This window comes from Streptomyces sp. NPDC093111 (assembly GCF_040683955.1).
Lineage (GTDB): Bacteria > Actinomycetota > Actinomycetes > Streptomycetales > Streptomycetaceae > Streptomyces.
Map to the genome: position 1 here is coordinate 56,675 of NZ_JBFBNW010000027.1, position 49,626 is coordinate 106,300.

The following is a 49,626-nucleotide window of genomic DNA, read 5'->3' on the forward strand; positions in this document are numbered from 1 at the left end:
ACCGCACCGTACGCGTCAGCGGGACTCTGGTCCGGCGAGGTGACGCGCGATGACCATGCGCTGGATCTGGTTGGTGCCCTCGACGATCTGGAGCACCTTCGCCTCGCGCATGAACCGCTCGGCGGGGAAGTCCGCGGTGTAGCCGTAGCCGCCGAGCACCTGCACCGCGTCCGTCGTCACCCGCATCGCCGCGTCCGAGCAGAACAGCTTCGCCATCGCCGCCCGCTGCGAGAACGGCCGGCCCTCGTCGCGCAGCCGCGCCGCCTCCAGATAGAGGGCACGGCCCGCCTCGACCCGGGTGGCCATGTCCGCGAGCAGGAAACGCAGCCCCTGGAAATCGGCGATCGGACGCCCGAACTGGCGTCGCTCGCGCGCGTACGCCACGGCCGTGTCCAGCGCGGCCTGCGCCAGGCCCACCGCGCAGGCCGCGATGCCGAGCCGCCCCGAGTCCAGTGCGGCCAGCGCGATCGTGAAGCCCTGCCCCTCCGCGCCGACCCGCCGGGCGTCGGGGACGCGGACGCCGTCCAGGTGCACCTGGGCCGTGGGCGAGCCCTTCATGCCCATCTTGCGCTCGGGCACGGCGGCGGCGAGCCCCGGCGCGTCGCCCGGCACCAGGAACGCGGTGATCCCCTTCGGCCCCGCCGCGCCCGTCCGGGCGAGCACGGTGTAGAAGTCGGCGATCCCGCCGTGCGTGATCCACGCCTTGGTCCCGTCGAGCACCCACTCCTCGCCGTCCCGCACCGCCCGGGTGCGCAGCGAGGCCGCGTCCGAGCCGGAGGCCGGTTCGGAGAGGCAGTAGGCGCCCAGCAGTCCCCCGCCGAGCATGGCGGGCAGGTGGGCGGCGCGCTGCTCCCCGGTGCCGAAGGCGGCGAGGGCGTGGCAGGACAGGCTGTGCACGCTGACCCCGAGGGCCACGGTGAGCCGGGCGGCGGCGAGCTCCTCCAGGACCTGGAGGTAGACGGTGTACGGCTGGTCCCCGCCGCCGTACGCGGAGTCGTACGGGAGGCCGAGCAGGCCGGAGGCGGAGAGCAGCGAGAAGAGCTCGCGCGGGAAGTGCCCGGCCGCCTCCTCGTCGGCGGCGCGCGGCGCGATCTCCCGCTCGGCGATCTCCCGGACCAGGGCGATCAGCTCCCGGGCCTCCTCGGTGGGCAGCCGGCGTTCCACGGGGGACATGGCGGCGTACTCCTCCCTCTCGGGCGCGTTCGTCACTGCCGATGCTGCCCCCGTACGGGGCGGGGCGCGCGGGGAACGGCCGGGGCGGGTGGAGTGCGCCCGCGACGGGCCGGCCCCACCCGGCGCGCGGGCGGGCCGCGGGCGGGCCGCCGCATCCGTTGACTCCTGTGCCGCCCGTCCCTACGCTCCGCAGCCCGAGCGACACGCGCCGACACGACGGAGGGAGGGCGGCGATGCGCACCACCGCACCGCTCCGGGTCGTCCTGCCGCTCGTGGTCTGCGGCGGCGCCCTGGTACTCCTCCAGCTCGGCCCGCCGGCCGCCTTCGCGGCGCTCGGGCTCGTCGGGCTCACCGGCGCGGGCGCGGGCCTCGCCCTGCTCGCGGCCGGCCTTCTCCTGTGGCGGCTGCCACCGACGCCCGCCCGGGCGACGCGGCACTGCACGGCCCTGGCGGCGCTGTCGGTCGCGACGACCTGGCTGGGCGGCTACCCGGTGGGCGCGGCCCTCGGGGCGCTGGCGGTGGCCCTCGGCCTGGGCCGGTTCACATCAGGCCCGCCCGGGTGACGAACAGGGCGAGGACGACCACCAGGGTCCAGCCTGCCCACCGCCTTCGGCTGAGCGGGTGAGTTCCTTGGTCGGAACACACGCCCAGCCGAAGGCCGGCTGCACGTAGGGCAGTCACCGGACCGGGTGATCAAGCACGAGGAGCCGTTCGAGGTCCGGCGGTGAAGATCGAGTCAGGCTCCTGAGCCCTGCTTCGGCCACGGCTTCATCCCCTCGGGCGCGTGAACGCAGATCAGCGGGCGATCCGCGCTCACCATGAGGTCCAAGCCCTCGTAGGGTGTGCTTCCGATTCTCCAGATCAGGCCGTCCGCGTAACCGGTCACAGCCCCGTCCGATCGCATGAAGACATGCGAATAGCTGAGCCACCAGCCGATCGGGAACCATGAACCGCCGAGGACTGAGCCGATCTCCGAGGCTTCGTCGTGATGCCTGCCTCCGGCCCCCACGGCATCGACGAAGAAAGGTTCACCGTTGATGAAGTTGGGGCCGTCCTCACGGGCCGGCCCGATCTTCAGCCCTCGGAACGATTCGAGGAAAGCCGTTGCGATGGGGCTCGGGATGTACCCCTGCGCCTCCAGAGACCGAAGGTCGGAGGACACGTCGAGGTGTCGTCCGGCGTACCAGCCGGCCTGGCGCAGGGCGGAAACCGTTGCCGGGTTCAATCGGGAGGTGAAGTCCGCCGGTTCGCCGCTCACTGGTAGTTCACCCCCAAGCTGTCCAGCACGCGCTGGCACCCCAGGCACGGAGTGGCAGGAGCACCGTGGTCACCCTTGGCCGTGTCGCTCACGTGCACCGTGGTCATGTCCCCGCCTCGGATACCCGCTTCACCTTCTCTCGCATACGCCTTGCTCAGGCACTGCGTCTCCGCACATCCACCGTTCTTCGGGTGGTCCTGCCGCGCGAAGATCTCCGCCATGTCATCCGGAACGGCGACGGACTCCTTGTTGTCCGATCGGTAGGTATGCCCGCTCTGAGACGTGTATTCGGCGGCGAAGTCGCTTCCCCGCATCTCGCCCGCATCGGCCTGCGCGTAGAGGGATGCCTCGCCGCAATTGTGGACCAGGACCGGCGCGACCCCCGCCAGCACATAGTACGTATGCAGGCCGGCGACCGTGAGGTTGTGGACGCGCTTGTGCTGGGTCCAGGCGCGTACGGCGGTCACCTGGATGGAGGAGCCGTTGCCGGTCTGGAGGAGGGTTCCCGGGAGGATTTCCTTGGCGTAGAGCCACTTGCCCAGTGCGGGGGCCCAGAAGGGGTGGTTGTCCGTCGCGACGACCTTGCCCGTGGGGCCGTCGGGGCGGGTGACGGTGATCTCCACCAGGTTCTTCTGGCCCTCGCCGGTGATGAGCGCGGTGACCGTGCGGGGGCCGGTTTCTCCGGTCACCGGGTCGGTGGCGGTGACCTGGTCGCCGACGCGTATCTGTTCGATGGCCTTGTCGTCACCGTCGGCCATCACGACCTTGGTGTCCGGGGTGAAGCTGTTGGCGGTGGCGCAGCTCCCTGCCCCGCTGTCGGCCGGTTTCGGTGCGGGAGGGCTGTCCGCCGCCTTCGGTACCGGTGCGGTTTCGGACGCCTTGGCCGCCTTGGACGCGTCGGCGGCGTTGTTGGCGGTCTTGGCGGCCTGCGCGGCGTCGAGTGCCTTGTTGCCGTACTTGGCGGCGTTCGCCGCGTAGCCCGCGCCCGGGATGGCCGAGGCGGCGGAGAGGCCGGCGTTGACGTAGTCGCCTTCCGCGGCGTACCAGCCCGCGTTGGCGAGGTCGCCGACCTCACCGACGACCGGGACCATGCCGACGACGTCGAGGGTGGTGTGGCCGATCGTCTTCCACGACGGCATCTTCGGCCACTTGCCGGTCGGGTCGGTGAGCTTGACCGGGTTGTTGTGGGCGTAGGTGTAGGCGGCGAGGTTGCGCGGCTCGGCGATGCCGCCCGCCATGTCCCCGTCGAGGTAGTCGGGCAGGGCGGGGTCGGTGCTGGCCCAGAGCTGGGTGCGCGGGTTGTAGTAGCGGGCCCCGTAGTAGTAGAGCCCGGTCTCCTCGTCGAGTTCCTTGCCGGTGAACTGGTAGGGCGTGTCCGCCTGTCCGGTCCGTTCCTCCACCCAGGTCTCCCCGTACGGGAAGTACTCCAGGTGCTCGGTGACCTTGCCCTGCTTGTCGGTGACGTACCCGGAGGAGCCGATGTGGTCGGCGTGGAAGAACTGCTGGGCGTCCTCGGGGCCGGTGGTCGCGACGGTCTTGGTCGTCACGCGGCTGTCGCCGACGAAGACGTGCTTGTAGCCGGTGGCGTCGCGTTCGCTGTAGTACCGGTTCGGGTAGAGGGAGAGCCCGTCGTCGCTCCGTTTGACGACGCGGTCGCCCTTGTCGTCGTAGACGTAGGTGACGGTGGCGCCGGCGCAGCCGCTCGGGTCCTGGGTGAGGGTGCCGGTCGCCGTGTCCTGGTTGCAGACGAGGCGGTTCTCCTCGTCCCACACGTACTGCCGGCGCTTGTCGGCGACGGCCGTGTTGACGGTGCTCGTCAGGTTGCCGTTGGCGTCGTAGGCGTGGGTGACCGGACCGACCTTGTTGGGGGCGTGCGGTGCGGCGCCGTCGTAGGCGTACGTGTAGTCGTAGCTGGTGCGGTCCTGGACGTCGCCGGGGTTGGTCGGGTCCTCGACCGGTTCGATCGGCCCGGCTGCGCCGCCGCCCACCGGGAAGGCCGGGGTGCCGCCGGTGATCTCGTGGGTCTGGGTCTTGCGTGTGGTGTTGTGGATCGAGTCGTAGCCCAGGCTCACCGTGTACGTGTTGACCGCGTTGTTCTTGTCCGTGTAGCGGCCGGACGCGGAGGTGAGCCGGTACTGGTCGTCGTATCCGTAGGTCTGGCTGCTCGGACCGCCGATGTCGCCGCCCTGCGGCGCGTCGTTCGCCAGCGAGGTGACGTTGCCGATCTTGTCGTAGGCGTAACCCAGGTTCTGGAACGCCGTGCCGCCCGGCGCCACGGACTTCAGCGCTGCGAGTCGGCGGTCCTCGGCGTCGTACGTGTACGTGGTGCGGACGCCGTTGCCGGCCTGCTGGAGGATCTTCTGGCCGAACTTGTCGTAGTCGACCCGGTCCAGGTACGTGTAGCCGGTGCCGTTCTTGGATCCGGTGGCCCGGCCGACCTGGCCGCCCGAGTCGTAGTCGTAGGTCAGGACCTCGCCGTCGGGATAGGTCATCTGCAGCACGCGGTTGAAGGCGTCGTAGCGCCAGGCGGTGGTGTAGGTGCGCGGGGCGTCGCGGACGGCGGTGATGGTGCGGGTCTCCTCGGTCACCTCGCCGAGCGCCCCGTAGGCGCGCTTCACCGTTCCCGCCGCGTCGTGGACCTCGGTGACGCGCGAGGCCGCGTTGCCCGGTGCGCCGGGGGCGCCGTACGTGTAGGAGACGTCGTTCTCCGGGAACGTCGGGTAGCGGATCGCCTTCAGTCGCGAGTACTCGTAGTCGTACTCGACGGCCTTGTCCGCGGCCCGCAGGTTCGCGGTGGTCTTCGACGTGACGTTGCCGGCGAGGTCGTAGCGGGTCTCGGAGCGTCCGGCGTCCGGGCTGTCGAAGGAGGTGCGGCGTCCCAGCGCGTCGTAGCCGGCGCGCGTGACGTTGTTCTTGTCGTCGGTGATCGTCGTGACCTGACCCGTGGGGTCGTACGCGTAGCTGGTCCAGATCGCCGAGGAGCCGTTGAACTCCTTCACCGCGGTGGTGGCACCCCGGGCGTCGGTGTAGGTGCGGCGCTCCTTGCCGTTGCCGTCGGTCACCGTCCGCTCGAAGCGGGTCGTGCCCGCCCGGTCCTGCCCGAAGCCGTAACCGGTGCTGGTGGTGACGCCGTCCGGCTGCACGGTCCTGACCGACCGGTCCAGGACGTCGAAGGTGTCCTTCGTGGGTGCCACGGAGTCGAAGGAGGCGTTGAACGTGGTGTTCGCGGCCCCCTTGTCCTCGGTCACCGGGTAGTACTTCTCCACGGCGCGGCCGAGGTGGTCGAACTTCAGCCGGCCGGAGACCGTCATCACCTGGCCGGGCGTGGCCCCCGGCGAGGCGGACACCGAGGCGTCCTTCTTGGTCTGCAGGACGCGCTTGAGGCCGTCGGTGAAGGTGACGGTGTCGATGGTGTCGTCGCGCACGCCCGAGGCGGCACGGTCGAGGTGCTGGGTCGTGGCGTACGGGACGGGCGCCTCGGGGTGGTAGCCGAAGGTGATCGTGGCCCGGTCGCCGTCCTTCTCGTAGGGCCCGGTCACCTTGTCGAGCCGGCCGACGGTGTCGTAGGACATCCGGAGCGGCTGGCCGTTCTGGTCGGTGTTCCGCTCGGGCTGCCCGTACTTGAGGTTGTACGCCGTGGACGAGCGGTAGCCGAAGCTGTCCTCGACGGACTCGACGTGGACGCCGACGGTGGTGTCGTAGCCGTACTCCAGCGTGTAGCGCTGCCCCTTCGCGTTCGCCGGGCCGGTCACCGATCTCAGGTTGCCGTCCGGGTGGTACGTCAGGTCGGAGACGGCCGGGGTGTCGTCGTCGAGGTACTCGCGGGTCTGGCGTACGGCGCCGGTCGCGCAGTCGACGGTGGACTCGCGGTGGCGCAGGACCGCGCCGGTGGCCGCGGCCTTCTGCCGTATCCCGTCGGCGATCCCGACGAGGTACCGGTCGCGGCACTGCGCGTCGGAGGCGCTGTAGGCGAAGACGGTCTCCAGGTCGTCCGCGGTGCCCTCGTCACCCGCGTCGAAGGTGCGGACGACATTGCCGTACTCGTCGTAGGAGAGCTCGGTGGAGGTGGACTTCACCTGGGCGGCCGCGCCTTCGTAGCGCTTCTCCTCGATGCGGGTGAGCTGCGGGGAGACGGTGGCGGTCCGGCTCTTCGGGTCGGCCACCTGGCCCGTGGCGGTGTCGAGCAGCCGGTAGGTGTTGAGCGTCTCGCGGTACGGGCGGCCGGCGCCGTCCTCGGTGAGGGTGCGGGCGAGCAGGCCGCGGCTCAGGTAGCCGTCGGTGCGGTACTCGTCGGTCACCGTGCGGCGGACGGCGTCGCCCGCACTCGGGTCGCGGTCCTCGGTCACCACGCGGCCGAAGCCGAGGAACTCGCGCTCCAGCCGGTCGTGGCGCCCCTTCTCGTAGCGGAAGGTGGTGAGCCGCGTGTCGGCGCCGTCCCCCGCGAGCCCGTCGAACACCGTGGTGCGGGACAGCACCCAGCGGCTCTCCTGCATGTCGGTGGTGTTGCCCGACCGGGTGTAGTCCAGGTCGATGCGGGCGCCCATCGGCCGGCTGACCGAGCGCAGGAGGTTGGTGCGGCCGGTCTTGTTGACCGCGACCAGGAGTTCGTCGTCCCGGGTGGACTTGACGTGGTCGGCGAGGCCGTCGCCGTTGACGTCCCGCAGGCTGGTCTCGGAGCGGCTGATGCCGGTGGACGCGTTGACGCCGGGGTTGAAGACGAAGACGCCGACGGGAGTGGGCAGGCCGACGGTGAAGTAGACGCCCCCGCCGAGACTGGCGTTCTTGTCGACGGCGATCTCGGGGAAGCTGCCGCGGAACGGGGCGGGCGCGGTGAAGCCGGTGCCGGTGTTGACCGCGACCTTGATCGGGTTGGCCCCGTCGGTGAACACCCGGTCGGTGAGGCCGTCGCCGTTGACGTCCGCCATGCTCGCGTGGGTGGACGAGGTGCCCAGCTCGGCGGAGACACCGCCCGCGAAGCCGTAACGGTCGACGTTGAAGCCGAGGTTGACGCCGACGTTGCGGGTGGACGCGTCGTTGATCGGTCCGGCCGGCCAGGGTTCGCGGGCGGCGAAGGAGTAGCCGAGGTTCAGCTGGACGTCGCCGTTGCCGAACACCTTGTCCGGCAGCCCGTCCCCGTTGATGTCGATCAGGTCGAGGCGGACGTCGGACTCGCCGCCGCCGAGGCTGCCGCCGATGCCGAGCGACGGCTGGACGGAGCCGGTGCTGGCGGTGTCGGCGCTGGTGCCCGCGTCGGGCGCGGCCATGCCCCGGGCGCTGGCGATGGTGGCGGTCTCGCTGCCCGCGGAGAGCGACACGTTGCCGGAGACGTTGTCCGCCTCGCGGACGTTGCCGCCGAGGGTGCCGCGGGTGGCGCCGAGCGCGCCGGTCATGTCGGAGAACTGGATCTCCTTGGCGCCCACGACGTCGGGGTAGCCGTCGCCGTTGAGGTCGAGGTAGTCGACCGATCCGGCGGTGATCCCGCCGACCACGGTGCCGCCGAACGGGCCGGCCGCGAGGGTGGCCGACACCTGGCCGGTGACACCGCGGCGCATCACCGCCCGGTCGCCCGCCACGTCGGCGTCGGTGACGATGTCGATGGTGTCCGCGCCGAGGCGGGAGCTCGTCGCCATCGCGGCGGTGACCCAGGAGGACTCGTCCTGAGCGGCCCAGCCGCCCTTGGCGGGAACGGGGGCGAACACCGCGAGCCGCGGCATGGTGAGCCGGGGGTTCGCGGCGAACGCCGGGACGTCCGCTTCCTTGGGCTCCTTGGGAAGCGCGTCCTTGAAGCTCTGGTCCAGCGTGAGTTCGGCCTGCTTGAGCGGTTGGGTGGCGCGGTCGCGGTTGCCCTGGTAGCCGATCACGCCCCAGCCGCGGTAGGGCTGGGCGAAGGCGCCCTGCCCGACGGAACCGTGCATGGCGCTGGGCGCCGGGGTGAAGGTCGGCCAGGACGAGGTGACGTCGTAGGTGACCGAGGCGGACTGGTCGACGAGCAGGGGGAGCAGTCCGGCTTCCGCCGTGGAGTAGTCGATGTAGAGGTCGTCGCCGGCGGTGACCGGCACGGTCAGGTCCAGGTTCGGGCCACCGAAGGGGGAGGCGTCCCTGGCTTGGAAGATCCGTTTGCCGAGCAGCTGCCCGCCGCGCTTCTTCACGGTGAACGCGATCTTGGCGTCACCGAGGAGGTTGAAGTTGAAGTTCAGCTTCGGCCGCACCTTCAACTGGCCGGTCTTGGTGGCCTTGTAGGCCTGCTGCGGTGCGGTGAGGGTGTCCGCCGGGTACATGGTCTGGTCGTACGGCGGGGTGATCACCATGGTGGGCTCGCCCTTGGCGTCGACGACCGACTCGACGCCCTGCGCGGCCGTGTAGTACGCCTTCGGGGCCCAGCTCACGGCCGAGGCGTCGATCGGGGAGTCGGTCTTCAGCTTCCACGACAGCTTCTCGAACGTGCTGACCGGGATGCTCAGGTCGATCGCGGTGGTGCCGGTCGACGCGGCGGGCAGGACCTTGCGGAGCACCTCCGTGCCCGGGTGGACGCCGTTGCCCTTCTCGATCACCACGGTCACGTCGTCCGAGGTGGCCTTGTTCTTGACGACGTCACCGGTCAGCCGCAGCGTGCCGTTCACCGGCACGGTCACCAGGGAGGGCCGGCCGCCGAAGGTGAAGTCGGCCGACGCGCGGAACACGGTGTTCGCCAGCCCGTTGGCGTCCGTGCCGGCCGGCAGGTTGGTGTAGGTGATCGCCGGGTCCCACGCCACGGTGTCGTACTTGCCGTCCAGGATGGACTGGGTGCGGAAGTAGAGCGCGTCGCCCTTCTTCACCGGGATCGACGCCACGTTGCCCGGGGTGAACTCGGTGTGGTCGTCGGGGCCGATCCGCTGCGCCCAGAGTTCGGTGTCCTTGTGCTGGATGGTGACCCGCACGCCGTCGGCCTTGGTGTAGGCCGCCCGTGCCGACGAGGGGTCCTGGGTCAGCTGCACGCGCCCGTCCACGCGGACGTCGCCGTCGAACGGCGCGACCCAGCGGCGCACCGTGTCGAGGAGGGGCGAGTTGTCCACCTGCTGGTTGAACTGCGCGGTCTGGTCGCCGACGATCTCGCCGGTCACCGCGCCGCCCCCGACCGGCACCGGGGTGCGGGTGGAGTCCGCGGTGTAGGCGGGTTGCCCCTGGGCGTCCAGGTAGCCGAACAGCACGCCGCCGTTGTTCACGAGGTCGGCCATGCCGTCGCCGTTGACGTCGCTGAAGAACCGGTCCGAGGTGGTCGTGGTGCCCACGAAGTCCAGCTGGGCCGAGGTGGTGAGGACGTACGACTCGATGCCGATGGTGCCGGACAGCGTGCGCTCGGTCGAGATTCCCGGGAGGCCGGTGAGCTTGACCGGTGTGTCCCCGAACTTCGGCGCACCTCCCGGTCCGGCCAGGTTGGGCCGGTAGTACACGTCGTTGTTCTTGCGGAACACCTTGTCCGGCAGGTTGTCGCCGTTCACGTCGGCCAGCGTCGACAGGCCGTCGGACTGGCCCGCGCTGAAGCCGACCTTCAACCCGACGGAGCCCTCCTTGGTCGTCAGCCCCTGCAGGTTGTAGCCCGCGAACAGGTGCGCGCCGAAGCCGGTCGAGGTGTTCGCCGAGATCGCGCTGGCCTCGCCTTCGCGGATGTTCACCCCGAGGTCGTCGTCGGGCACCGACCAGCCCGCCGCGTCGGCGAAGGCGTTGTAGTTGCCCGACGGGTCGCGCACGTCGTCGAAGTAGTCGAACGTGTGGGTGTTGAAGAGCCGGTTGTCCTCGCCGAACTGCGACACCGAGGCGAGCAGCGTCTTGGCGAACGCGCCGGTCCGGTAGTTCAGCTCGTAGGCGCGGATCAGCTGGTCGTCCAGCTTGACCTCGACGCGCCGGAGCAGGTCGGCGGTGACCTTCTTGAACCCGTACTTGGCGTCGATCCGCACGTCCGGCCGGCGGGGTTCGCCGCGCTCCCGGTCCCGGACGAACGTCACCGAGTACCTGCCGTCGGTGTCGCCGCGGCCCGTGTACGTGATCTTCTGCGGGTACAGCTCGCTGCCCGGCACCGTGGAGTTCGCCGTGCCGCCGTCGGCCACCTTGGCGTACCGGTAGCGCATGACGTTGTCGTTGCCGTCGCGGATCTCCCGCGCCGCCCAGGTCGCGACGCGCCCCTTGGCGTCGGCCAGCGTGCTGTCGGCGGTGCCGCCGAAGAGCGTGCGGACGCCCTGCTTGTCGGTGACCTCCCACCAGTAGTTCGCGGGGCTGTCGCCGTGGCGCACGATCCGGTCGAAGCGGCTCTCCACCCGGGAGTGGAACACCTTCTCCGCGCTGCGCGCCTGCAGGGCGCCCCGGTGCGCCACCGGGGTCAGCTGCTCACCTTCCAGCAGGTAGGTCTCGGTCTCCAGGCCGGCGTCGTAGCGCGGCACGCCCCACCGTGTGTCGACCGTGAGCATCGGGGTGGCGAGGTCCCACCCGGCGCCCAGCCACCCGTTCGTCCCCGAGGAGTTGTAGCCGAGGGCCAGACTCGGCTCCAGGCCCGCGCGGCCCTTGGGCACCTCCAGCGGGTACGACAGCCGCGCGTCACCGCTGTTGTTCGCCGAGGGCGCCTCGATCAGGTTCACCCCGGAGCCGGGGTCGGCCGCCTTGATGTCCTTGATCTGGTTGGGGTTGAACGACGTGCCCTGCGGCCCCTCCGGTCCGGTGACCGCCGACCCGGCGTCCGGCACCGTCGCGGCGGCGCCGCGCAGCGACTCGGGCGAGGTCAGCCCGGACATGGCGAGCACCATGGCCAGGACGACGATCCTGCCTCTCCGGCCACGGACCACGCGTTGGACAGACATCAAGAGCCCCCATACCGTCGGACGTCCCCCGGAGCACGGGTCGTCCGACGACCTCCGCCCCCTGTGCTACCGCACGGTAGTTCGCGAGCCCGGTCGTTCGTACAGGCTTTCTGGACAAGCCCCGCACGCGCCGTAACGATCCGGCAACGGGGAGTCCGACCGGTGGGAGGGCGGCCGCCCGGGCCGTCCCCGCCCTTCGGACGGTGGCGGCCGGGTCAGCCTCGTCGTTCGGCGGCCGTCGGGCCGCACCCGCTCACACCAGGCCGAGCGACCGCAGCGCGCGCTGCTGCCCCGGTGTCGGCGCGGCCGGCCAGTAGACGTAACAGACCCCGCCCGTACCGCTTCTGACCTTGCCGTTCGCGTCGTAGCGCTTGGTGCGGAGCCAGATGTTCTCCCACTCGCGCCGCTGGTAGACCCGCCGGACGGCCTCGTTGTCGGGTGAGGCGGGGTCGTTGGCGATCACGTCGCCGTCGGCGGTGAAGCCGATCACGGTCATGAGGTGGCCCGAGGTGCCGTAGCCGGCGCCGGTGAGCTCCTCCTTGCGGAAGGACTGGGACGTGATGGCCGGGATGCCCGCGCGGATCAGGGTCTCCAGGTCGGTGAGCGAGCGCAGCCGGGTGACGACCGCGTTCATGTCGCGGTAGCTCGCGGCGTAGGCGGCGTTGAAGGGCCAGTTGCCGCAGCCCTCGTACTGGTAGTCGTAGGTGAAGCGGGCGGCGTGGCAGACCTGGGGGTCGGCGAAGGCCGGGTCCACCCAGGCCAGTTCCTCGGGCGCGGGCCGTCGGCCCCAGTACTCGACGATCATCTGCGAGGAGGTGGGGCTGCACCATGCCTCGCCGCCGTTGTCGTACTCGGGGTACTGGCCGACGTGGACGTTCTGCGAGTAGCGCGGCACGGTCAGCTCGTGGTCGAGGCCGGGCACGGAGGCGGGGACGGTGAAGCGGTCGGGGACGTCCGAGGCCATCGCGCCGAGCCGCCGGACGGTGGGCGTGAGGGCGGTCCCGGGCGTGCGGTAGAGGGTGAGCCGCAGGCGGTACGAGACGAGGCGGAGGCCGCTCGCGGGGTCGTCCACGGAGAAGGTGTCGGTCCACACGGAGGCCCTGCCGTCGCTCTGGCCGTCGACGGAGGTGCGCCGGATGTCGCCGTCGCCGGCCGCCCAGCGGCCCATCACGAACCAGGGCGTCTCCGTGCCGTCCCCGTACGCGCCGCGCAGCTCGACCTGGAGCCACGTGCCGGGCGGGGTGTCGGCGTTCCAGGAGGCGATGACCTCGGTGGCCGGCACGGTGGAGGTGTGCGTGGGCGAGGTCCAGTGCGCGTACTCCCAGGTGCTCGACCTGCCCGTGTGCGGGTCCGGGTACTCGGTGCGGCCCGCCGCGGTGCCGATGACCAGGCCGGGGCGGCGGCCCGACACGGCCCTGGTGCCGGCGGACGTGCCGCAGCGCCAGTCGGTGTACGTGTTCCAGAAGCGGTTGTCGACGAGGCCGGGCGCCGGGGCGTGCCCCCGAGCGTCGGCGCAGCCGTCGGCGCATTCCGCGGGCCCGGCGGCCGGGGCGGCGGAGGCGGGGGCCGCGCCGACCGCGGCGGTGCCGGCGGCGGCGAGGGCTGCGGCGAGGACGGTGCGGCGTGGGGTGGAACTGGGCATGGACGGGAACCCCCGGTCGAGATCGGTTGAGGCGAACGGACGGGGCTGCGCGCCCCACTATCGCGGCTCCCGGCGGGCTTCGGCCAGCGATTCGACGCGTGCCGCCGGAGCAATATTGGTCTCGTCCACTGGCGCTCCGCGCCCCGCTGACCTGCGGGCTCGCCTACCCTGGGGCCATGACCGACCTCGACCGCCTGGCTGCCGCGCTGCGCCGGCTGCCGCCCTCGTGCGGACCGGTGCGGCTCGTCGCGGTCGACGGGCACGCCGGTTCCGGAAAGTCCACCCTCGCCGCCCGCCTCGCCACGGCGCTGGGCTCGGCGCCCGTGCTGCGCCTCGACGACCTCGCCACCCACGAGGAGCTCTTCGCGTGGACCGGCCGGATGCTCGCCGAGGTGGTCGGGCCGCTGTCGCGGGGCGAGACGGCGCGCTACCGCCCGTACGACTGGAACCTGCGCTCCTTCGGCGCGGCCCGCGCGCTGGCGCCGGAGCCGGTGGTGCTCGTGGAGGGCGTGGGGGCCGGGCGGCGGGCGCTCCGGCCGTACCTCGCGCGGCTGCTGTGGATGGACCGCGGCCCCGAGGAGTCCTGGGTGCGCGGGCGGCGTCGGGACGGGCCGGGGCAGGCCGCGTTCTGGGACGGATGGACCGTGGCGGAGACTCGCCATTTCGCCGAGGACCCTTCCCGGCCCTTCGCCGACACCCTGGTGCGGGAGCGCGAAGAGGGTTACGAGTGGCTCGCCGGGCCCTCTGTGACCGCGAGTCCGCACCAGATCATCACCCACCGTGACGACCCCTTGGCTGCGAACTGAGGGGACGGAATTCCACTTCCGCACGTGCCTCAACTCCGCTTGACCCAAGGGGCGTACAGGTCTTACGTTCTGAATGTGCGGCTTTCCGAAGTCGCCGCAGACGCGAAGCCCCCGGTTGTTCCCCCGTGATCGGGGGCTTCGTTCTGCCCCCTTCCTCACCCTGGGTCACCACCCGTGAGCGGCCGACGGATCACGTCGGATCGTCGTGGATCGACTCCTTCTCCCTCATCACGCACGCCCTGCGCAGGTACGATGCCCCTCGGTGCGATCAATTCCCGTCCACGTGATGACGGTTGTGGGGGACCCGATGGACTTCGGCACACAGGGCGCGCACGCCCCCGCCGAGCTCGCCTGGCTGCGCGGCGTCGACGCCTACACGATGGGCGCCTACCCGCAGGCCGAGGAGGAGTTCCGTACGGCGGTGCGCATCGATCCCGGCATGGCCGACGGCTGGCTCGGCCTGCACGCGCTGCGGGTCGACACCACCACCGCCCTGCTGCGCATGTACCGCAACCGCGAGCGCTTCGGCGAGCAGCGGGCCCGGCACCGCAAGACCCTCAACTCCTGGTACTGGCTGGGCTGGTGGGTGCAGCCGGTGCTCGAAAGCCCGCGCGACCTGCTGCTCGCGCACGCCTCGCACTGGCTGGACGGCCGGCACGTGCCCGAGCTCGACCGGGCGCTCGCCGGACTGCCGCCGGTCGACACCGATCCGCAGGTGCGCTTCCTGCACGCCTGCCGCTCCTACCTGGTCAAGGACTGGGAGCAGCTGGTGCGGCACACCGAGACCCTCGTCGACGACCCGCTGCTCGGCATCGAGGCGGGGCTCTTCGGCGGCATGGCGCGGGTGCGGATGGAGATGTTCGGCCAGGCCGAGCCGCTGCTGTCGGCGGCGCTCATGCGCTGTCGCAGCGAGCAGCCGCAGCGCAAGGAGCTTCGCTACTGGCTGGCCCGGGCGCACGAGGGCACCGGCCGGACCGCCGCCGCGCTGCCGCTGTACCGGGCGGTGCACCGGATCGACCCGGCCTTCATGGACACCGCCGCGCGGCTCACGGCGATCGCCGAGTACGACGGCTTCGAGGGCCCGGACGATCCGGCGGGGCTCGCACCGGTCGCCCTCGGCGGCTTCGGCCAGGACACGAGGGACGCCGTGGACTCCGTACAGACGGATCCGGAGGGCCCGGGCGGCGACGGCCTGCTGCTCAAACCGGGCTCCGTGCCGCCGCCCGTACCGCCCGCGCCGCCGGATCCGCCGGAGTTCGTGCGGCAGAAGGCGGTCGTCCCGCCGCAGCCGGTGCCGCCGCGGTTCCCCGCCAGCCCCACGGATCCGGCGCTGCTCGCCGAGGCCCTCTCCGAGCTGGAGCGCATGGTCGGGATGGAACCCGTCAAGCGGCAGGTCAAGGCCCTCTCGGCGCAGCTGGAGATGGCCCGGCTGCGTGCCGGACAGGGGCTCCCGGTCCAGCCCCCGAAACGTCACTTCGTCTTCTCCGGCCCCTCGGGCACCGGGAAGACCACCGTCGCCCGGATCCTCGGCCGGGTCTTCTACGCGCTCGGCCTGCTCGGCGGCGATCACCTCGTGGAGGCCCAACGGGCCGATCTGGTCGGCGAGTTCCTCGGCCAGACCGCGGTCAAGGCCAATGAGCTGATCGACTCGGCCGTCGGCGGGGTGCTCTTCGTGGACGAGGCGTACTCGCTCTCCAACTCCGGCTACAGCAAGGGCGACGCCTACGGCGACGAGGCCCTGCAGGTCCTCCTCAAGCGCGCCGAGGACAACCGCGACCACCTGGTGGTGATCCTCGCCGGCTACCCGGAGGGCATGGACCGGCTGCTCGCCGCCAACCCCGGGCTGTCCTCGCGGTTCACCACCCGCGTCGACTTCCCCTCGTACCGCCCGCTGGAGCTCACCGCCATCGGCGAGGTCCTCGCCGCCTCCAACGGCGACGGCTGGGACGACGAGGCCCTGGACGAGCTGCGCTCGATCAACGCGCACGTCGTCGAGCAGGGCTGGATCGACGAGCTGGGCAACGGGCGCTTCCTGCGCACCCTGTACGAGAAGTCCTGCGCCTACCGGGACCTGCGGCTCTCCGGCTACCCGACCACGCCGACCCGCGAGGACCTGGCCACCCTGCGCCTGCCGGACCTGATGCAGGCCTACGGCGAGGTCCTGTCGGGCCGCGGTCCGGTCGACCGCGGCCCGCAGGAGCCACCGGGGCTCTAGCCGGACGCTAGCCCGGGTTCGGGCCCGGCACCGAGCCGGCCAGCGCCTCGGCCGGCCGCTCCGGCCGGGGTGCCGGGGTGAGCCGGTGGGCGGGGTCGCGGACCTCGCCCACCAGCATCTCCAGGACGTCCTCCAGCGCGACCAGGCCGAGCACCCGGCCGGAGGCGTCCGCCACCTGCGCCAGGTGGGTGGCGGCCCGGCGCATCACGGTGAGCGCGTCGTCCAGCGGGAGCTCGGCCCGCAGGACGCCCATCGGGCGCCAGATCTGCTGCGGCACCGCCCGCTCCCGGTCCTCCAGGTCGAGGACGTCCTTCACGTGCACGAAGCCCATGAAGACGCCCCGGCCCTCGGAGCAGACCGGGAAGCGGGAGTAGCCGGTGCGGACCGTCAGCTCCTCGATCTCGCGCGGGGTCACCGACGGGGAGACCGTCACCAGCGCGGCCGAGGGGATGAGGACGTCCGTGACGGGGCGGGTGCCCAGTTCCAGGGCGTCCTCCAGGCGCTCCTGCTCGGCCGGGTCGAGCAGCCCGGCCTGGCCGGCGTCCTCGACGAGGCGGCCGAGCTGCGCCCGGGTGAAGACGGCCTCGACCTCGTCCTTCGGCTCCACGTGGAAGGCCCTCAGGACGAGCCGGGCGCAGGCGCCGAGCGCGCTGGTGACCGGCCGGCAGAGGCGGGCGAAGCCGACCAGGCCGGGGCCGAGCCACAGCGCGGTGCGCTCGGGGTCGGCCATCGCCAGGTTCTTCGGGACCATCTCGCCGATCACGAGGTGCAGGAAGACCACCGCGGCGAGCGCGAACACGTACCCGAGCGGGTGGATCAGGCCCTGTGGCACGCCCACGGCGTGGAAGACCGGTTCGAGCAGCCGGGCCACGGTCGGCTCGGCGACCGCGCCGAGCGTCAGCGAGCAGACGGTGATGCCGAACTGGGCGGCGGCCATCATCTGCGGCAGGTTCTCCAGGCCGTACAGCACCTGGCGGGCGCGGGAGCCGCCGAGGGGTTCGATCTGGCTGCGGCGCACGGAGACGAGGGCGAACTCGGCGCCGACGAAGAAGCCGTTGGCCAGCACGAGCAGCAGGGCGAACAGGAGCGGGAGCAGGCTCATCGGGCGGCCTCCGCACCGACGGGCACCGGGGCGGTGCGGGTGATCCGCACCCGCTCGGCGCGGTAGCGGTCGACCTGGCGCACCGAGAGGCGCCAGCCGGGGAGTTCGGCCCGGTCGCCCGGGGCGGGGATCCGCCCGAGGAGATCGGCGACGAGCCCGGCGACCGTCTCGTACGGGCCGTCGGGCACGTCGAGTCCTATCCGGTGCAGGGTGTGCACCCGGCAGGAGCCGTCGGCCTCCCAGGCCGGCTGGCCGTCCTCCGAGGGGACGGCGGCCAGCTCGGGCCGCTCGTCGGCGGCGGTGTCGTGCTCGTCGCGGACCTCGCCGACGAGCTCCTCGACGATGTCCTCCAGGGTGACGACCCCGGCGGTGCCGCCGTACTCGTCGACGACGACCGCGATCGGCTGCCCGCGGCGCAGCCGCTCCAGGAGGGCCTGGGCGGGCAGCGATTCGGGGACGAGCAGCGGCGGGACGGCGATCCGGCCCACGGGGACCCGGTGCCGCTCGTGCGGGACGACGGCGAGGGCGTCCTTGAGGTGCACCATGCCGACGATCTCGTCGATCCGCTCGCGGTAGACGGGGAAGCGGGACAGGCCGGTGGCCCGGGTGAGGTTGAGGACGTCGGCCGCGGTGGCGTCCGACTGGAGGGCGCTCACCTTGACCCGCGGGGTCATCACCTGCTCGGCGGTGAGCCCGCCGAGCGACAGGGTCCGTACGAAGAGGTCGGCGGTGTCCTGTTCGAGGGCGCCGGCGAGGGCCGAGTGCCGGGCGAGGGAGACCAGCTCCCCGGGGGTGCGGACCGAGTCGAGCTCGTCGGTCGGCTCCACGCCGAAGAGCCGGACCAGCCGGTTGGCGACCCGGTTGAGCAGTGTGATCACCGGCCGGAACAGCGTGGCGAAGACGTGCTGCGGGCCGGCGACGAAGCGGGCCACCTGGAGCGGCCGGGAGACCGCCCAGTTCTTGGGGACGAGCTCGCCGACCACCATCTGGACGGCGGAGGCCAGCAGCATGCCGACGACCACCGAGATGCCGGAGACGGCGCCTTCGGGGAGGCCGGTCGCGGTGAGGGGCCCGTCGAGCAGCCGGGCGAGCGCGGGCTCGGCGAGCATGCCGGTGACGAGCGAGGTGATGGTGATGCCGAGCTGGGTGCCGGAGAGCTGGAAGGAGAGCTCGCGCAGCGCCTTGACGACGGTGCGGGCCCGGCGGTCGCCTTCGGCCGCGGCCCGTTCGGCCTCGGGGCGTTCCACGGTGACGAGGCCGAACTCGGCCGCCACGAAGAAGCCGTTGGCGAGGATGAGCAGGAAGGCCGCTGCGAGCAGCAGAAGCGAGACGATCATGCCGCCGCCTCGGGTGAGAGGGCGGCGCGGGTACTACCGGACGATCCGTCCATTGCCGGAGGGAGTCACTCCTCGGGTCGAAGGGCTGCCCCGCGGGCCGCCGGCGGGCGGCCCTGCACACGCGAGGCGGTGGTGCCGCTCGGCACCACCGCCTCAAGAGTAGTCACGCCCCGGTCGCCGGGGGCAGGGGGTCGGCCCCGTATGGGGGACGGTTCAGGGTGTCAGGCCGCCTCGGCGCCGGTGCCGTGGCTGTCGGCGAGGGCGCGCAGCGCGCGGGCGTCGCGGATGGCCGATTCCTTGGCGATGCCGGGCTGGATGCCGAGCACGGGCAGGCTGGTGCCGTCACTCAGGTCGAGGAAGACCCAGGGGTCGCCGGGGCGCAGGTTGACCTTGAGGATCTCGGCCCACGCGAGTCGGCGCGTCCGGGTGATGTTGACGACCGTCACCCCCTGGTCGTCGGCGACGACCTTGGGGCGGCTCAGCAGGACGAGGACGCCCAGGAAGAGCGCGGCGGTGAAGACGAAGCTGGCCCGCTCCCCCGGTCCCAGCTTCTCCAGCATCATCCCGACGGCGGTGATGACGACGAACATCGCCACCCCGACGGTCAGCAGCACGACCCGGGTGCGTCCCGGCCGGAAGGTGACCGGGAGGGCGGAGGCGGGGACGGAGGAGTCGGACATACGGGGTTCCTTGCGCGGGTTCCCGCGGGCGCCGGTCCGGGCGCCCGCGGGGAGGGTCGGTCAGAGGCGGCAGGCGTGGATGGCCGTGGTGAGGATGGCGCGGGCGCCCAGCTCGTACAGGTCGTCCATGACCTTCTGCGCCTCCCGGGAGGGGACCATGGCGCGGACGGCGACCCAGCCCTCGTTGTGCAGCGGGGAGACGGTGGGCGATTCCAGGCCGGGGGTGAGGGCGACGGCCTGCTCCAGGTGCTCGGCGCGGCAGTCGTAGTCCATCATCACGTACGAGCGGGCGACGAGGACGCCCTGGAGGCGGCGCAGGAACTGCTGGACCTTCGGGTCGTCGGTCGGGGCGCCGGTGCGGCGGATGACGGTGGCCTCGGAGGTGAGGATCGGCTCGCCGATGACCTCCAGGCCCGCGTTGCGCAGGCTGGTGCCGGTCTCGACGACGTCCGCGATGATCTGGGCGACGCCCAGCTGGATCGCGGTCTCGACGGCGCCGTCGAGGTGCACGACGGAGGCGTCGACGCCCTGCTCGGCGAGGTGCTTGGCGACGATGCCCTCGTAGGAGGTGGCGATCGTCATGCCCTGGAAGTCCTGGGGTCCGTTGGCCGTCCCGGGGCGGGTGGCGTAACGGAAGGTCGACCGGCCGAAGTTCAGCGGCAGGATCTCCTCGGCGTTGGCGCCGGAGTCCAGGAGCAGGTCGCGGCCGGTGATGCCGATGTCGAGCCGGCCGGACGCCACGTAGATCGCGATGTCCTTGGGGCGGAGGTAGAAGAACTCCACCTCGTTGTCCGGGTCGACGACGACGAGTTCCTTGGACTCCTTGCGCTGCCGGTAACCCGCCTCATGGAGCATTGCCATCGCAGGTCCGGAGAGAGAACCCTTGTTGGGGACGGCGATGCGCAGCATGGGACGGGCTTCCTTTGCCTCAGGTGTAAGGGAGTGTTTCGGTGCTCACGTGCTCAGAAGGTGCTCGGTGTGCCGGGCGGGCTCGGTGGGTGAGCGCGCTCGGCGGACCCGGCGTGCCGTGGGTGGCCGGCACGCTCAGAGATGGGAGTAGACGTCGTCGAGCGAGATCCCGCGGGCGACCATCATCACCTGGACGTGGTACAGCAGCTGCGAGATCTCCTCGGCGGCGGCTTCCTTGCCCTCGTACTCGGCGGCCATCCACACCTCGGCGGCCTCCTCGACGACCTTCTTGCCGATGGCATGGACGCCCTTGCCGACCAGTTCCGCGGTACGGGAGGTCGCCGGGTCGCCGGTCTCGGCCTTGAGCTTGAGCTCGGCGAAGAGCTCTTCGAAGGTTTTGTTCGCCATGATGTCCTAAGAGTACGGGGTGGACCGGGGCCACTCAGCGCCAGGGTTCGCTGACCGTGCGCAGCGTGGTCGCGGTGGCGACGGCGGCGGTGACGGCCTCGTGGCCCTTGTCCTCGGTGGACCCCTCCAGGCCCGCCCGGTCCAGGGCCTGCTGCTCGTTGTCGACGGTCAGGACGCCGAATCCGACGGGTACGCCGGTGTCGATCGAGACCTGGGTGAGGCCGTGGGTGACGCCCTGGCACACGTACTCGAAGTGCGGCGTCCCGCCGCGGATGACGACGCCGAGGGCCACGATGGCATCGTAACCGCGACCGGCGAGCACCTTCGCCACGACCGGGAGCTCGAAGCTGCCGGGGACGCGGAGCAGGGTGGGCTCGTCGATGCCGAGCTCGCTCAGGGCCCGCAGGGCGCCGTCGACGAGGCCGTCCATGATCTTCTCGTGCCACTGGGCCGCGATGACCGCGACCCGGAGGTCGCCGCAGTTCTTCACGCTGAGGACGGGTGCGCCCTTGCCGCTCATGTTTCTCCTTGCCGAATGCCGGTCGTACGTACGGGATTACTGGTTGTCGCAGGTGGAGGCGGTGGAGCTGTCCAGCCAGGGCAGGTCGTGGCCCATCCGGTCGCGCTTGGTGCGCAGGTAGTGGAGGTTGTGCTCGCCGGCCTGGACCGGCATGGGCTCGCGGCCCTCGACGGTGAGGCCGTACCGGGTGAGGGCGTCGATCTTGTCGGGGTTGTTGGTCATCAGGCGCAGGCTGCGGACGCCGAGGTCGACGAGGATCTGGGCGCCGGCGGCGTAGTCGCGGGCGTCGGCGGGCAGGCCGAGTTCCAGGTTGGCGTCGAGGGTGTCGCGGCCGCGCTCCTGGAGCTCGTACGCGCGCAGCTTGGACAGCAGGCCGATGCCGCGGCCCTCGTGGCCGCGCAGGTAGACGACGACGCCGCGGCCGGCCTCGGTGATCCGGTCCATGGAGGCCTGGAGCTGGGGACCGCAGTCGCAGCGCAGGGAGTGGAAGATGTCGCCGGTCAGGCACTCGGAGTGGACCCGGACCAGGACGTCCTCGCCGTCCCCGATCTCGCCGTGAACGAGGGCGACGTGCTCGACGCCGTCGACGGTGGAGCGGTAGCCGTACGCGGTGAACTCGCCGTGTGCGGTGGGCAGCTGGACCTCGGCCTCGCGGCGGACGGTCGGTTCGGCGGAGCGGCGGTAGGCGATCAGGTCCTCGATGGAGATGATCGTCAGGCCGTGCTTGCGGGCGAAGGGGATCAGCTCGGGCAGCCGGAGCATGACCCCGTCCTCGCCGGCGATCTCGACGATCGCGCCGGCCGGGCGGAGGCCGGCGAGGCGGGCCAGGTCGACGGCGGCCTCGGTGTGTCCGTTGCGGACCAGGACGCCGCCGGGCTTGGCGCGCAGCGGGAAGACGTGGCCGGGGCGGACGAAGTCGCCGGGCTGGTGCTCGCCGCTCGCCAGCATGCGCAGGGTGGTGGCGCGGTCGGCGGCGGAGATGCCGGTGGTGACGCCGTGGGCGGCGCTCGCGTCCACGGAGACGGTGAAGGCGGTCTGCATGGACTCGGTGTTGTGGTCGACCATCTGCGGCAGCCGGAGGCGTTCCAGCTCCTCCCCCTCCATGGGGGCGCAGATCAGGCCGCGGCACTCGCTCATCATGAAGGCGACGACCTCGGGGGTGGCCTTCTCGGCGGCGATGACCAGGTCGCCCTCGTTCTCGCGGTCCGCGTCGTCCACGACGACGACGGGGCGGCCGGCCGCGATGTCGCGGATGGCCTGCTCTACGGGGTCGAGGGCGAGATCGGTGGCGTCCCAGAGTGGGGTCTGGGGTGCCGCGCGGAGCGCGTCAGGCAGGGCGGGGGTGGGTGACGGGCGGGCACTCATGCGTGGGCTCCTTCCAGCGCGGGGGCCGTGCGGGACCGGAGCCACCAGTCGCGCATGCCCCAGATGACGAGGGCGAAGTAGATGACGTAGACCAGGCCGGAGAAGGCGAGGCCGCTGTTGAAGGCGAGCGGCACGCCGACCAGGTCGACGAGGAGCCAGGCGAACCAGAACTCGACCAGGCCGCGGGCCTGGGCGACCATCGCGACGAGGGTGCCGACGAAGATGTACGCGTCGGCCCACGGGCTCCAGGAGAGCGACGGGTAGAGGGTGAAGAGTCCGCCGATGGCGAGGGTGCCGACGGCCGCGCCGGCCAGGAGGACGCCGCGCTCCTTCCAGGTGGCGAAGCGGACGGCGATGGAGCCGTCCTGGGCCTGCTGCCGGCCGCGGCTCCACTGGCGCCAGCCCCAGACGGCCACGCCGATGACCAGGAGCTGCTTGCCGACGCCGCCGCTGAGGTGGGCGGAGGCGTAGGCGCCGACGAGGATGACGCCGGAGAGCAGCTGCGCGGGCCAGGTGAGGACGGAGCGGCGCCAGCCGAGGGCCAGGGCGACGAGGCCGATCGTGTTGCCGATCATGTCGGACCACATGATGTGCTGGCCGAAGGCGCTGAACGCCTCGGAGTTGAGCCAGTTCACTTGACGTTCTCCTGAGCGTTCGGGCCGAGCAGGCGCTCGACGTACTTGGCGATGACGTCGACCTCGAGGTTGACCGGGTCGCCGGGCTGCTTGATGCCGAGCGTGGTCAGGGCGAGGGTGGTGGGGATGAGGCTGATGGTGAAGAAGTCGGCGGCGGCGTCGACGACGGTGAGGCTGACGCCGTCGACCGTGATCGAGCCCTTCTCGACGACGTAGCGCGAGAGGTGCGCGGGCAGGCCGACCTTCACGAGCTCCCAGTGCTCGGACGGGGTCCGCTCCAGGATGGTGCCGGTGCCGTCCACGTGGCCCTGGACGATGTGGCCGCCGAGGCGGTCGCCGACGGCCATGGGGCGCTCCAGGTTGACCCGGGAGCCGGTCTCCAGGGCGCCGAGCGAGGAGCGCTTGAGCGTCTCGGCCATCACGTCGGCGGTGAACTCCCCGTCGCCGTGCTCGACGACCGTGAGACAGACCCCGTTGACGGCGATGGAGTCGCCGTGCTTGGCGCCCTCCGTGACCAGGGGGCCGCGCAGCCGGAAGCGGGAGGCGTCCGGCAGCTGCTCGACGGCTACGACCTCGCCCAGCTCTTCGACGATTCCGGTGAACACGGTCAGGCTCCCTTGGGTGTGGTGGTGGGGACGGCGGTGAGGCGGATGTCGGATCCGATGCGCGTGGTCTCGGTGATGTCGAGCCGCAACGCTTCCGTGAGGGTGCTGATTCCGGCGTCGGCGAGGGCCGCCGGGCCCGCGCCGAGGAGGACCGGGGCGAGGTAGCCGACGACCTGGTCGACGGCGTCCGCGGCGACGAAGGAGCCCGCGAGGGTGGGGCCGCCTTCGAGGAGGACGGAGCGGACGCCCCGCGCGTACAGGTGGGCGAGCAGGTCGTGGACGTCGATCCGGCCGTCGCGCAGGGGCAGCCGGAGCAGTTCGACGCCGGGCAGGTGCCGGGTGTCGGCGTCCTCCCCGACGACCAGGAGGGTGGGCGCGGCGGCGTCGAGGACCCGGGCGGTCGGCGGGACCGTGGCGCGGGTGTCGAGGGCGACGCGCAGGGGCTGGGTGACGTCGTCGATGCCGCGGACGGCGAGGTGCGGGTCGTCGGTGCGGAGCGTGCCGCCGCCGACGAGGACGGCGTCGGCCTCGGCGCGGAGCCGGTGGACGTCGGCGCGGGAGTCGGCGGAGCTGATCCAGCGGGAGGTGCCGTCGGCGGCGGCGGTGCGGCCGTCGAGGGTGGCGGCGTACTTCCAGCGGACGAAGGGGCGGCCGCGGCGGACGGAGGTGAGCCAGGCGATGTTTCCGGCCTCGGCCTCGTCCTCCAGGAGGCCCTGGGCGACCTCGACGCCGGCCGCGCGCAGGGTGTCGGCACCGCCGGTGGCCTGGGGGTTCGGGTCGCCGACCGCGTATTCGACCCGGCTGATCCCGGCCTCGACGAGGGCCTGGGCGCAGGGGCCGGTGCGACCGGTGTGGTTGCAGGGTTCGAGGGTGACGTACGCGGTGCCGCCGCGGGCCAGGACGCCGGCCTCGCGCAGGGCGTGGATCTCGGCGTGCGGGCCGCCGGCGCGCTGGTGGTAGCCGGTGCCGACGGGGTGGCCGGAGGCGTCGGTGATGACGCAGCCGACGACGGGGTTGGGGCTGGTGGAGCCGAGTCCGCGGGCGGCGAGCGCGAGGGCGCTCCGCATGGCGGTGATGTCGGCGGGCGTGGCCACCGGGTCCTCCTGCCTCTTCGGGCACGGACTCCGGGGCCTGTCGATGACGACAGAGAGCGGGTACGACGTCTCACGCAGGGTGCGCCGAGGCCGGAGGTCCCCTGGGGACGCCGCATCGATGCCGATACGGCGGCCAGCGGACATACGGCCGGCACACCCCTGGTAGGGGTCGCCCGCCGCGCACTGCCTCCCATCCGGACTTTCACCGTCGGTCCAGGAATCTCACCTGGTCAACCGGCCGCTGGCTTGCGGACGGGTCGCGGACTATACCGCCGGTTCGGAATTACACCGACCCCGGAGTGCGCTGCTGCTGATACAGGGCCAGTCTGCCACGACCGGGAACCGGCCAAACGGGTGAGGTCCTGTGGGCTGGCTCACAGCCCGCGCTCACCCTCCCACGGATTCCTCCGTTGGTCCAGACCTATTGACGCACTGGTCTAGTCCTCTTAATCTCCGTGTCACCTCCGAGGTGCGGCCCACCGGTGGTGCGCACTCCACGGGCCCAACACGAGCCACCCCCTTGTTCGTTGTGTTCTGCCTACCTCCCCTGGAGGAACCGAACGTGCTGTCCCCCACGAAGAAGAGAGCGAGCCTGCTCGCCTCCGGCGCCGCCGTCGCCGGGCTGCTGATCAGCTCCCTCGCCTCCGGCGGCGTCTCGTACGCGGCCGACAACGAGTCCTGTCGCCCCGACGGGCTCTACAAGACCCCCGGCGTCGACGTCCCGTACTGCTCGGTCTACGACACCGAGGGCCGCGAGAAGATGGGCGCGGACCACCAGCGCCGCGTCATCGGCTACTTCACCGGCTGGCGCGACGGCAAGAACGGCCAGCCCGCCTACCTGGCCAAGGACATCCCGTGGGAGAAGATCACCCACATCAACTACGCCTTCGGCCACATCGGCTCGGACAACAAGCTCTCCGTCGGCACGGACGGTCCGAACAACGCCGCCACCGGGATGACCTGGCCCGGTGTCGCGGGCGCCGAGATGGACCCCTCGTACGCCTACAAGGGCCACTTCAACCTGCTCAACAAGTTCAAGAAGCAGCACCCGAACGTGAAGACCCTGATCTCGGTCGGCGGCTGGGCCGAGACCGGCGGCTACTTCGCGGACAACGGTGACCGGGTCGACTCCGGCGGCTTCTACTCGATGGCCACCAACGCGGACGGTTCGGTCAACCAGGCCGGGATCGACACCTTCGCCGCCTCCTCCGTCGACTTCATCCGGAAGTACGGATTCAACGGCGTCGACATCGACTACGAGTACCCGACGACCATGAAGGACGCCGGGAACCCGCTCGACTGGCAGCTCGCCAACGCGCGCCGCGCCGGCCTCGTGCAGGGCTACGCGGCCCTCATGAAGTCCCTGCGCGAGAAGCTGGACGTGGCCGGCGCCGCCGACGGCAAGCACTACCTGCTGACCGTCGCCGCCCCCTCCTCCGGCTACCTGCTGCGGGGCATGGAGACCTTCCAGATGCAGAAGTATCTGGACTACGTCAACATCATGTCCTACGACCTGCACGGCGCCTGGAACGAGTACGTCGGGCCCAACGCCTCCCTCTTCGACGACGGCAAGGACGGCGAGCTCGCCGCCGCCAACGTCTACGGCTCGGCGCAGTACGGCAACATCGGGTACCTCAACACCGACTGGGCGTACCACTACTTCCGCGGCTCGATGCCGGCCGGCCGGATCAACATCGGCCTGCCCTACTACACCCGCGGCCACAAGAACGTGCAGGGCGGCACCGACGGCCTGTGGGGCAAGGCCTCCGCGACCACCTGCCCGGCCGGCGCCGGTCTGACCAAGTGCGGTGACGGCGCCACCGGCATCGACAACCTCTGGCACGACAAGGACACCAACGGTGTCGAGTCGCCGGCCGGCTCCAACCCGATGTGGCACGCCAAGAACCTCGAGAAGGGGATCGTCGGCGACTACGTCACCCAGTACGGCTTCCCGGCGAACACCACCCTGACCGGCACCTACGCCCGCAAGTACGACTCGACCCTGGTCGCGCCGTGGCTGTGGAACGCGCAGAAGAAGGTCTTCCTCTCCACCGAGGACGAGCAGTCGGTGGCCGCCAAGGCCGACTACGTGGTCAGCAAGGGCATCGGCGGCACGATGGTCTGGGAGATGGCCGGCGACTACGCCTGGAACGCCGCCAAGGGCCAGTACGAGATGGGCTCGACGCTCACCTCGCTGATGTACGACAAGTTCAAGACCGCCACCCCGTACGGCGCTAAGAAGTCCAACGCGACCCTGCCGAAGCAGGCCGTGAAGATCGACGCGCAGTTCACCGAGTTCAAGCTGGGTGACTCCAACTACCCGATCACCCCGAAGATCAAGATCACCAACAACACGGCGACCACCCTCCCGGGCGGCACGGAGTTCCAGTTCGACTACGGGACCTCGGCCCCGGCCAACGCCTCCGACCAGTCCGGTTTCGGCACCAAGGTGATCAGCAGCGACCACACGGGCAGCAACGTGGGCGGCCTGAAGGGCGACTTCCACCGGGTCTCCCTGAAGCTGCCGGCCTGGCAGTCGCTGGCCCCCGGCGCGACCGTGGACCTGGCGTTCAACTACTACCTGCCGGTCTCCACGCCGTCGAACTGGACGGTCACCGTCAACGGCACCGCGTACGCCCTCGCCGGCGACCTGGCGCGCGGCACGACCGTGGTGGAGCCGGGCGCGACCACGCCGCCCACCACTCCCCCGACCACCCCGCCCACGACCCCGCCGACGACTCCCCCGACGACCCCGCCCACCACGCCGCCGACGACGCCGCCCACGGGCTGTACCGCCCCGGCGTACGTGGCCGGCTCGGTCTACAACTCGGGCAGCCTCGTCTCCCACAAGGGCCGCAGCTGGAAGGCCCAGTGGTGGACGCAGAACGAGGAGCCGGGCACGACCGGCGACTGGGGCGTCTGGAAGGACCAGGGCGCCTGCTAGTCGGCACCACCTGAGAAACCCCCGGCGGCGGTCTCACGGCCCTTGCCGCCGCCGGGCCTCCCCACCGCGCCGCGCCCCCCTGTCCGGGGCGCGGCGCGGTCGCGTCCACGGCGCGGTTCGGGGCGGGGCGGGGCGGGGCAGGGCCGCGTCCACGGCCCGGTGCGGGGCGCGCGCGTCCACGGCCCTCCGCGGCGGGTTACGGGAAGAGCGCGTCCTGCGCCGCGTCGCGGGCCGTGAGCAGGGCCCCGCGCAGGATGCCGGCGTCGCCCAGGGTGGTGGCGCGCACCTCGGTGCGCAGCGGCGAGAGGGTGGCGAGCCGGGCCTCGACCCGGGCGGCGAGGGCGGGGCCGCCACGGTGGCCGGTCTCGCCGCCGAGGACGACGCAGCCGGGGTCGAGGACGGCGGCGACCGAGGCGGCGCCGATCGCGAGCCGGGCGGCGAGGGCGTCGAGGAAGCGCCCGTCGCCGGATTCGAGCGCGGTGGCGGGGTCGAGCCCGTACGAGACGGCGAGGGCGTCGACCGCCGCCGCGCAGGCCAGCTCGTCGAAGCCGCCGTCGCAGCCGTGGGCGGAGGGCAGGCCGGTGGTGCCCGGCACCGGCAGGAAGCCGATCTCGCCCGCGCCGCCGGAGGCCCCGCGGCGCAGCCGGCCGTCCAGGACGACGGCGGCGCCGATGCCCTGGCCGAGCCAGAGCAGCACGAAGGTGTCCTGGGCGGCGGCGGGGGCGGCGCCCTCGCGCAGTTCGGCGACGGCGGCCAGGTTGACCTCGTTCTCCACCAGGACGGCGGCGGGCAGCCGCCGCTGGAGGACGGAGACGAGCCGCCGGTGCCAGACGGGCAGCTTCGCGGTGTCCCGCAGTTCCCGGGTGGCCGGGTCGATGAGTCCGGGGGCGCCGACGGCGACGGTGTGCAGCCGGCTGGCGCCCGCCTCCCGCGCGGTGCGTTCGAGGAGCGCGACCGCCTGGTCGACGGCGGGTTCCGGCGCGGTGCCGTCGCCGATGGGGACGGTGGCCTCGGCGAGGGTGGCGCCGAGCAGGTCGGAGACCACCACGGAGACCGAGCGGGTGCGCACGTCGAGGGCGGCGAGGTGGGCGCGGTCGGCGACGATCCCGTACAGCTTGGCGTTGGGGCCGCGGCGTTCGGCGCCGGACTCGCCGACGACGTGGACGAGTCCGGAGTCCCGGAGCCGTTCGACGAGGTCGGCGACGGTGGGCCGGGAGAGTCCGGTGAGCGTCTTGAGCTGGGTCGCCGTCAACGGGCCCTCGTCCTGGAACAGGCGCAGGGCGAGCCGGTCGTTGATGGCCCGGGCGGTGCTCGGGGATGCGGCCATGCGGTGATCCTCTCAGACGTTCCGACGGCGGGTCCGCCCGCCTCCACTATTTATCAGGGAGGGTTCCTGATAGTTTACGCGGCCAGCAGCACACACCAGCTCCGGGGAGGGCTTCACATGGCGGACGGAACCGTCTTCAGCACCCAACGGCTCCGGCGGGCCCGCTTCGCCGTCGCCGCGGTCTTCTGCGTCCACGGCGCGGTCACGGGCAGTTTCGCGACCCGGATCCCCTGGATCCAGGAGCACGCCGGGGTCAGCGCGGGCCAGCTCGGCCTCGCCCTCGCCTTCCCGGCGATCGGCGCCTCTCTGGCGATGCCGCTGGCCGGCGCCGTCAGCCACCGCTTCGGCGCCCGCACCGCGCTGCGCGCCCTGCTCGCGCTGTGGACGCTCGCGCTGATCCTGCCCTCGCTCGCGCCGAACGTGTACGGGCTGTGCGCCGTGCTCTTCCTCTACGGCGCCACCGCCGGCATGTCCGACGTGGCGATGAACGCCCTCGGCGTCGAGGTCGAGAACCGGCTCGGCCGCTCGATCATGTCCAGCCTGCACGGCATGTGGAGCGTGGGCGCCCTGGTCGGCTCCGCGGCCGGCACCCTCGCCGCCCAGCTCGGCGTCGACGCCCGGGTGCACCACCTGACCGCCGCCCTGATCCTCACCGCGCTCGGCCTGGTCTTCTGCCAGGGCGTCCTCGACCTGCGCAGCACCCCCGAGGAGGAGCCGCCGCCGCGCTTCGCGCTGCCCCCGAAGTCCGCCCTGGTGATCGGCGCGATCGGCTTCTGCGCGGTCTTCGCCGAGGGCGCGAGCCTGGACTGGTCCGCGGTCTACCTCAAGGACGAGCTGGGCACCTCGGCCGGGCTCGCGGCCGCCTCGACCACCGCCTTCGCCCTGACCATGGCCCTCGCGCGGCTGGCCGGCGACCGGGTCGTGGACCGCTTCGGCGCCGAGCGCACGGTACGGGTCGGCGGTCTCGCGGCCACGGCCGGCGGGCTGCTCGTGGTCTTCGCCCCGCACGTGGCCCTGGCGATGGCCGGATTCGGACTGATCGGGCTCGGGGTGGCGGTCGTCGTCCCGCTCGCCTTCGCCGCCGCCGGGCGCAGCGGCCCGAACCCGAGCCAGGCCATCGCGGGCGTCGCCACCATCACGTACACCTCGGGCCTCATCGCCCCCTCGGCGATCGGTGGCATCGCGCACGCGACCTCCCTGGTCGTCTCGTTCGGCCTGGTCACGCTGCTGGCCTTCGGCCTGGTGCTCGGCGCGGGCGTGCTGCGGAACCGGACCCGGGCCACCGCGGGGGCGGCCGGGAAGGGCGCGGACGTCCGGGAGGGGGCTCACTGACCGGCGGCGCATTACCATGTGGCTGATCTTTTTCGGCCATGACCCGGCCATCGGAACCCGGAGAACTGGAGCGACCACATGAGCCTCGGCGTGCGCTGGAAACTGCACGGCGACGGGAGGACGCCGGCTCCGGGAGCCGTCGTCCGGCCGGACGAGCGCCTGTCCTGGCCCCGTACCGCAGGGCTCGGTGCCCAGCACGTGGTCGCCATGTTCGGCGCCTCGTTCGTCGCCCCGGTGCTCATGGGCCTGGACCCGAACCTCGCGATCATGATGTCCGGTGTCGCGACCGTGATCTTCCTGCTCGCGACCCGGGGCACGGTCCCCTCGTACCTGGGCTGCTCGCTCTCCTTCGTCGGCGTCGCCGCCGCGATCCGGGCCTCCGGCGGCACCAGCGCCACCGTGACCGGGGCGGTGTTCGTGGTCGGCGGGGTGCTCTTCCTGGCCGGCCTCGCGGTGCGGAAGTTCGGCGCGCGGATCATCCACGCGGCGATGCCGCCGGTGGTCACCGGCGCCGTGGTCATGCTGATCGGCTTCAACCTGGCCCCGGTGACGGCGTCCACGTACTGGCCGCAGGACCAGTGGACGGCCCTGCTGGTGATGCTGTTCACCGGGCTCGCCGTGGTCTGCCTGCGCGGCTTCTGGTCGCGGATCGCGATCTTCCTCGGCCTGATCTTCGGCTACGCCATCTCCTGGGTCTTCGACCTGGTCTTCGGCAAGATCCACTCGATGTCCCCGAGCGGCCAGGTCACCGACCACTGGCGGCTCGACCTCTCCGCCGTCTCCCAGGCCGACTGGATCGGCCTGCCCACCTTCCACGGCCCCAGCTTCGAGTGGTCGGCGATCCTGGTGGCGCTGCCGGTGGTCATCGCGCTGATCGCGGAGAACGCCGGACATGTGAAGGCCGTCGGCGAGATGACCGGCGACTCCCTGGACGACAAGCTGGGCACCGCGATCGCCGCGGACGGCGCCGCCTCCATGCTCTCCACCGCCGTGGGCGGCCCGCCGAACACCACGTACTCCGAGAACATCGGCGTCATGGCCGCCACCCGCGTCTACTCCACCGCCGCCTACTGGGCCGCGGCCGGCTTCGCGCTGCTCTTCGGCCTCTGCCCGAAGTTCGGCGCCGTCGTGGCCGCCATCCCCGGCGGCGTGCTCGGCGGCATCACCGTCATCCTGTACGGCATGATCGGCCTGCTGGGCGCCCAGATCTGGATCAACGCCAAGGTCGACCTGCGCAACCCGCTCAACCTGGTGCCCGCCGCGGCCGGCATCATCATCGGCGTCGGCGGCGTGAAGCTCACCTTCACCGACACCTTCGAGCTCGGCGGCATCGCGCTGGGCACCATCGTGGTCATCACCGGCTACCACGTGCTGCGCGCCTTCGCCCCGGCCCACCTCAAGCAGCAGGAACCCCTGCTGGACTCGGGCACCAGCTCCTACGAGGGCACGTCGGACGACGAGAAGACCGCCAAGCCGTAGGCGATTCGCCCGTTCTGGGGAAGCCGGGCGGCGGAATCCCTCCGTCCGGCTCCGTGGCTGCCACGCTGCACCCATGGCGCAGACGCAGCACTTCCCCGTCGGGCCCTTCACCGCCGTCGACCCCGTGGTGGACCGGATGCGGGCCTTCCGCTCGGCCTGGCACCCGGCCGACGGGGTCGCGGTGTTCAACCGGGTCTACCTGACCGTCACCGAGGAGATCGGCCACGCCATCGAGGCGGGCACCTTCGGCGACCGGCGGGCCGCCGCCACCCTGGACGTGCGCTTCGCCCAGCGCTACCTCGCCGTCGTCGAGGCGGTCGGCAGCGGCGCCCGGGCGCCCGCCTGCTGGCGCCCGCTCTTCCACTACCGCCGGCATCCCGGCGTACGGCCGCTGCAGTTCGCGCTCGCCGGGATCAACGCGCACATCGGGCACGACCTGGCCCTCGCCGTGGTCGACACCTGCCGGACGCTCGACTGCTCGCCGGCGGAGCTGGAGGACGAGTTCGACCGGGTCGGCGACATCCTCGTCCTCCTGGAGGAGCGCATCCGGGAGGAACTGATGCCGGGCCCGGACCTCCTGGAGGTCGCGGACCCGCTGACGCATCTGCTCGGCTGCTGGAGCCTGGACCGGGCCCGCGACGGGGCCTGGCTCGCCGCCCGCTCGCTGTGGCAGCTGCGGCGGCTGCCCGGCCTGGCCGAGGAGTTCACCGAACGCCTCGACCGGTCGGTGGGCCTGGTGGGGCGGATGCTGCTCACCCCGCTGGCCCGCCCGTAGACCGGGCCGGAGGATCAGTCCTCCGGCAGCTCGACCGGGGCGATCTCGTCGTACACGTCGCCCGGACCCGGGTTGGTGCCGTCCGTCGCACCGCCGAAGTGGTGCATCACACCCCAGACCGCGTTGAGCGCCGTCTGCACCGCGCCCTCGGCCCAGCCGGCCGTCCACGAGATGTCGTCGCCGGCGAGGAAGATGCCGCGCTTGTCCTCCGGCAGACGGTCCTGCATGAAGTGGGTGAACAGGCGCCGCTGGTAGCGGTAGTGACCCGGCAGGTTGGCCTTGAACGCACCCATGAAGTAGGGCTCGTTCTCCCAGGAGACGGTGACCGGGTTGCCGATGACGTGCTTGCGGATGTCGACGTTCGGGTAGATCTCGCCGAGCGACTTCAGCATGACCTCCATCCGCTCGTTCGCGGACAGCGGCAGCCACTTCAGGCTGTCGTCGCACCACGTGTACGAGAGGCAGATGGTGGCCGGCTTGTCCGGGCCGTCGTCCAGCAGGTAGGTGCCGCGGGTCATCCGGTCGGTCAGCGTCATCGACATGACGTCGCGGCCGGTCACCTCGTCCTTGTCCAGCCAAAACGGGCGGTCCACGGGCACGAAGAGCTTCGAGGACTCCATGTAGTGGGTCCGCTCCATCGCCGTCCAGTGGTCGATCGGGAAGAGCGAGTCGTCGCACGCGATCTTGGACAGCAGCATCCAGGACTGGGCGGTGAAGATCGCCGCCTGGTACGTACGGATGTCGCCGGACGCGTCGGTGACGGTGATCCGGTTGCCGGCCGCGCGGGTCAGGCGGGTCACGGCCGGGCGCGGAGTGCCCTCGTGCAGGGAGCTCAGCGAGGTGCCCTGGGCCCAGTGGACGATCTTCTCCGGCTCGCGCTCCCACAGGCGCAGCGGCAGCTGCTGGGAGCCGCCGACGATGCCGCGGTGGTGGTCGTCCGCCTCGGTGTAGACGACCCGGAGGATCTCCAGGATGGAGTTCGGGAAGTCGGTGTCCCAGCCGCCGGTGCCGAAGCCGACCTGGCCGAAGATCTCGCGCTTGCGGAAGGACTGGAAGGCCTCGGACTTGCAGAGGAAGCCGTAGAAGGTCTCGTCGTCCAGCTTCTCGACCAGCTTGGCCCAGATCTCGCGGATGCGCGGGACGTCCCGCTCGCGCATCGCCTGGTTCATGTCCGAGAAGTCGGCGCCCTCGTCGAGACAGGCGTTCCACGCGGCGGCGACGTCGCGGTAGATCTGCGGCAGGTCGTCGATGGTCTCGGCGTAGTGGGTCTCACCCTTGAGGTCGACGACGGTCGACGGGGTGGCCTCGGCCAGCGGGTTCGGGAACGGCGTGGTCTCCAGGCCGACCAGGTCGATGTAGTGCTGGAGCGCGGTCGAGGAGGGCGGGAAGCGCATCGCGCCCATCTCGGCCGTCAGACCCTCGGTCTCCGGGCCCTCGAAGCCGACGGTGCGCAGCCGGCCGCCGATCTGGTCGGCCTCGTAGACGACGGGCTTGAGGCCCATCTTCATCAGCTCGTACGCGGCGATGATGCCGGACAGGCCGCCACCGATGACGGCGACCTCGGTGCCGTGCTCGGTCGCGGGTATCTGGCCGAGCCCGGCCGGGTGGGCCAGGAAGTCGTCGTAGGCGTACGGGAAGTCCGGACCGAACATGGTGATCGGCGGCTGCTGCTCGTCGGCGTGCTCGACGGCGTTGGGCACGGTGGACGTCATGGGGTACGGACTCCTTGCGGGAAAAGAACGAAGCTGGGGAGGACGGGCGGGGGCGGCTCAGGCCCGGTCGTGGACCAGGGGGCCGTAGAGGCCCGGGCGCCGGTCGCGGAGGTAGGGGTTCTCCGCGCGGGAGGCCGCGAGGAAGTCGCTGTCGACGTCGCCGACGACGAGGTCCTCGCCCCGTCCGGCGCGGACCCGGGCGGTGCCGTCGGGGGCCGCGAGCGTGGACAGGCCGACGAACTCGAAGTCGCCCTCGGGGCCCGTCCGGTTGGCGTACGCGATGTACATCTGGTTCTCGAAGGCGCGCACCGGGACGACGGACTCGGGGACGACCTCGGCCGGGTGCATGAGCGCGGTCGGCACGAGGAGGAGGTCGGTGCCGGCCAGCGCCTGCGCCCGCACGTTCTCGGGGAACTCGACGTCGTAGCAGATCATCAGGCCGACGGTGAGGCCGGCGAGCTCCGCCTGGACGACGGCGCGGTCGCCGGGCGTGAACCACTTCAGCTCGAAGTCGCCGAAGAGGTGGGTCTTCCGGTAGTGCGCGAGCACGGCACCGTCGGCGCCGAAGAGCTGCGCGGAGTTGTGGAGCACCCCGTGCGCCGCGACGTCCCGCTCCGGGTAGCCGTAGCCGACGGCCAGGCCGTGGCGGACGGCGATCTCGGCGACGGCCCGCGCGGAGGGGCCGTCGGCGGGCTCGGCGAGGCGGGCGATGTCGGCGCCGATGGCGTAGCCCGTGAGGTACAGCTCGGGGGCGAGGAGCAGCCCGGCCCCGGCCGCCGCGGCGCGGCCCGCGGCCTCGTCGAGGATCTTCAGATTGGCGGCCACGTCACCGAGCTGTCCGGAGCTCTGGAGCAGGGCGGTGCGCAGCGCGGGCATCGGCGATCCTCGGGGCAGAAGGTGAGGGAGTAATTCAAAGGGAAGACGTCAAAAACGGTACGGTTTCGGGCTCTGTCGGGACAAGGCGAGACCGTTGCGGACCGACCGTCGAACCGTTGCGCGATCGTCGGCCTCGGCGGTGATTCGTTGCGTGCGGCCGCGACCAGGGTCGTACGCCTCCCCCGCCGCGCGGCGGAGGCGCGGACCGTTCCCCGGTCCGACGCCGTGGCGCGAGCGACGCGGAAGAGTGGTGGTCGTCCGGTTGACCTGCCGAAAGGACCGAAACGACATGAACCGCCGCACGAAGATCGCCGCCGTGGCCGCCGCTCTGCTGATCACCGCCGGAGCGGCGGGCGGCGCCACCGCCTCGGCCTCCGCCGACGGGAAGGGCCCGCACCGGGAGGCGGCGGCGCTGACCGGCACCGCGAAGCTCTACCGGCCCGCCGGCGACGACATCACCTTCTCCTTCGACGCGCACCTGGCGGCGAAGGACCGGAACAACCCGCTGGCCGCCACCGGCACCTTCCGCTACAGCCACTTCAAGGGGGACTGGGGCGGCACCGCCGAGGTGAAGGTGGACTGCCTGGCGACCGGGGGCAAGGCCGCCACGGTCACCGGCGTGGTCACGAAGACGGACGTGCCCGGTCTCCTGCACAAGCGGGTCGGGGTGTCGGTGTACGACGACGGCGGGCACGACCGGCTGGGCTACAGCTGGATGGCGTCCGACCCGACGAAGGACGAGGTCCCGCCCTGCAACAGCGCCGCCCCGTTCGAGCGGGTCAAGGCCGGCACCGGCGACTTCACGGTGCTGCCCTGGCAGTTCACGTACCCGACCGAGTAGCCGGTACGGGAGGGGTTACGCGGGCGAGCCCGAGGAGAAGCGCCGCAGCAGGGGCGAGAGCACCAGGACGGACTTGGTGCGCTCCACGAACGGCTCGCCCGCGATCCGCTCCAGGACGCGCTCGAAGTGGCGCATGTCGGAGGCGAAGACCTGGACGACGGCGTCCGCGTCACCGGTGACGGTCGACGCGGACACCACCTCGGGATACCGCTCAAGACCTCGCCGGATGTCCTCCGGCGAGGTGTTGTGGCGGCAGTAGATCTCGACGAACCCCTCCGTCTCCCAGCCGAGCGCCGCCGGGTCCACCCGTACGGTGAAGCCGGTGATGGCGCCCTCGGCCCGGAGCCTGTCCACCCGCCGCTTGACCGCGGGAGCGGAGAGACCGACGAGCGAGCCGATGTCGGCGTAGCTGCGGCGGGCGTCTTCCGCGAGGGCGTGGACGATGCGTTCGTCGAGGTCGTTGAGTCGCACTACGGGTGGATCACTTCTCTGCTGATGCCAGTCGGGAGCGGCGCATGCCGTACAGGAAGTAGAACACGAGTCCCGCGGCCATCCAGCAACCGAAGACCACCCAGGTGATCGCGTCGAGGCTGAACATGTTGTACGCGCAGAAGAGGAAGCCGAGCACCGGGAAGACCGGGCCGAACGCCACCTTGAAGGTGCGCGGCATGTCGGGGCGCGAGTAGCGGAGCACGATGACCGCGATGTTGACCAGGGCGAAGGCGAAGAGGGTGCCGATGCTGGTCGCGTCGACCAGCTTGCCCAGCGGGATGACCGAGGCGAGGGCGGCGCAGAACAGGGAGACGATCACCGTGTTGACGCGCGGGGTGCCGGTCTTGGGGCTGACCTTGCCGAAGACCTTCGGGACGAGGCCGTCGCGGGACATCGCGAACAGGACGCGGGTCTGGCCGTAGAGCACGGTCAGGACGACGCTGGCGATGGAGATGACGGCACCGGCGGCGAGCATGGTGCCCCAGAAGGTCTGGCCCGTGACGTCGTTCATGATCGCGGCGAGGGTGGCCTCGGAGCCCGCGAAGTCCTTCCAGTGCCAGGCGCCGACGGCGACCGCCGCGACCAGCACGTACAGGACGGTCACGATGAGCAGCGAGAGCATGATCGCCCGCGGCAGGTCGCGCTTGGGGTCCTTGGCCTCCTCGCCGGCCGTGGAGGCGGCGTCGAAGCCGATGTACGAGAAGAACAGGCTGGCGCTTGCGGCGCCGACGCCCGCCATACCGAGCGGCATGAAGTCCTTGTAGTTGCCGGACTTGAAGCCGACGAAGCCGATGGCGCAGAAGAGCACCAGCGCGGCGATCTTCACCACGACCATGATCGTGTTGACCACGGCGGACTCACGGGCGCCGCCGAGCAGGAACACCATCGCCAGCAGGACGACGATCAGGCCGGGCAGGTTGATCACGCCGCCCTCGCCCGGGGCGGAGGACAGCACGTCGGGGATGGTGACGCCGATGGTGCCGTCGAGCAGCTCGTTCAGGTACTCGCCCCAGCCGACCGCCACCGCGGCCACCGAGACGCCGTACTCCAGGACCAGACACCAGCCGCAGACCCAGGCGACGAGTTCGCCCATCGTTGCGTACGCGTACGAGTAGGAGGAGCCCGCGACCGGTATGGAGCCGGCCAGCTCGGCGTACGAGAGGGCCGAGAAGAGCGCCGTGAGACCGGCGATCACGAAGGACAGGGTGACCGCGGGACCCGCCTTGGGGACCGCGGAGCCGAGCACGACGAAGATGCCGGTACCGAGCGTCGCACCGATGCTGATCATCGTCAGCTGCCACATGCCGAGCGTGCGGCGGAGACTGCCGCCTTCGCCCTGTCCACCCTCCGCGACCAGGTTCTCCACCGGCTTGCGGCGGGTCAGGGCGGAGAGCCCGGAGGGCTTGCGGACGGTCGATTCCTCGACCGGGGGGGCTGCGCCATGGTCCAGCACTGCGGGGGCTCCTTATCGCTGCCTGACGATGGGGCGGGGACCGCGGCGGTACGCGGGCATGACTGAACAGCCCACGGGGGAAGGGGGAACCGCCGAGCAGGCGGTCGCCGCCACTCCTGGTACGGGGCATGAGCCTAAGGGCTGGAGCTTCGCACTCGTAATGCAGGGTTGTTGCGCACTGGCAGATGATCATTGCGCGCTAGCGGCGCAGACGGGGAAACATTGCGCTCCCCTGCATGAATCGACACATCAGGGGCATGGAGCGACCCGTGCGCGCACCTTGACTCCTTCGGGCGGATGGCCCACGCTGCACCCGCCTGAGACGGAGGCCCTCGTGAGCTGGCTGGAGCCCGCCCCCTTCCTTCGCGGCACGGCCTGGCTGGACGGCGACCGGCCGGTGCGCGCCGACCCCGCCGACCTGGAACGGCTGCCCTGGGACATCGCCGAGCGGGCCGCGCTGCCCATCGGGGTGCGGGTCGAGTTCACGGCCGCGCCGGGCACCCGGGCCGTGGAGCTGCGCTACCGGGCGGCGGTCCCCCGGCCGGGGGACGCGCTGCGCGCGCTGCGGCACGGCTTCGCGCTCTGGCAGGGCCGGCGCTGCCTCGCCGAGGTGTTCGCGGAGCCGGCGGAGGAGGGCGCGGTGCGGCTCGAACTCCCGGCCAGTGGCGGGGAGTTCACGGTCCACCTGCCGGAGGACCAGGCGCCGGTCGTGGGCGGCCTGCGGCCGGTCGGCGGCGCCCTGTCCCCGGCACCCCGACGCCCCCGCTGGCTGGTCCACGGCGACTCGATCACCGAGGGCTGGTGGTCGACCCGCCCCGCGCACTCCTGGCCCGCGACGGCGGGCCGGGCGCTCGGCCTGGACCCGGTCAACCTCGGCTTCGCGGGCGGCGCGCGCGGCGAACTCCCGCTCGCCGAGCACCTCGCCCGGCTCCCCGGCGAACTGATCACCCTCGCCTTCGGCACCAACTGCTGGTCCACCGTGCCCTGTTCGGCCCCGCTGCTCTACGAGACCACCCGCGCCTTCGTCGGCCTGGTGCGCCGCGGGCACCCCGGCACCCCGCTGCTGCTGCTCTCCCCCGTGCTGCGCCCGGCGGCCGAGCGGACCGGCAACGCCCTGGGCGCCACCCTCGCGGAGCTGCGGACGGCCATGGAGGAGGCCGTACGGGACCTCGTGGCGGCCGGGGACGCCCGGCTCGCCCTGCTGCCCGGCCGGCCGCTGCTGGGGCCCCGGGACCTCGCCGACGGGCTGCACCCCAACGACCGGGGCCACCGGCGGATCGCGGCGGCGGTGACCGGGGCGCTGCGGGCGACGGGGTTCGTGCGCCCGGGAACGCCACGGGCCCCCGGGAGGGATCTCCCGGGGGCCCGCGGTCGGCTCTAGAGGCCGGGGAGCGGTCAGCTCCAGCTGGCGTGCAGCGGCTTGCCCTCGGCGTAGCCGGCGGCGGACTGGATGCCGACGGTGGCCTTCTCCTCGAACTCGGCCAGCGAGCTGGCGCCGGCGTAGGTGCAGGAGGAGCGGACGCCCGCGATGATCGAGTCGATCAGGTCCTCGACGCCCGGACGCTGCGGGTCGAGGAACATCCGCGAGGTGGAGATGCCCTCCTCGAACAGCGCCTTTCGGGCGCGGTCGTAGGAGGACTCGTCGCTCGTGCGGTTCCGGACGGCGCGGGCCGAGGCCATGCCGAAGGACTCCTTGTACGCGCGGCCCTGGGCGTCGTGCTGGAGGTCGCCCGGGGACTCGTAGGTCCCGGCGAACCAGGAGCCGATCATGACGTTGGAGGCACCGGCGGCGAGCGCCATGGCGACGTCGCGCGGGTGCCGGACGCCACCGTCGGCCCAGACGTGCTTGCCGTACTTGCGCGCCTCGGCGGCGCACTCCAGGACGGCGGAGAACTGCGGGCGGCCCACGCCGGTCATCATGCGGGTGGTGCACATGGCGCCGGGGCCCACACCGACCTTGATGATGTCCGCGCCGGCCTCGATGAGGTCCTTGACGCCCTCGGCGGCGACGATGTTGCCGGCCACGATCGGGACGTGCGGGTCGAGCGCCCGGACCGTCCTGATCGCGCTGATCATCGACTCCTGGTGGCCGTGCGCGGTGTCGATGACGAGCGTGTCCACGCCCGCGTCGAGCAGCTGCTTGGCCTTGCCCGCCACGTCGCCGTTGATGCCGACGGCGGCGGCGATGCGCAGGCCGCCCTTGGCGTCGACGGCCGGGCTGTACAGGGTCGCGCGGAGCGCGCCCTTGCGGGTCAGGATGCCGACGAGCCGGCCGTCCTTGTCGACCGCCGGGGCGTAGCGGCGGTTGGCGGCGTCGAGGGTGTTGAAGGCCTCGCGCGGCTCGATGTCGGCGTCGAGGAGCAGCAGGTCCTTCGACATGACCTCGGAGAGCTGGGTGAAGCGGTCCACGCCGGACAGGTCGGCGTCGGTGACGACACCGATCGGACGCCGGTCCTCGTCGACGACGACACCGGCGTCGTGCGCCCGCTTGGGCAGCAGGGACAGCGCGTCGGCGACGGTCTGGTGCGGGGCCAGGACGATGGGGGTGTCCAGGACGTGGTGGCGGCTCTTGACCCAGCCGATGACGTCGGTGACGACCTCGATCGGGATGTCCTGGGGGATGACGACCAGGCCGCCGCGACGGGCGACGGTCTCGGCCATGCGGCGGCCGGCGATGGCGGTCATGTTGGCGACGACCAGCGGGATCGTCGTACCGGTCCCGTCGGGCGAGGAGAGGTCCACGGCCTGGCGGGAACCCACGGCCGAGCGGCTCGGCACCATGAACACATCGTCGTACGTGAGGTCGTACGGCGGCTTGACGTCATTGAGGAAACGCACGTGCTGACATCCCAGTCGTTCGGATCGGCCCCTAGGCATTTCAGCCAGGGGAAAAAGCACGTAGTTCATTGTCCCACGTCAGTACGAATACCAGCCCCGGGCGATTCATCCGAGGCTTCCGGGGGGTCTTTCGTCGTTTCCTCCGAAGACCTCCCCGAGGGAGAGGAACACGGCGAGGCGCGCGGGCCGCTCCTCGACGGCCGTGGCGAAGACGTCCTGGGCCAGCCGCCACTCGCGCGGGTGGGCCCCGGCGTACTCCTGCCAGCCGGTGACGACGAGCGCTACCGGCCCGGGCAGGTCGGTCAGGCAGTCGGCGAGGGCGTCCCAGTTGCGCCCGAACCAGTCGGGCAGGGCGAGCGCGGTGGCGCAGCGCTCCATGAAGGCGGCCTTGTCGGCGACCCCGTACAGGTCGAGGACGACGGGGGCGCCGAGCTCATCGAGCCTCATCCGCGACCACCTCCCGGAAGCTCTCGTAGTGGTCGTCGGTGTAGTACGCGTCCCCGTCCCGCCCGGTCACGATCCGCCGGGCCCCGCGGTCCCGCTCGCCGGGGGTCTTCACCGTGTACTCGTGGTAGTAGCCGCGCTTGTGCTGCGGCAGCACGCGCTCGAAGTTCGAGAACACGGTGCCGTCCTTGGCGTACGGGAAGGGGCCGCCGCTCCTGATCAGCGCGAGGGTCCGCCGGGCCTCGGCGGGCAGCGCTCCCTCGTGGATGACGGGGAGCCGGGAGAAGCGGGTCGGGGCGGCGCCCGGACTCCGCGTGCCCTGGGGCGGGGCGGCGTCCGTGGTGCGCGAGGGGCCGGCGGTGGCGGTGCTCGTGGCGGTGCCGGGTCCGGTGCCGGTGGCGCCGCCCGTCCCGCCGGAGCACCCGGTCAGCAGCAGCGCGAGCCCGGCCAGCAGGGCGAGCCCGAGCCGGGCACATCGCAGGATCATGCCCCGATGCTGCCACGCCTCCGCCGACACGAACGCCCCGCCGGGTGGACGGCGGGGCGTGTCGGAGCGGGGGTCCCGGGTCAGACGCCGTCCGGGTCCGCGCGGTCGAGGGCCGGGCGGGGGCCGGGGCTGGACTCGGTGAGCAGGTAGTCGGCCGCCGAGCGGTCCGTCACGAGGCTGGTGACCAGACCCGAACGGAGCACCGCGCCGATCGCCGCCGCCTTGCGCTGGCCGCCCGCGATGGCGACGACCTCGGGGATCCGGCGCAGCCGGTCCGCCTCGACGGTGATGCACCGCTCGCCCAGGTCGCGGCCGACCCGGCGCCCCTCCGTGTCGAAGAGGTGCGCGGACATCTCGGCGGCGACGCCCAGCGACGCGTAGTGGGCGCGCTCCTCGTCCGAGAGCATGTCGTGGACGGTGGAGATGCCCGGCTCCCAGGAGCCGATGGAGACGCAGGCGACCGTCACCTTGTCGAAGTACTCGAAGGCCCGCGCGATCCCGGTCTGGCTGCGCAGGGCGGCGGCGGTGGCCGGGTCCGGCAGCAGCATCGGGGCGTAGATCGGGTGCGCCTCGCCGCCGGAGACCTGGGCGGCCCGCCGTACCGCCTCGACCGAGCCGCGCTCGGCCGTGCCCGCGTCGTAGACGCCGGTGAGCTGGACGACGGTGCAGGGCGGCAGCCGGTCGAGCGCCGCCGCCATGTGGATGGTGGAACGGCCCCAGGCCAGGCCCAGGACGTCCCCCTCGGTGACCAGCTCGCCGAGCAGGTCGGCCGCGACCTCGCCGAGGTTCTCCGGGTCGGGCGACTCGTCCTCGCCCTCCGCCGGCGACTCGACGACGACGGCGTGGCGGAGTCCGTAGCGGGCGCGGAGCGCGTCCGAGCGCTCGGCGTCCAGCTCCGCCGGGACGCGGATCTCGATGCGCACGAGGTCGCGCTCCAGGGCGGTCTCCAGGACCCGGGCCACCTTGAAGCGGCTCACGCCGAACTCCTCGGCGATCTGGATCTTGGACTTGCCCTCGAGGTAGAAGCGGCGGGCCATGGCCGCCGCCTGCACGAGCTCCGCGGGGCCCATCCGCAGGGCTGACCGTCCCGCCGACATACCCGCCACCGCGATCTCCTCACTGCTGTTCACGTACGGCTGCTCACGTAGCGCGTGACACCCGCTGGTGCCACGTCACGCTGTCGTCACCGGGGCTGAAGTGCCCGGTTCCGTTCACACTCTGGACTCACCGTTCATCCTGTCAGATCCGGTGGGTCCTGTTCGGTTCTGTCGGCGGCCCGACGGGCCGCGTTCATGTACCGGAGGTCCGTTGGCGGCTCAGTGGCCACACGCCCACGCCGCCGAGGCGGTCGTGGCCTCGGCGCGGGCCCGCAGGGAGCGCACCGCGGCGGCCGGGTCGGCGGCGCCGTAGACGGCGGAACCGGCCACGAAGACGTCCGCGCCGGCCTCGGCGCACCGCTCGATCGTGGACTCCGCGACGCCGCCGTCGACCTGGAGCCACAGCTCCAGACCGTGCTTGGAGATCAGCTCACGGGTGCGGCGGATCTTCGGCAGCATGATGTCGAGGAAGGACTGCCCGCCGAAGCCGGGCTCGACCGTCATGATCAGGAGCATGTCCAGCTCGGGCAGCAGGTCCTCGTACGGCTCGATCGGGGTGGCCGGCTTGAGCGCCATGGACGCCCTGGCCCCCTTGGCCCGGATCTCCCGCGCGAGGCGCACCGGCGCGGCGGCGGCCTCCACGTGGAAGGTGACCGACCCGGCGCCGGCCTCCACGTACTGGGGGGCCCAGCGGTCCGGGTCCTCGATCATGAGGTGGCAGTCGAGCGGGGTGTCCGTCGCCCGGCTGAGCGACTCGACCACCGGCACGCCCAGCGTCAGGTTGGGCACGAAGTGGTTGTCCATCACGTCGACGTGCAGCCAGTCGGCCCCGTCGACCGCCTTCGCCTCCTCGGCGAGCCGGGCGAAATCCGCGGACAGGATGCTGGGATTGATCTGCGCCATGTGCCAAGCCTGCCATGTTCTTGAGCACTTCTTTGCCGCGAAGCGGTTCGCGGCAGAAGGAGGAGGTCACGTACTGGTACAGACCAGGTGATTCCGCCGCCCGAGTGTCAGGCGGTGCGGCGGATCAGCGCCAGATACATGGCGTCCGTACCGTGCAGATGCGGCCACAGCTGTACGTCGGGCCCGTCGCCGAGCTCGGGGACGCCGGGCAGCAGCGGCCGGGCGTCGATCAGCTCGGCGCCGCCCACCTTCTTCAGGACGTCGTCGACCACGACCCGGGTCTCGGCCAGGTGCGGGGAGCAGGTCGCGTACCCGACGACGCCCCCGACGCGCACGGCCCGCAGCGCCTCGGTGAGCAGCCCCCGCTGCAGCGGGGCGAAGCCGTCGAGGTCGGCGGGGCGGCGGCGCCAGCGGGCCTCGGGGCGGCGGCGCAGGGCGCCGAGCCCGGAGCAGGGCACGTCCATCAGGACCCGGTCGAAGACGCCCTCGCGCCACGGCGGGCGGGTGCCGTCGGCCGCGATGACCTGGTACGGGCCGGGGTTGCCGGCCAGCGCGCGCTCGACCAGCCGGGCGCGGTGCGGCTGCTTCTCGGAGGCGAGCAGGGCGGCGCCGCGCTCGGCGGCCAGGGCGCCGAGCAGGGACGCCTTGCCGCCGGGGCCCGCGCAGCCGTCGAGCCAGCGGCCGTCGGCGCCGTCGAGGGGGGCGTTGGCCAGGGCGATGGCGACGAGCTGGCTGCCCTCGTCCTGGACGCCCGCGCGGCCTTCCGCGACGGCCTGGAGGGCGCCGGGCTCGCCGCCCTCGGCCAGCTTCACCGCGTACGGCGACCAGCTGCCGGGCTCGGTCTCGGTGGCGGCCGCCAGTTCCTCGGTGGTGGACCGGCCGGGCCGGGCGACGAGGGTCACGGCGGGCCGCTCGTTGTCGGCCTCCAGGAGCGCCTCGATGCCGGCGCGCCCGCCGCCGAGGGAGTCCCACAGCGCGGAGACGATCCAGCGGGGGTGCGAGTGGACGACGGCGAGGTGCTCCTCGGCGTCGGCGTCGTACGGCGGCGCGACCCGCTCCACCCAGGTGTCGAAGTCGTCCTGGGCGATCTTGCGGAGCACCGCGTTGACGAACTTGGCCCGCCCGTCGCCCAGCACCACCCGGGCCAGCTCGACGCTGGCGGAGACGGCGGCGTGGCTCGGGATGCGGGTGCCCAGCAGCTGGTGCGCGCCGAGCGCGAGCACGTCGAGCACGGGCGGGTCGACCTCGCGCAGCGGCCGGTCGATGCAGGAGGCGATGATCGCGTCGTACGTCCCCTGGCGGCGCAGCGTCCCGTAGACGAGCTCGGTCGCGAGGGCCGCGTCCCGCCCGTCGAACTTCTCCGGTCCCTCCTTCTCCCGCGCCTTCTTCAGGAGCGGCGGGAGCACGAGGTTCGCGTAGGCGTCCCGCTCGTCCACCGCCCGCAGCGCCTCGAAGGCGAGGATCCGGACGGGATCCTTCTTGGGGCGCCGGTAGGGCTTGGGGGTACGGGGACGTGCCTGCTCGCTCAAAGGTGCTCCGCGTGAGAAATGAACCGGTGAAGAGGGGTGCCGAAGGAGGGGGTGCTCCCGGCGGACGGCCGGGAGGCGGACGGCCGGGGGCGCCGCCCCGGCCCTCCCAGCCTACGTCCGCCGCGGTGGCGTCAGACGCCGACCCGCTCCCCGGGCGCGATGCGGACACCGCGCGCCCAGTCGGCGGCCTTCATCGGCTTCTTGCCCTGGGGCTGCACCCACAGCAGCTCGACCGCGTGGGAGCCGGTGCCGACGTACACGTTGTTCTTGCCGACGGCCAGCTCGCCCGGGGCGAGGTCGGTGCGGTCCGTGACGAGGGCGGCCTGGATCAGCTTGAGGCGCTCGCCGCGGAACAGGGTCCAGGCGCCGGGGGCCGGGGTGCAGCCGCGGATCACGCGGTCGACCCGCAGGGCGGGGGCGGCGAAGTCGACGTGCGCGTCCTCGACCTGGATCTTCGGGGCGAGCGTGATGCCGTCGACGGGCTGCGGAACGGCCTTGAGGGTGCCGTCCTCGATGCCGTCCATCGTCGCGGCGAGCAGCCCGGCGCCAGCGAAGGCGAGCCGGGTGAGCAGGTCACCGCTGGTGTCGGTGGGGCGGACGTCCTCGGTGACCACGCCGTACACGGGGCCGGAGTCCAGGCCCTCCTCGATCTGGAAGGTGGAGGCGCCGGTGACCTGGTCCCCGGACATCACCGCGTGCTGCACGGGCGCCGCGCCGCGCCACGCGGGCAGCAGCGAGAAGTGCAGGTTGACCCAGCCGCGCGCGGGGATGTCGAGGGCCACCCGGGGCAGCAGCGCGCCGTACGCGACGACCGGGCAGCAGTCGGGGGCGATCTCCCGCAGCCGGGCGAGGAAGGCCTCGTCGCGGGGCCGGGCCGGCTTGAGGACCTCGATCCCGGCCTCCGCCGCCCGCTCGGCGACGGGGCTCGCGACGAGCCGCCGGCCACGGCCCGCGGGCGCGTCGGGGCGGGTGACGACGGCGGCCACCTCGTGCCGCCCGGAGGCGAGCAGGGCGTCCAGGGCGGGTACGGCGACCTCGGGGGTACCAGCGAAGACGAGCTTCACGCGGGAAAACCTCGCATCTAGGGGCGAATGGTGGCACCTGCCCGCCCGAGCGCAGCCGAGAGCTCGGGGGAGGGCAGCGCACCAGTCTAGGCCGGGTCGCGGGGCGGGGCGCGGGGCGGTCTCGTCGGGCGGCGTTCGAAGGGGGCGTACGCGGGGACGAGCGCCCTGCGCATATGCGTGTACGCCCCCGCAGCGTGACCCAACCCCGGGTGGCGCGTTGGTCAAGAGAGATTGACCGAATCGGGTCGCCCCTCCCCCAGCGGCCCGCCCCTTTTCACGCCGGTTCGAGAGGCTTATCCATGGCCGACCACGCAACCCACGACGCCCAGGCCCGGGCGAGTCTGCACCTGCTGGTGCGGGACATCGAGCGGGTCCGGCGGCAGGTGGACGCACTGCGCACGCTCACGGCCCAACTGGGCAATGTCTACCGCCCTCGCCGCTCCGCCCCGTCCACGGGCTTCGTCGTCTACGGGCGCGCGCCCGCCCCGACCGTCCGCCTCGCCCAGGAGCTGCGGGACAGCGTCGAGACCCTGGTGACGGCGGCGGTCGACTTCGACCGCTCGCTCGGGTTCTCGTGGGACGCGGTGGGCTCCGCGCTCGGAGTCACCAAGCAGGCGGTGCACCGCCGCTACGGTTCCCGTCGCGCCCCGCAGCCGGGCGCCGCCCTGGAGCCGGAGCGCGCGGCCGAGCCCGCCGCGCCCCGCACGCTGCCGGTGGTGCCCCCGGCCCGCAGCATGCCGCCGCAGCCCACCTCGGGCAGCCAGACCCTCCGCGAGGAGCAGCGTCCGCCGGCCTTCCCGGCCCCGCGCAACGGCTGAGCCGCCCGCGGCCCGAAGGCCGCCGGTCGCGCACGGGACGCGACGGGCGGCCTTTCGCCGTGCGCGGGCACCCTCGCCCGGGGCGCTCAGCCGATGTCCGGCGGATCCACCCGCACCCGCACCGGCTCGCCCCCACCGCGGGCGAGCCGGGACGCCTGGGCGTGCTTCAGGGCCAGGGCGAGGGCGGCGCCGCTGCCCGGCGGTACGCGGATCAGGGCACGGTCCCACTGCTCGCCGGGCGGGGTGTCGCCGGGCCGCCGAGGGCCGCCGAGGCGGGTGACGGGGAGCGGGACGGGGCCCAGGATCTCGGCGTCGGGCGGCAGCTCTGCGGCGGCCAGGAAGGCCGCCAGGGCGTCCGGGGGGGCGGCGACCGCGGCCATCCGGGAGACCGGCGGGAAGCCCAGCTCGGCCCGCTCGGCGAGCTCGCGCTGGGCGTGGCCGAAGGGGTCCCAGCGCACGAGGGCCTGCACCGGCCGCAGGGTCGGCTCGGCGACGACCACGACGGTGCCGCCGTCCTCCTGGCCGCGGACGAGGGCGGCCGCGTCGATCCACCGCCGCAGCGCCTCCTCCCCGGCGCGCAGGTCGGGCCGGCCGAGCATGGCCCAGCCGTCGAGGAGCAGGGCCGCGGCGTAGCCGCCGTCGGCGACGGGCTCGGCGCCGGGGGTGCTCACGACGAGGGCGGGACGGTCGGGGACCCGGTCGAGGACGTGGTCGCGCCCCGAGGTGCGCACCGGCACGGCGGGGAAGGCCCGGCCGAGCTCCTCGGCGGTGCGCCGGGCGCCGACGATCTGGGCCCGCAGCCGGTTCGAGCCGCAGGCGAGGCAGTGCCAGTCGTCCGCGCCGCGCCCGCACCAGCCGCAGTGCAGGGCCTGCTGCTCGGGCGCTTCGAGGGGCCCTGCGCAGTGCCGGCAGCGGGCGGGCGTGCGGCAGCGCTCGCAGGCGAGCCGGGGCACGTAGCCGCGGCGCGGCACCTGCACGAGCACCGGGCCGGTCTTCAGGCCCTCGCGCACGATCTGCCAGGCCAGGGTGGGCAGTCGGGCGGCGCGGGCGGCCTCGTCGCGGGCCAGGTCGGTGTCGCCGACGGTCCGTACGAGGGGGGCGGCGGCCCGTACCTGGTCGCGGCCGGCGGCGAGCGGCTGGGCCCAGCCGGACTCGACGAGCTGGGCGGCCTCGACGGTGCAGCTGGTGGAGCCGAGCAGGAAGGCGCACCGGTCGTGGGCGGCCCGCAGCAGCAGGACGTCGCGGGCGTGCGGCTGGGGGGCGTGCGGCTCGCTGTGGCTGGTGTCGCCGTCGTCCCAGATGACGGCGAGCCCGAGCTCGCGGACGGGCGCGAACATCGCGGCCCGGGTGCCGACGACGGCCCGGACGGCGCCGCGCCGGACGGCGAGCCACTGGGCGTACCGCTTCTCGGGACCGGCCTCGGCCGTCAGGAGGGCGTGCCGCCCGTCGCCGAGGAGCGCCGTGAGCGCCTGGTCCACGCGGTCGGCGGCGCGCCCGTCGGGGACGACGACGAGGGCGCCGCGCCCGGAGGCGAGGGTGGCGCCGACGGCGCGGGCGATCTCCTCGGCCCAGTGCGGCCCCGGCAGCGCGTTCCAGACGGCCCGGGGCGCCCCGCCGCGCGCGAGGGCGTCCAGGAACGCCGCCCCCCGCTCGTACCGCCGCCAGCTCCCCGCCTCGGGCGCGGGCGGCGGCGGCAGCGGCGCGGGCGAGGGCCGGCCCTCGGCGCGGGCGCTGCGCGGCGGCACGGCGAGCTGGAGCACGTCGGCGAGGCTCCCGGCGTACCGGTCGGCCACCGCGCGGGCGAGCGCGAGCTGCTCGGGGCCGAGCACGGGCTCGGGCGAGACGACGTCGGCGAGCGCGGCGAGCGGGCCGGAGTAGTCCGAGTGGGCGCGCCGCTCCACGAGGAACCCGTCGATGAGCCGGCCGCCCTCCCGCCGCCCGCCCCTGACCTGGTGCGCCCCGGCCCCGAACCGCACCCGCACCCGCACACCCGGCTGGGCGGCCTCGTCGAGCTCCTCGGGCACGGCGTAGTCGAAGAACTGGTCGAGGTGGAGCACGCCCTTGTTCACCACGACCCGCGCCACCGGCAGCTCCTTGGCCAGCGCGGCCCCCCGCCACGTCCGGGGCTTGGCCCGCGGCACCTTCGCCGTCCGCACGGTCTCCCGGATGAGCGCGAGCTGCTCGGGCTCCCCGTCTCCCACGGCCTTCCCGTCCTTCTCGTTCTCGCTGCTCACAGCCTCATACCTACCAGACGCCACCGACAGTCCGGCGGACACACCGAAGGCCCGGCACCCCGCAAGGGGTCCCGGGCCTTCGTACGACTGCTGTGGGGCGTGGGGTCAGATGCCCGCGGCCTTCTTCAGCGCGTCGACGCGGTCGGTGCGCTCCCAGGTGAAGTCGGGCAGCTCGCGGCCGAAGTGGCCGTAGGCGGCGGTCTGGGAGTAGATCGGGCGGAGCAGGTCGAGGTCGCGGATGATCGCGGCCGGGCGGAGGTCGAAGACCTCGGCGATGGCGTGCTCGATCTTCTCGGTCTCGATGGTGTGGGTGCCGAAGGTCTCGACGAAGAGGCCGACGGGCTCGGCCTTGCCGATCGCGTAGGCGACCTGGACCTCGCAGCGCGAGGCGAGGCCCGCGGCGA

39 protein-coding genes and 1 riboswitch (1 of these 40 running past the window's edge) are annotated in these 49,626 nt (G+C 72.5%); of the genes, 11 read left to right on the forward strand and 28 right to left on the reverse strand.

What is annotated here, in order from left to right:
- Window positions 1-53, forward strand: the final stretch of a protein-coding gene (locus tag AB0Q96_RS34605) for a hypothetical protein (RefSeq protein WP_365332525.1). It extends 343 nt beyond the left edge of the window; only the last 53 of its 396 coding nucleotides appear in the window; its start codon lies beyond the left edge, outside the window; its stop codon occupies window positions 51-53.
- On the opposite strand, the gene AB0Q96_RS34610 is transcribed toward AB0Q96_RS34605, so the two are convergent.
- A complete protein-coding gene (locus AB0Q96_RS34610) occupies window positions 16-1,173 on the reverse strand; it encodes an acyl-CoA dehydrogenase family protein (RefSeq protein ID WP_365332527.1) in 1,158 nt (385 codons plus the stop codon). The genes AB0Q96_RS34605 and AB0Q96_RS34610 overlap by 38 nt on opposite strands.
- Window positions 1,174-1,406: 233 nt before the next feature.
- Here AB0Q96_RS34610 and AB0Q96_RS34615 point away from each other — a divergent pair, with 233 nt between their 5' ends.
- Window positions 1,407-1,736, forward strand: coding sequence for a hypothetical protein (locus AB0Q96_RS34615; protein ID WP_365332529.1), 330 nt, complete (start codon window positions 1,407-1,409; stop codon window positions 1,734-1,736).
- Window positions 1,737-1,909: 173 nt separating this feature from the next.
- Here the strand turns inward: AB0Q96_RS34615 and AB0Q96_RS34620 are convergent, their stop codons facing one another.
- From AB0Q96_RS34620 to AB0Q96_RS34630, 3 genes are all read right to left on the reverse strand, one after another.
- Window positions 1,910-2,431, reverse strand: a complete 522-nt coding sequence (locus AB0Q96_RS34620) for an SUKH-3 domain-containing protein (protein ID WP_365332531.1) — start codon at window positions 2,429-2,431, stop codon at window positions 1,910-1,912.
- The gene (locus AB0Q96_RS34625) at window positions 2,428-11,259 is read right to left on the reverse strand and encodes a SpvB/TcaC N-terminal domain-containing protein (RefSeq protein WP_365332533.1); all 8,832 of its coding nucleotides are present in this window, start codon (window positions 11,257-11,259) and stop codon (window positions 2,428-2,430) included. Before AB0Q96_RS34625 ends, AB0Q96_RS34620 begins: the two co-directional genes overlap by 4 nt.
- 253 nt (window positions 11,260-11,512) lie before the next feature.
- Window positions 11,513-12,901 carry a peptidase C39 family protein gene (locus tag AB0Q96_RS34630; protein ID WP_365332534.1) on the reverse strand — a complete coding sequence of 463 codons (1,389 nt, stop codon included), beginning with the start codon at window positions 12,899-12,901 and terminating at the stop codon, window positions 11,513-11,515.
- Between the two features lie 176 nt (window positions 12,902-13,077).
- On the opposite strand from AB0Q96_RS34630, the gene AB0Q96_RS34635 reads away from it, so the two are divergent.
- Window positions 13,078-13,707 carry a hypothetical protein gene (locus tag AB0Q96_RS34635; protein ID WP_365332535.1) on the forward strand — a complete coding sequence of 210 codons (630 nt, stop codon included), beginning with the start codon at window positions 13,078-13,080 and terminating at the stop codon, window positions 13,705-13,707.
- A 307-nt stretch (window positions 13,708-14,014) separates the two neighbouring features.
- A complete protein-coding gene (locus AB0Q96_RS34640; protein ID WP_365332595.1) occupies window positions 14,015-15,922 on the forward strand; it encodes an AAA family ATPase in 1,908 nt (635 codons plus the stop codon).
- A 7-nt stretch (window positions 15,923-15,929) separates the two neighbouring features.
- Here AB0Q96_RS34640 and AB0Q96_RS34645 read toward each other — a convergent pair whose 3' ends face one another.
- From AB0Q96_RS34645 to ribD, 10 genes are all read right to left on the reverse strand, one after another.
- Window positions 15,930-17,024: a hemolysin family protein gene (locus tag AB0Q96_RS34645; protein ID WP_365332537.1), complete on the reverse strand. Its 1,095-nt coding sequence runs from the start codon at window positions 17,022-17,024 to the stop codon at window positions 15,930-15,932.
- Window positions 17,021-18,361 carry a hemolysin family protein gene (locus AB0Q96_RS34650; protein ID WP_365332539.1) on the reverse strand — a complete coding sequence of 447 codons (1,341 nt, stop codon included), beginning with the start codon at window positions 18,359-18,361 and terminating at the stop codon, window positions 17,021-17,023. Before AB0Q96_RS34650 ends, AB0Q96_RS34645 begins: the two co-directional genes overlap by 4 nt.
- A 221-nt stretch (window positions 18,362-18,582) precedes the next feature.
- Window positions 18,583-19,041 carry a PH domain-containing protein gene (locus AB0Q96_RS34655; protein WP_365332541.1) on the reverse strand — a complete coding sequence of 153 codons (459 nt, stop codon included), beginning with the start codon at window positions 19,039-19,041 and terminating at the stop codon, window positions 18,583-18,585.
- Window positions 19,042-19,101: 60 nt separating this feature from the next.
- A complete protein-coding gene (gene hisG / locus AB0Q96_RS34660) occupies window positions 19,102-19,950 on the reverse strand; it encodes an ATP phosphoribosyltransferase (RefSeq protein WP_365332542.1) in 849 nt (282 codons plus the stop codon).
- 135 nt (window positions 19,951-20,085) lie between these two features.
- Window positions 20,086-20,358 carry a phosphoribosyl-ATP diphosphatase gene (locus AB0Q96_RS34665; protein WP_046907435.1) on the reverse strand — a complete coding sequence of 91 codons (273 nt, stop codon included), beginning with the start codon at window positions 20,356-20,358 and terminating at the stop codon, window positions 20,086-20,088.
- 34 nt (window positions 20,359-20,392) lie between these two features.
- On the reverse strand, window positions 20,393-20,878 hold the full coding sequence (gene ribH, locus AB0Q96_RS34670; protein ID WP_365332543.1) for a 6,7-dimethyl-8-ribityllumazine synthase: 486 nt from the start codon (window positions 20,876-20,878) through the stop codon (window positions 20,393-20,395).
- 36 nt (window positions 20,879-20,914) lie between these two features.
- Window positions 20,915-22,243 carry a bifunctional 3,4-dihydroxy-2-butanone-4-phosphate synthase/GTP cyclohydrolase II gene (locus AB0Q96_RS34675; RefSeq protein ID WP_365332545.1) on the reverse strand — a complete coding sequence of 443 codons (1,329 nt, stop codon included), beginning with the start codon at window positions 22,241-22,243 and terminating at the stop codon, window positions 20,915-20,917.
- The gene (locus AB0Q96_RS34680) at window positions 22,240-22,830 is read right to left on the reverse strand and encodes a nicotinamide mononucleotide transporter family protein (RefSeq protein ID WP_365332597.1); all 591 of its coding nucleotides are present in this window, start codon (window positions 22,828-22,830) and stop codon (window positions 22,240-22,242) included. Before AB0Q96_RS34680 ends, AB0Q96_RS34675 begins: the two co-directional genes overlap by 4 nt.
- Before the next feature lie 44 nt (window positions 22,831-22,874).
- Window positions 22,875-23,483, reverse strand: a complete 609-nt coding sequence (locus AB0Q96_RS34685) for a riboflavin synthase (RefSeq protein WP_365332547.1) — start codon at window positions 23,481-23,483, stop codon at window positions 22,875-22,877.
- Window positions 23,484-23,485: 2 nt separating this feature from the next.
- The gene (gene ribD, locus AB0Q96_RS34690; protein WP_365332548.1) at window positions 23,486-24,577 is read right to left on the reverse strand and encodes a bifunctional diaminohydroxyphosphoribosylaminopyrimidine deaminase/5-amino-6-(5-phosphoribosylamino)uracil reductase RibD; all 1,092 of its coding nucleotides are present in this window, start codon (window positions 24,575-24,577) and stop codon (window positions 23,486-23,488) included.
- A 176-nt stretch (window positions 24,578-24,753) separates the two neighbouring features.
- Window positions 24,754-24,884, reverse strand: a riboswitch (FMN riboswitch).
- A gap of 255 nt (window positions 24,885-25,139) precedes the next feature.
- On the opposite strand from ribD, the gene AB0Q96_RS34695 reads away from it, so the two are divergent.
- Window positions 25,140-27,521, forward strand: a complete 2,382-nt coding sequence (locus tag AB0Q96_RS34695; RefSeq protein ID WP_365332549.1) for a chitinase C-terminal domain-containing protein — start codon at window positions 25,140-25,142, stop codon at window positions 27,519-27,521.
- Window positions 27,522-27,717: 196 nt separating this feature from the next.
- Here the strand turns inward: AB0Q96_RS34695 and AB0Q96_RS34700 are convergent, their stop codons facing one another.
- On the reverse strand, window positions 27,718-28,848 hold the full coding sequence (locus tag AB0Q96_RS34700; protein ID WP_365332551.1) for an ROK family transcriptional regulator: 1,131 nt from the start codon (window positions 28,846-28,848) through the stop codon (window positions 27,718-27,720).
- 117 nt (window positions 28,849-28,965) lie between these two features.
- Between AB0Q96_RS34700 and AB0Q96_RS34705 the strand changes: the two genes are divergently transcribed.
- The 3 genes from AB0Q96_RS34705 to AB0Q96_RS34715 all read left to right on the forward strand — a co-directional run bounded on the left by AB0Q96_RS34705 (window position 28,966) and on the right by AB0Q96_RS34715 (window position 32,434).
- Window positions 28,966-30,180, forward strand: a complete 1,215-nt coding sequence (locus tag AB0Q96_RS34705) for an MFS transporter (RefSeq protein WP_365332553.1) — start codon at window positions 28,966-28,968, stop codon at window positions 30,178-30,180.
- Window positions 30,181-30,258: 78 nt separating this feature from the next.
- On the forward strand, window positions 30,259-31,659 hold the full coding sequence (locus AB0Q96_RS34710; RefSeq protein WP_365332555.1) for a solute carrier family 23 protein: 1,401 nt from the start codon (window positions 30,259-30,261) through the stop codon (window positions 31,657-31,659).
- Between the two features lie 73 nt (window positions 31,660-31,732).
- On the forward strand, window positions 31,733-32,434 hold the full coding sequence (locus AB0Q96_RS34715; RefSeq protein WP_365332557.1) for a DUF5995 family protein: 702 nt from the start codon (window positions 31,733-31,735) through the stop codon (window positions 32,432-32,434).
- 14 nt (window positions 32,435-32,448) lie between these two features.
- Here AB0Q96_RS34715 and AB0Q96_RS34720 read toward each other — a convergent pair whose 3' ends face one another.
- Window positions 32,449-34,146 (reverse strand): NAD(P)/FAD-dependent oxidoreductase, encoded by a 1,698-nt coding sequence (locus tag AB0Q96_RS34720; protein ID WP_365332559.1) that lies wholly within the window; start codon window positions 34,144-34,146, stop codon window positions 32,449-32,451.
- Between the two features lie 57 nt (window positions 34,147-34,203).
- Window positions 34,204-35,022, reverse strand: coding sequence for a carbon-nitrogen hydrolase family protein (locus tag AB0Q96_RS34725; RefSeq protein WP_365332561.1), 819 nt, complete (start codon window positions 35,020-35,022; stop codon window positions 34,204-34,206).
- Between the two features lie 289 nt (window positions 35,023-35,311).
- On the opposite strand from AB0Q96_RS34725, the gene AB0Q96_RS34730 reads away from it, so the two are divergent.
- On the forward strand, window positions 35,312-35,863 hold the full coding sequence (locus AB0Q96_RS34730) for a Repetin (protein ID WP_365332563.1): 552 nt from the start codon (window positions 35,312-35,314) through the stop codon (window positions 35,861-35,863).
- Between the two features lie 15 nt (window positions 35,864-35,878).
- Here AB0Q96_RS34730 and AB0Q96_RS34735 read toward each other — a convergent pair whose 3' ends face one another.
- Together AB0Q96_RS34735 and AB0Q96_RS34740 are read right to left on the reverse strand one after the other, a co-directional pair.
- A complete protein-coding gene (locus AB0Q96_RS34735) occupies window positions 35,879-36,334 on the reverse strand; it encodes an Lrp/AsnC family transcriptional regulator (RefSeq protein WP_030691274.1) in 456 nt (151 codons plus the stop codon).
- Window positions 36,335-36,344: 10 nt separating this feature from the next.
- On the reverse strand, window positions 36,345-37,808 hold the full coding sequence (locus AB0Q96_RS34740) for an amino acid permease (RefSeq protein ID WP_365332565.1): 1,464 nt from the start codon (window positions 37,806-37,808) through the stop codon (window positions 36,345-36,347).
- A gap of 334 nt (window positions 37,809-38,142) precedes the next feature.
- Here AB0Q96_RS34740 and AB0Q96_RS34745 point away from each other — a divergent pair, with 334 nt between their 5' ends.
- Window positions 38,143-39,189 (forward strand): GDSL-type esterase/lipase family protein, encoded by a 1,047-nt coding sequence (locus AB0Q96_RS34745; protein ID WP_365332567.1) that lies wholly within the window; start codon window positions 38,143-38,145, stop codon window positions 39,187-39,189.
- 14 nt (window positions 39,190-39,203) lie between these two features.
- Here AB0Q96_RS34745 and AB0Q96_RS34750 read toward each other — a convergent pair whose 3' ends face one another.
- From AB0Q96_RS34750 to fmt, 7 genes are all read right to left on the reverse strand, one after another.
- Window positions 39,204-40,646: a GuaB1 family IMP dehydrogenase-related protein gene (locus tag AB0Q96_RS34750; protein WP_365332569.1), complete on the reverse strand. Its 1,443-nt coding sequence runs from the start codon at window positions 40,644-40,646 to the stop codon at window positions 39,204-39,206.
- A gap of 105 nt (window positions 40,647-40,751) precedes the next feature.
- The gene (locus AB0Q96_RS34755; protein WP_365332570.1) at window positions 40,752-41,093 is read right to left on the reverse strand and encodes a barstar family protein; all 342 of its coding nucleotides are present in this window, start codon (window positions 41,091-41,093) and stop codon (window positions 40,752-40,754) included.
- Window positions 41,080-41,577 carry a ribonuclease domain-containing protein gene (locus tag AB0Q96_RS34760; protein ID WP_365332572.1) on the reverse strand — a complete coding sequence of 166 codons (498 nt, stop codon included), beginning with the start codon at window positions 41,575-41,577 and terminating at the stop codon, window positions 41,080-41,082. Before AB0Q96_RS34760 ends, AB0Q96_RS34755 begins: the two co-directional genes overlap by 14 nt.
- Before the next feature lie 80 nt (window positions 41,578-41,657).
- A complete protein-coding gene (locus AB0Q96_RS34765; protein ID WP_365332574.1) occupies window positions 41,658-42,707 on the reverse strand; it encodes a sugar-binding domain-containing protein in 1,050 nt (349 codons plus the stop codon).
- 186 nt (window positions 42,708-42,893) lie between these two features.
- Window positions 42,894-43,577, reverse strand: coding sequence for a ribulose-phosphate 3-epimerase (gene rpe, locus AB0Q96_RS34770; RefSeq protein WP_365332577.1), 684 nt, complete (start codon window positions 43,575-43,577; stop codon window positions 42,894-42,896).
- Window positions 43,578-43,684: 107 nt separating this feature from the next.
- Window positions 43,685-45,106 (reverse strand): transcription antitermination factor NusB, encoded by a 1,422-nt coding sequence (locus AB0Q96_RS34775; protein WP_365332579.1) that lies wholly within the window; start codon window positions 45,104-45,106, stop codon window positions 43,685-43,687.
- Window positions 45,107-45,237: 131 nt separating this feature from the next.
- A complete protein-coding gene (fmt, locus tag AB0Q96_RS34780; protein WP_365332581.1) occupies window positions 45,238-46,170 on the reverse strand; it encodes a methionyl-tRNA formyltransferase in 933 nt (310 codons plus the stop codon).
- A gap of 299 nt (window positions 46,171-46,469) precedes the next feature.
- On the opposite strand from fmt, the gene AB0Q96_RS34785 reads away from it, so the two are divergent.
- Window positions 46,470-46,988, forward strand: a complete 519-nt coding sequence (locus tag AB0Q96_RS34785; RefSeq protein ID WP_365332583.1) for a hypothetical protein — start codon at window positions 46,470-46,472, stop codon at window positions 46,986-46,988.
- Window positions 46,989-47,074: 86 nt separating this feature from the next.
- Here the strand turns inward: AB0Q96_RS34785 and AB0Q96_RS34790 are convergent, their stop codons facing one another.
- Window positions 47,075-49,222 (reverse strand): primosomal protein N', encoded by a 2,148-nt coding sequence (locus AB0Q96_RS34790; RefSeq protein ID WP_365332585.1) that lies wholly within the window; start codon window positions 49,220-49,222, stop codon window positions 47,075-47,077.
- Window positions 49,223-49,327: 105 nt separating this feature from the next.
- Window positions 49,328-49,626: methionine adenosyltransferase domain-containing protein (locus AB0Q96_RS34795; RefSeq protein WP_365332588.1), on the reverse strand; the 299-nt coding region annotated here is incomplete at its 5' end.

Bases quoted from the DNA above. Each gene is read 5' to 3' on its own strand.
- AB0Q96_RS34630 (WP_365332534.1), bottom strand. From the start codon at position 12,901: ATGCCCAGTTCCACCCCACGCCGCACCGTCCTCGCCGCAGCCCTCGCC.
- AB0Q96_RS34785 (WP_365332583.1), top strand. From the start codon at position 46,470: ATGGCCGACCACGCAACCCACGACGCCCAGGCCCGGGCGAGTCTGCAC.
- AB0Q96_RS34675 (WP_365332545.1), bottom strand. From the start codon at position 22,243: ATGAGTGCCCGCCCGTCACCCACCCCCGCCCTGCCTGACGCGCTCCGC.
- AB0Q96_RS34725 (WP_365332561.1), bottom strand. From the start codon at position 35,022: ATGCCCGCGCTGCGCACCGCCCTGCTCCAGAGCTCCGGACAGCTCGGT.
- AB0Q96_RS34615 (WP_365332529.1), top strand. From the start codon at position 1,407: ATGCGCACCACCGCACCGCTCCGGGTCGTCCTGCCGCTCGTGGTCTGC.
- AB0Q96_RS34610 (WP_365332527.1), bottom strand. From the start codon at position 1,173: ATGTCCCCCGTGGAACGCCGGCTGCCCACCGAGGAGGCCCGGGAGCTG.
- AB0Q96_RS34700 (WP_365332551.1), bottom strand. From the start codon at position 28,848: ATGGCCGCATCCCCGAGCACCGCCCGGGCCATCAACGACCGGCTCGCC.
- ribH (WP_365332543.1), bottom strand. From the start codon at position 20,878: ATGAGCGGCAAGGGCGCACCCGTCCTCAGCGTGAAGAACTGCGGCGAC.
- AB0Q96_RS34715 (WP_365332557.1), top strand. From the start codon at position 31,733: ATGGCGCAGACGCAGCACTTCCCCGTCGGGCCCTTCACCGCCGTCGAC.
- AB0Q96_RS34640 (WP_365332595.1), top strand. From the start codon at position 14,015: ATGGACTTCGGCACACAGGGCGCGCACGCCCCCGCCGAGCTCGCCTGG.
- AB0Q96_RS34755 (WP_365332570.1), bottom strand. From the start codon at position 41,093: ATGAGGCTCGATGAGCTCGGCGCCCCCGTCGTCCTCGACCTGTACGGG.
- AB0Q96_RS34635 (WP_365332535.1), top strand. From the start codon at position 13,078: ATGACCGACCTCGACCGCCTGGCTGCCGCGCTGCGCCGGCTGCCGCCC.
- AB0Q96_RS34710 (WP_365332555.1), top strand. From the start codon at position 30,259: ATGAGCCTCGGCGTGCGCTGGAAACTGCACGGCGACGGGAGGACGCCG.
- AB0Q96_RS34720 (WP_365332559.1), bottom strand. From the start codon at position 34,146: ATGACGTCCACCGTGCCCAACGCCGTCGAGCACGCCGACGAGCAGCAG.
- AB0Q96_RS34680 (WP_365332597.1), bottom strand. From the start codon at position 22,830: ATGTGGTCCGACATGATCGGCAACACGATCGGCCTCGTCGCCCTGGCC.
- AB0Q96_RS34665 (WP_046907435.1), bottom strand. From the start codon at position 20,358: ATGGCGAACAAAACCTTCGAAGAGCTCTTCGCCGAGCTCAAGCTCAAG.
- AB0Q96_RS34650 (WP_365332539.1), bottom strand. From the start codon at position 18,361: ATGATCGTCTCGCTTCTGCTGCTCGCAGCGGCCTTCCTGCTCATCCTC.
- AB0Q96_RS34705 (WP_365332553.1), top strand. From the start codon at position 28,966: ATGGCGGACGGAACCGTCTTCAGCACCCAACGGCTCCGGCGGGCCCGC.
- AB0Q96_RS34655 (WP_365332541.1), bottom strand. From the start codon at position 19,041: ATGTCCGACTCCTCCGTCCCCGCCTCCGCCCTCCCGGTCACCTTCCGG.
- hisG (WP_365332542.1), bottom strand. From the start codon at position 19,950: ATGCTGCGCATCGCCGTCCCCAACAAGGGTTCTCTCTCCGGACCTGCG.
- AB0Q96_RS34760 (WP_365332572.1), bottom strand. From the start codon at position 41,577: ATGATCCTGCGATGTGCCCGGCTCGGGCTCGCCCTGCTGGCCGGGCTC.
- AB0Q96_RS34645 (WP_365332537.1), bottom strand. From the start codon at position 17,024: ATGAGCCTGCTCCCGCTCCTGTTCGCCCTGCTGCTCGTGCTGGCCAAC.
- rpe (WP_365332577.1), bottom strand. From the start codon at position 43,577: ATGGCGCAGATCAATCCCAGCATCCTGTCCGCGGATTTCGCCCGGCTC.
- AB0Q96_RS34730 (WP_365332563.1), top strand. From the start codon at position 35,312: ATGAACCGCCGCACGAAGATCGCCGCCGTGGCCGCCGCTCTGCTGATC.
- AB0Q96_RS34625 (WP_365332533.1), bottom strand. From the start codon at position 11,259: ATGTCTGTCCAACGCGTGGTCCGTGGCCGGAGAGGCAGGATCGTCGTC.